This window comes from Streptomyces sp. NPDC003034, from assembly GCF_053591375.1.
This window is the reverse complement of the sequence record NZ_JBSFTS010000005.1, coordinates 227,080-282,166: the sequence shown is the minus strand read 5'-3', so window position 1 is coordinate 282,166 and position 55,087 is coordinate 227,080. Positions and strand designations below refer to the sequence as shown.

Genomic DNA, 55,087 nt, shown 5'->3' with positions numbered 1-55,087 from the left:
GCCTTGGCGTGCCGGAGGAGGGCGATCCTGCGGGTTGTATCGGCGCTCATGACTCCCAGCTTCGCATGAAACGAGCCGCGGGGCGCAAGGTGTTGGGGGCCCTCACCCGGGGGTGTGCGGGGCGTGCGGGCGCGCCGCCGTCAGCTGAGGACGCCCAGCAGGCTTTCGAGGAGCTGGAGGAGTGCGGAGGTCTCACCGGGGGCTGCATGGGCCTCGCCGGATCCACCGAGGAGCAGCAGGAGGAGGCCGAAGCCGAGCGCGGGCAGGGCCAAGGCCCACCAGTGCAGCCGGGTACTCGCGCTCGCACCCGCACCGGCGCGGTGGCCGGAGGGATGTGGGCGGGCGGGGAGGCCGGCGGAGACGGGCCGGGTGTGCGTGGGGGCCGACATGGCCGCCTCCGTGGGTGTGCGGACGGGACGGGCTCGATGTCTTCGAATCTATGGATCCGGGGACACCGTCCCCATCCGGGGCGCACCCCACTTCACCCTGAGCCTGGCCCCCTAAGGGTGGGTGGGGTTAGCCCCACCCACGGCAGGCGCTGGAGCTCCTGCGGCCACCGGCCCGGCTCACGGTGAGGCGATCGTCGCGATGACGGCGATGATCACGGTCACGGCGAGCATCGCGCCGAGCACGATGCCGAGCTTCTTGTGACTGTTCTGGGGATTCGGTTCCAGTACGGGCGACATGTCCATCAGTTTCGCATGCCGCATTCGTCCTCGATGGTGCGGTCCCGGCCGGCCAGGACGCCCAGGGCCATCTGCGGGACCAGCAGTCCGGCCATCAGGGCGAGGGGCAGGTCCCAGCCGCCGCTGTGCTGGTAGAGGGCGCCGATCAGCAGCGGACCGGGGATGGAGATGAGGTACCCGGTGCTCTGGGCGAAGGCGGAGAGCTTGGCGACGCCGGCCGGGGACTTGGCGCGCAGCCCGATCAGGGTGATGACGAGCGGGAAGGCGCAGTTGGAGACGCCCAGCAGGAGCGCCCAGGCCCAGGCGCCGGCGGCGGGGGCGAGGTAGAGCCCGAGGTAGCCGGCGAAGCCGAAGAGGCCGAGGACGAGGGCGATGGCACCCTGGTTCCTCATCCGGCCGGCCAGACCGGGGATGACGAAGGCCAGCGGGACGCCCATGACCATGGTGACGGCGAGCAGTACTCCGGCGGTGGAGGCCGAGACCCCTGCGTCGCGGAAGATCTGCGGGAGCCAGCCCATGGTGATGTACGCGCCGGTGGCCTGGAGGCCGAAGTAGCAGCCGAGGGCCCAGGCGGTGCGGCTGCGCAGGACCCGCGGGCCCGCGTCGGTGCGTACACCGCCCGCGGAGTCGGCGTCCACGGCGGCGCGCTCGGCCCGCTGGGCCCGGCGGGAGGCGCGGGCGATGGGGATCCAGGGCAGTACGGCGACCAGCGCGAGCACCGCCCAGATCCCCAGGCCGGTGCGCCAGCCGCCCCCGAGGGCGGCGGTCATCGGGACGGTCGCGGCCGCGGCCAGCGAGGTGCCGGCGGCCAGCGCCATGGAGTAGACGCCGGTCATCGTGCCGACCCGGTCCGGGAAGTGGCGCTTGACGATCACCGGGAGCAGGACGTTGGTCAGGGCTATGCCGGCCAGGGACAGGGCGCTGGCGGCGAGGAACCCGGTGGCGCCGGTGGCGAAGGAGCGGATCAGCAGGCCCGCGGTGACGGCGGCCATGCCGGCGCAGACGACGGGCGCGGGGCCGAAGCGGCGGGAGAGGCGGGGTGCGGTCACGCCGAAGACGGCGAAGCAGAGGGCCGGGACGGAGGTGATCAGTCCGGCGACGGTCCCGCTCATGCCGAGGCCGGTGCGGGTCTCCTCGAAGAGGGCGCCGAGGCTGGTGATGGCGGGCCGCAGGTTGAGGGCGGCCAGCACGATCCCTACGACGAGCACCGGGCCGAGCCACGTCGGGGCCGGGGCGGGGGCCGCGGTGCGGGACCGGGCGGCGGCCGGGCGGTCTTCGCGTCGCCCAGCGGCCGGCGGGCGGTTCATGGTGCGGGTTTCGTGGTCGTGCATTCAACCATCATAGAATCATGGGATGATTGGTTGTCCAATCGCCGCTGAGAGGAACCCATGCCCCTGACCTCCCCGAGGCGCTCGGCGCTCGTCGACCAGGTGATCGCGCAGCTGCGCAACCAGATCACCTCCGGCGAGTGGCCCGTCGGCGCCCGCATCCCCACGGAGCCGGAGCTGGTGGAGCTGCTGGGCGTCGCGCGCAACACCGTCCGCGAAGCCGTGCGGGCCCTCGCGCACAACGGCCTCCTCGACATCCGGCAGGGCTCCGGCACGTACGTCATCGCCACCAGCGAGCTGGCGGGGGTGATGCACCGCCGCTTCGCCGGGGCCGACCCGCGGCACATCGCGGAGCTGCGCTCGACCCTGGAGTCCTCGGCGGCCCGGCTGGCGGCGGAGCGGCGCGGCGAGCGGGACCTCGTACAGCTGGACGCGCTGCTGGCACGGCGCGAGGAGGCCTGGGCGAGCGGGGACGCGGAGCGGTTCGTGGCGGCGGACGTGAGCCTGCACATGGCCGTGGTGACCGCCTCGCACAACGATGTGCTGATCGAGGTGTACGCGGACCTCGGGGAGCTGGTGGCCGACTGGCTGCGGGCCGATGTGGGCACGGAGCTGGATCCCGCCTCCCATCTGGACCACGGCGGGCTGATCGAGGCGATCCGGCGCGGCGACGGGGACGCGGCCGCTGCCGAGGCGGCGGGGTACCCCTTCACCTGCCTGGGCGGGACCCGGTAAGAGCGGGCAAGGCCCTGGGTCAGGGTGCGGGGCGCTGGTGGGTGACCCACGCCGAGCGGACTTCCTTCCAGCAGCGACTGATGATCTCGGCCCGCCCGGCCGGTCCGACGGCCACGGCGGCGCTGTCCCCGTCCACGTCCCACCAGCGGTCGCACTCCACGTGCAGCCGCACCAGGTCCGTCTCCGGGTAGCCGTTGTGGCAGTACGCCGTCACCCGCGAGCCCTCGATCTCGGTGTCGCAGTCGGCGCCGAAGAGGTCCCGGGAGGCGGTCGGGGGCCGGGAGGGTGGCTCGGCGGGGATCTCGGCGAGCTCCACGACGGCCGGGGCCTCCCACGCGGGGCCGGGCGTCTGGTCGCCGCCCGCCGGCTGGACGGCGGCGCCCGCGGGCTCGGCGGCTGCGCCCGCCGGCTGTGCGGCGGCGCCCGGGACCAGGAATCCGGTCAGGATCACGGAGGTGACCAGCAGCGATACCGCTCGGCTCGGCCTCGGGTGCACTCCGTACCTCCTCCCCGCGGGAGCCGAGAAGATCCCGGCTCGGTCAGTTTGCAGGCATCTGTCCAGGTTTTCGACTCGGGAGGATGCTGTCACGGGGCGAACATCCGGTCGAGTACGCGGCCGCACCCGCGTCAGCACCCGCGGAAACGGCGGCGGCCGCGCCTCCCGGAAGGGAAGCGCGGCCGCCGCCGTACGGACGCAGGAGCCGTCAGGCACCCATCGCGTGCAGACCGCCGTCCACGTGGATGATCTCGCCGGTGGTCTTCGGGAACCAGTCCGACAGCAGGGCCACGACGCCCTTGCCCGCCGGCTCCGGGTCGCTCATGTCCCATTCCATCGGGGAGCGGTGGTTCCAGACGTCCGCCAGATCGGAGAAGCCCGGGATGGACTTCGCGGCCATGGAGCCGAGCGGACCCGCGGAGATCAGGTTGCAGCGGACGTTCTGCTTGCCCAGGTCACGGGCGATGTAGCGGCTGGTGGCCTCCAGCGCGGCCTTGGCCGGGCCCATCCAGTCGTACTGCGGCCACGCGTACTGCGCGTCGAAGGTGAGGCCGACGACCGCGCCGCCCTCGCCCTCCGGGAACAGCGGCAGGCAGGCCATGGTCAGCGACTTCAGGGAGAAGGCCGAGACGTGCATCGCGGTGGCGACCGACTCGAAGGGGGTGTTCAGGAAGTTGCCGCCGAGCGCGTCCTGCGGCGCGAAGCCGATGGAGTGGACGACGCCGTCCAGGGCGCCGAGCTCGGCGCGTACCAGGTCCTCCAGGCGGGCCAGGTGCTCGGTGTTGGTGACGTCGAGCTCGATGACCTTGGCGGGCTTCGGCAGCTTGCGGGCGATGCGCTCCGTCAGCGTCGGCCGCGGGAACGCCGTCAGGATGACCTCGGCGCCCTGCTCCTGGGCCAGCTTGGCGGCGTGGAAGGCGATGGATGACTCCGTCAGCACTCCGGTGATGAGGATGCGCTTGCCGTCGAGAATTCCGCTCATGGTGATCAGTGACCCATGCCCAATCCGCCGTCAACGGGAATGACGGCTCCGGTGATGTAAGCGGCGTCGTCGGACGCCAGGAAGCTCACGGCTGCCGCGATCTCCTCGGGCCGCGCGTAGCGGCCCAGCGGCACCTGGCCCACGATGCCGGCGCGCTGCTCGTCGGTGAGCGCCTTCGTCATGTCGGTGTCCACGAAGCCGGGAGCCACCACGTTGAAGGTGATGTTGCGGGAGCCCAGCTCGCGGGCGAGGGAGCGGGCGAAGCCGACCAGCGCCGCCTTCGAGGCCGCGTAGTTGGCCTGCCCCGCCGAGCCCAGCAGTCCGACGACCGAGGAGATCAGGACGACGCGGCCCTTCTTGGCACGGAGCATGCCACGGTTCGCGCGCTTGACGACACGGAAGGTGCCGGTGAGGTTGGTGTCGACGACCGAGGTGAAGTCCTCCTCGGACATCCGCATCAGCAGCGTGTCCTTGGTGATGCCGGCATTCGCCACGAGCACCTCGACCGCGCCGTGCGCGTCCTCGATCTGCTTGTAGGCCTGCTCCACCTGCTCGGAGTCGGTGATGTCGCAGCGGACCGCCAGGACGCCGAGGGAGGTCAGTGCCTCCGGGGGCTCACCCGACCGGTACGTGATCGCGACTTTCTCTCCGGCTTCCGCGAAGGAACGGGCGATGGCGAGGCCGATGCCCCGGTTTCCTCCGGTGACGAGAACCGAGCGGCTCAACAGATCACCCTTTCGCTAGCAGTCTGAATACCAAAAACCTATAGGTCGTATCCCCCGGACGGAGAATCGGGCTCCGACAGCGCCTTGGGACGGGCTCTGTCGAATCCCTACAGAAAGAGGTAGGCACAAGAGCGCCGGGCGCGACATGATCGAGGCGACCGGCCCCGACCACGGGAGGACTTCCGTGCCCCATTCCATCGACGCGGCTTTCACCGCACTGCCCTTGCGGGCGCTCGCCGATGCGGCGCTCGCCCGGGCGCGTGCGCTGGGCTGCGACCACGCCGATTTCCGGCTGGAGCGGATTCGCAGCGCCTCTTGGCGGCTGCGCGACGCCAAGCCCTCCGGCGCGTCCGACATCACCGACCTCGGGTACGCGGTCCGCGTGGTGCACGGGGGCAGTTGGGGGTTCGCCTCCGGCGTGGACCTGACCATGGACGGCGCCGCCAAGGTGGCCTCGCAGGCCGTGGCCATGGCGAAGCTGTCGGCCAAGGTGATCAAGGCCGCCGGCTCCGACGAGCGGGTGGAGCTCGCCGAGGAGCCGGTGCACTCCGAGCGGACCTGGATCTCGGCCTACGACGTCAACCCCTTCGACGTGCCGGACGCGGAGAAGGCGGCGCTGCTCGCCGACTGGAGCGCGCGGCTGCTGGCGGCGGACGGGGTCGCGCATGTGGACGCCTCGCTGCTCGCCGTCCACGAGAACAAGTTCTACGCCGACACCGCGGGCACCTCGACCACGCAGCAGCGGATCCGCGTGCACCCGCAGCTCACGGCGGTCGCCGTGGACGGCAGCACGGGCGAGTTCGACTCGATGCGCACGATCGCCCCGCCCGCCGGGCGCGGCTGGGAGTACCTGACCGGCACGGGCTGGGACTGGGACGCCGAGCTGGAGCAGATTCCCGGTCTGCTGGCCGAGAAGATGCGGGCGCCGAGCGTGCGGGCGGGCCGCTACGACCTGGTCGTGGACCCCTCGAACCTGTGGCTCACCATCCACGAGTCCATCGGCCACGCCACCGAGCTCGACCGGGCGCTGGGCTACGAGGCCGCGTACGCGGGGACCTCCTTCGCCACCTTCGACCAGCTGGGCACCCTCAAGTACGGCTCCCCGATCATGAACGTGACGGGTGACCGCACCGCCGAGCACGGGTTGGCCACCGTCGGCTTCGACGACGAGGGCGTCGAGGCGCAGAGCTGGGACCTGGTCAAGGAGGGCGTTCTGACCGGCTACCAGCTGGACCGGCGGATCGCGAAGCTGACCGGCCTCGGACGCTCCAACGGCTGTGCCTACGCCGACTCGCCCGCGCACGTGCCCGTCCAGCGGATGGCCAACGTGTCGCTCCAGCCGGATCCGGGCGGCTTGTCCACCGAGGATCTGATCGGGGGCGTGGAGCGCGGGATCTACGTGGTCGGCGACCGCTCCTGGTCGATCGACATGCAGCGCTACAACTTCCAGTTCACCGGGCAGCGGTTCTTCCGCATCGACAACGGCCGGCTGGCCGGGCAGTTGCGCGATGTCGCCTACCAGGCCACGACCACCGAATTCTGGGGCTCGATGGAGAAGGTCGGCGGCCCGCAGACGTACGTGCTGGGCGGCGCCTTCAACTGCGGCAAGGCCCAGCCGGGGCAGGTCGCGTCCGTCTCGCACGGCTGCCCGTCCGCGCTGTTCCGCGACGTGAACATCCTGAACACCACGCAGGAGGCCGGGCGATGACCCCGTCGATTCGCATCACCAAGCCGCACGAGATCGTCGAGCGGGCCCTGGAACTGTCCACCGCCGACGGCTGTGTCGTCATCGCCGACGAGGAGTCCACCGCCAATCTGCGCTGGGCCGGCAACGCGCTCACCACCAACGGCGTCACCCGCGGCCGGACCCTGACGGTCATCGCCACGGTCGACGGCAAGGAGGGCACGGCCTCGGGGGTCGTCTCGCGCTCCGCCGTCACCGCCGCGGACCTGGAGCCGCTGGTGCGGGCCGCCGAGGCCGCCGCTCGCGGGGCGGGGCCCGCCGAGGACGCCCAGCCGCTGGTGACCGGGACCCCGGCCTCGCCGGACTTCCGCGACGCCCCGGCCGAGACCTCCTCGGCGGTGTTCACGGACTTCGCCCCGGCCCTCGGCGAGGCCTTCGCCCGGGCCCGCGCGGGAGGCCGGGAGCTGTACGGCTTCGCCAACCACGAGCTGGTCTCCACGTACGTCGGCACCTCGACGGGCCTGCGGCTGCGCCACGACCAGCCCAAGGGCACCCTGGAGCTCAACGCCAAGTCCCCCGACCGGACCCGCTCGGCCTGGGCCGGCCGTTCCACCCGGGACTTCAAGGACGTGGACCCGACCGTGCTCGACACGGAGCTGGCCGTACGCCTGGGCTGGGCCGAGCGGAAGATCGACCTGCCGGCCGGGCGGTACGAGACCCTGCTGCCGCCGACGGCCGTGGCCGACCTGCTGATCTACCAGATGTGGTCGGCGGTGGCCCGGGACGCGGTGGAGGGCCGGACGGTCTTCTCCAAGCCCGGCGGCGGGACCCGGATCGGCGAGAAGCTGTCCGGGCTGCCGCTCACGCTGCGCAGCGACCCGCACGCGCCGGGCCTGGAGTCCGCGCCGTTCGTGATCGCCCACAGCTCCGGCGACGACGCCTCGGTGTTCGACAACGGGCTTCCCATCCCGGCGACCGAGTGGATCCGGGACGGCCAGCTGGCCCGGCTGCTGACGACCCGGCACAGCGCCGGCCTGACCGGGCTGCCGCTCTCCCCCGGCTTCGGCAACCTGATCCTGGACGCGGGCGGCGACAAGTCGCTGGAGGAGATGGTCGCGGACACCGGGAGGGGCCTGCTGCTGACCTGTCTGTGGTACATCCGCGAGGTGGACCCGGCGAGTCTGCTGCTCACGGGCCTGACCAGGGACGGCGTGTACTTGGTGGAGGACGGGCAGGTCGTCGGCGAGGTCAACAACTTCCGGTTCAACGAATCCCCCGTGGACCTGCTGTCGCGGGCCTCGGAGGCCGGCCGGACGGAGCAGACCCTGCCGCGCGAGTGGAGCGACTGGTTCACCCGGGCCGCGATGCCCGCGCTGCGCATCCCGGACTTCAACATGAGCTCGGTCAGCCAGGGTGTCTGACCCACCTAGACTGAGTGACGCAATTCCATCATCCGAAGGAGTCGAGAGACCGTGACGGACATCGTCGACGAACTGAAGTGGCGCGGGCTCTTCGCCCAGTCCACCGATGAAGAAGCGCTGCGCAAGGCGTTCGCGGACGGTCCTGTCACGTTCTATTGCGGCTTCGACCCGACCGCGGCCTCGCTGCACGTGGGACACCTGGTGCAGGTGCTCACCATGCGCCGGCTCCAGCTGGCCGGGAACCGCCCGCTGGCGCTGGTCGGCGGCGCCACCGGCCAGATCGGTGACCCGCGGCCGACCGCCGAGCGCACCCTGAACGACCCGGCGACCATCGCGGAGTGGGTGGGCCGGCTGCGTTCGCAGATCGAGCCGTTCCTGTCCTTCCAGGGCGAGAACGCCGCGGTCATGGTGAACAACCTGGACTGGACGGCGGGCATGTCCGCCATCGAGTTCCTGCGGGACATCGGCAAGCACTTCCGCGTCAACAAGATGCTGACGAAGGACTCGGTCGCCAAGCGGCTGGAATCCGACCAGGGCATCAGCTACACCGAGTTCAGCTACCAGCTGCTCCAGGGCATGGACTTCCTGGAGCTGTACCGGCGCCACGGCTGCGTGCTCCAGCAGGGCGGCTCCGACCAGTGGGGGAACCTGACCGCCGGTCTCGACCTGATCCACCGGGTCGAGCCGGGCGCCGTCGTGCACGCGATGGCGACCCCGCTGATGGTCAAGGCGGACGGCACCAAATTCGGCAAGACCGAGGGCGGGGCCGTCTGGCTCGACCCGGAGCTGACCACCCCGTACGCGTTCTACCAGTTCTGGCTGAACGCGGACGACCGGGACATCTCCACGTACATGCGGATCCTGTCCTTCCGGAGCCGCGAGGAGCTGGAGGCCCTGGAGGCGCAGACCGCCGAGCGGCCGCAGGCGCGCGCCGCCCAGCGGGCGCTGGCGGAGGAGCTGACGACGCTGGTGCACGGCGCCGAGCAGTGCGCCGCCGTGATCGCCGCTTCGAAGGCCCTCTTCGGCCAGGGCGAGCTGGCGGATCTGGACGAGGCCACGCTGGCCGCGGCCCTGTCCGAGCTGCCGCACGCCGAGGTCTCGGAGCTCACCCAGGTGGTCGACCTGTTCACCGAGGTCGGTCTGGTCGCGAGCAAGTCGGCCGGGCGCCGGACCGTGAAGGAGGGCGGGGCCTACGTGAACAACGTGAAGGTCACCTCCGAGGACGCGGTCCCCGCCAAGGAGGACCTGCTGCACGGGCGCTGGCTGGTGCTGCGCCGGGGCAAGAAGAACCTGGCTGCGGTGGAGATCACCGGCTGAGAGTCCTGCGGCCCCTACGGGCGCACCTCGGAGGGGCCGGTACGGACGGGGATGTCCGTACCGGCCCCTCCGGCGCGTCGAGGCGCGGTCAGGATCAGCGGCCGGCCTGGGCGGTCCGGCTCAGCAGCCAGCTCAGGCGGTCCGGCTCAGCGGCCGGCTCAGGCGGTGCGTCTCTTGCCCCGGAGCGCCATGTAGACCATGTCGCCGACTCCGACGATCAGGACCGCTCCCGCCACTTGCAGCAGGTGCCGGATCCAGTCGATGCCCCTGGTGTCGGCGACCCCGATCCAGGTCGCCACGGCGTTGCCGAGGACACCGCCGATGATTCCGAAGATCACCGTCAGCCAGAGCGGCTGGTGCTGCCTGCCCGGCAGGATCGCCCGGGCAATCAGGCCCAGCACCAAACCGACGATGATCGCCCACAACCAATGCATGTCGCCTCCTCAAGGCGCGATGTGCGCATGTCCGGTCAGTCTCGGGCCGCCCTGCAGGCGCCGCATGTCGGACGGGGCCATTGGGGTGCACCCCGCCTCCTCGCGGCCCCGGGGGCGGCGTACGGTGGAAGGGTCCGGGCCGGGGTGCGTCCGGCGGCTGATCGGGTGGTGGAGCATGGAGCGGAAGAGGCGGCAGAAGCGGAAGGGCGCCGAGGTCTTCCGGATCACCGGAGCGCGGATGGGGCTCGCCGAGGACGTGCGGGGCCGCCAGCGGCGCTATGTGATCTCGATGGCCATCCGGACCCTGTCGGTCATCGCGACCGTGGTCTTGTGGAACGTGCAGCGCCCGGTGGCGATCGTGACGCTGATCGCGGGGGCGTTGCTGCCCTACGTCGCCGTGGTCATCGCCAATGCCGGGCGCGAGTCGGCGCCCTCGCTGCCTTCGCACTACATCCCGACTCCCACGCACCCGGAACTGGGCCCGGGAAACCTCAAGAAAAGCTCAGATCAATCATGAAGTTCCGGTGCACCGCACCGGGTGCTGCGTGACATACTGCCTACGCGCTCCGCATCCCCCGTCGGAGCGACGGACCGACGCCGGGCAGCTCCCCCCGTGGCTGCTCGGCGTCGTTTTTCCGTCCCCGGGGTTTGTAGGGTTGAGGCGTGAACTCCCCTGAAAACCCCGGCTCCCCCGACACCGAGGCGCCCACCTGCTCCGCCAAGGGCTGCCGCGGCGCGGCCGTGTGGGTCCTGGCGTGGAACAACCCGAAGCTGCACACCCCGGAGCGCCGCAAGACCTGGCTGGCATGCGAGGAGCACCGCGAACACCTCTCCCAGTTCCTGGGGGTCCGCGGTTTCCTCAAGGACGTCGTCAAGATCGGCGAGTGGGAGCAGCCGCCGGGATCGGAGCGCGAGCGCTGAGCGACGGCTAGGGAGTCCGCGGCTAGCGGGGCTCAGCCGCCGATCGCCGACATCGGGCGGTCGGGCTGGAGGAAGGACGAGGGGTCGTCGAGGCCGGAGCCGGCCTTCTTGCCCCACATCGCCACCTTCCACAGGCGGGCGATCTCCTCGTCCTCGGCGCCGGAGCGAAGGGCGGAGCGAAGGTCCGACTCCTCGGTGGCGAAGAGGCACGTACGCACCTGGCCGTCGGCCGTGAGCCGGGTGCGGTCGCAGGCGCCGCAGAAGGGGCGGGTGACCGAGGCGATGACGCCGACGGTGGCCGGGCCGCCGTCGACCAGCCAGCGCTCGGCGGGTGCGGAGCCGCGCTCGGCGGCGCCTTCCTCGGCGAGCGCGAAGCGGGTGCGCAGGGACCGCAGGATGTCGCCGGCGGTGATCATGCCGTCGCGCTTCCAGCCGTGCTGCGCGTCGAGCGGCATCTGCTCGATGAAGCGGAGCTCGTACTCGTTCTCCACGGCCCAGGCCAGCAGGTCGGGGGCTTCGTCGTCATTGAGCCCCGGCATCAGGACGGCATTGACCTTGACGGGGGTGAGACCGGCCTCCCGGGCCGCCGCCATGCCGTCGAGGACGTCCTTGTGCCGGTCGCGGCGGGTGAGGGTCTTGAAGACCTCGGGACGCAGGGTGTCCAGGGAGACATTGACCCGGTCCAGGCCGGCGGCTTTCAGGGCGGACGCGGTCCGCTTGAGGCCTATGCCGTTGGTGGTCAGCGACATGCGGGGCCGCGGTTCCAGCGCCGCGCACCGCTCCACGATTCCGACGAGACCGGGCCGCAGCAGCGGCTCGCCGCCGGTGAAGCGGACCTCGGTGATGCCGAGCCGCGTCACGGCGATGCGGATCAGCCGGACGATCTCGTCGTCGCTCAGCAGATCGGACTTGCCGAGCCACTGCAGGCCCTCCTCGGGCATGCAGTACGTACAGCGCAGATTGCACCGGTCGGTGAGCGAGACGCGCAGGTCAGTGGCCACGCGGCCGTATGTGTCGAGAAGCACTGTGGGCCCCCTCCCCTGTCCGGATCCGTAGAGGTACACGCGAGTTCACGCAGCATTGAAACACCCAGTGCTTGCGCTGTATTCGAGCCTACGCGACGCGTGTGACATGTAGCGGTGCCCGAATGAACGAGACGCGACGCGGCCGCGTCGTAGGGAAGTACGACGCGGCCACGCTGGGTGTTCGGACGAACTCATGGAGCGCGTGTCAGCGGGCTCGCGTGGCCCGTGTCAGTGGGCCCCGGTGCCGGTCAGGGAGCGGACCTCCAGCTCGGCGAACTTCTGCGCGTCGGCCTTCTCCTTCGACAGGAGCGTCCCCAGCCAGCCGAGCAGGAAGCCCAGCGGGATGGAGATGAGGCCGGGGTTCTCCAGCGGGAACCAGTAGAAGTCGGCGTCCTTGAACATCGAGGTGGGCTTGCCGGACACGACCGGCGAGAACAGCACCAGGACGACCGAGGAGATCAGGCCGCCGTAGATCGACCACAGCGCGCCCCGGGTGGTGAAGCGCTTCCAGAAGAGGCTGTAGAGGATCGTCGGCAGGTTGGCGGAGGCGGCCACCGCGAAGGCGAGCGCGACCAGCCCCGCGACGTTCAGGTCGCGGGCGAGTGCGCCGAGCCCGATGGCGACCGCGCCGATGACGACGGTGGACCAGCGTGCCGCGCGGACCTCTTCCTTCTCGGTGGCCTTGCCCTTGCGGATGACGTTCACGTACAGGTCGTGCGCGAAGGACGAGGAGGAGGCGAGGGTGAGACCGGCGACCACCGCGAGGATGGTGGCGAAGGCCACGGCGGAGATCACGGCGAGGAGGATCGCACCGCCGGTGGAGCCGGCGCCGCCGCCGATCTCCTGCGCGAGCAGCGGGGCCGCGGTGTTGCCCGCCTTGTTGGAGGCGAGGATGTCGGCCCGGTTCAGCAGGGCCGCGGCGCCGAAGCCGAGGGCGATCGTCATCAGGTAGAAGGCTCCGATGATGCCGATGGCCCAGTTCACGGACTTGCGGGCGGCCTGCGCGGTGGGAACCGTGTAGAAGCGGATGAGGATGTGTGGCAGGCCGGCGGTGCCCAGGACGAGGGCCAGGCCGAGCGAGATGAAGTCCAGCTTCGAGGTGGAGTCCATGCCGTACTTCAGGCCCGGCTCCAGGAATTTGACGCCCTGTCCGCTGTTCTCGGCGGCCTTGCCGAGCAGCTCGGAGACGTTGAAGTCGAACTTCAGCAGCACCAGGAAGGTGATCAGCAACGCGCCCGCGATGAGCAGGACGGCCTTGATCATCTGGACCCAGGTGGTGCCCTTCATACCGCCGATGGTCACGTAGACGATCATCAGTACGCCGACCAGCGCGACGACGGCCACCTTGCCGCCGTCGCTGCTGATGCCCAGGAGCAGCGAGACCAGCACGCCGGCGCCGGCCATCTGGGCGAGCAGGTAGAAGATCGAGACCACGATGGTGGAGGTGCCGGCGGCGGTACGGACGGGCCGCTGGCGCATCCGGTACGCGAGGACGTCTCCCATCGTGTAGCGCCCGGAGTTGCGCAGCGGCTCGGCGACGAGCAACAGCGCGACCAGCCAGGCGACGAGGAAGCCGATGGAGTAGAGGAAGCCGTCGTAGCCGAAGAGCGCGATGGCTCCGGCGATGCCGAGGAAGGACGCGGCGGACATGTAGTCGCCGGAGATGGCGAGGCCGTTCTGGAAGCCGGTGAACTGGCGGCCGCCCGCGTAGAAGTCGGCGGCGTCCTTCGTCTGGCGGCCGGCCCAGACCGTGATGATCAAGGTGGCGACGACGAACAGGCCGAACAGGGTGATGATCAGCGGCCGGTGCTCGGTGGCGCCCGCGGCGACCGTCGTCAGGTGGAGGGTGCTCGCGCCGTCGCTCATTCGCCGGCCTCCATGCGCGCCTTGATGGCCGCGGCCTTGGGGTCGAGGTGCGCGGCGGCGTGCCGTGCGTACAGCCAGGCGATGAGGAAGGTGGTCGCGAACTGGGCGAGGCCGAAGACGAGGGCGACGTTGATGTTGCCGAAGAGCTTGGTCCCCATGAAGCCGCCCGCGTAGTTGGACAGCAGCACGTAGAGCAGGTACCAGGCGATGAAGGCCACGGTGAGCGGGAAGGCGAAGGAGCGGTAGGAACGGCGCAGTTCGGCGAATTCGGCACTCTGCTGGACGCTGGCGAACGCTTCGTCCGTGGGGCTCGCCGGCGGCGTTCCCGCGCTGCCCGGCGGCGGCGCTGCTTCGGTGGTCACGGGGGGCTCTCCTTGTGACGCTGGTGCGGTGGGGACGACGGACAAAACAACCTCCGCGTGGGGGGACGGTGGTGCTGATCCCCCCTGTCAACGGCACGGTCGGCGTGTCGCGGCGGTTCAACACCCACTGTGTCTTTGGAAACTGATGTCTCGAACTGATGGCGGAGAGGGGAACGGGGACGCTAGGTTCGCCTGTCATGGACCGTCTGTCGCGACCGCGCCCGGACGGCTTTTTTCAAGGATGATGTGGAGAACCCATGGCTCATCTGGGATCCGGCCGCCGGCGTGCCCTCGCCGTACCGGTCGGCCTGGCGCTCACCGCCTCGCTCGCCTTCCTGCCCTCGGTCACGGCATCCGCCGCTCCGCTGGGCAACACGGCGGACGCGGCAGCGGCCTCGAAGTCCGACACCTCCGGCCCCAAGATGTCGTACGTGGCGAACCTGTCCTCGTACGGCACCGTGGAGCGGGCGAGGAAGGCCATCGAGCGGGCCGGTGGAACGGTGGTGACGGCGCATGAGCAGATCGGTGTCGTCGTCGCACATTCCCAGAACCCGGAGTTCGCCAAGCAGCTGCGGGCCCAGCGCAGCCTCTTCGTGTCGGTCGGTGCCACCCGGACGGCCCCCCTGCAGACCGTGCAGACCCACGAGGAGGGCACCACCCAGCGGCTGAGCGCGGCGGACGCCGCCAAGGCGGCGGCGGACGCGGCACCGGGTCAGGAGCCGCTGGAGCCCAACCAGTGGGACCTGCGCACGATCAAGGCCGACGAGGCTCACAAGATCAACGATGGCAGCCAGGACGTCACCGTGGGCGTCATCGACACGGGTGTCGACGACACCCACCCCGATCTCGCCCCGAACTTCTCCAAGGAGCAGTCCGCCAACTGCGTCGGCGGTGTCGCGGACACCTCCGAGGGCGCCTGGCGCCCGTACGCCGACGGCAGCGACCACGGCACCCACGTGGCCGGCACGATCGGCGCCCCGCGCAACGGGGTCGGCGTCAGCGGTGTCGCGCCCGGCGTGAAGATCGCGGCGATCAAGGTGAGCGAGCCCGCGAGCAGCCTCTTCTTCACCGAAGCGGTCGTGTGCGGCTTCATGTTCGCCGCCGAGAAGGGGATCGAGGTGACCAACAACAGCTACTACGTCGACCCCTGGTACTTCAACTGCAAGACGGACGACGACCAGAAGGCGCTGGTGGAGGCCCTCACCCGGGCGACCAGGTACGCCGAGCGCAAGGGCGTGCTCAACGTCGCCGCGGCCGGCAACTCGAACTGGGACCTGTCGGCCGACTCCATCGTGGACGACACCAGCCCGAACGACACGACGCCGGTGCCGCGCACCATCGACCCGAGCGTCTGCCCGGACCTGCCGACGCAGCTGCCCGGCGTGGTCACGGTGACCTCGACCGGCGACAAGGGTCTGCGGTCGTACTTCTCCAACTACGGCCTGGGCGTGGCGGACGTGGCCGCTCCCGGCGGCGACAAGTGGCAGGTCCCGGCCACCCCGGACGCCAACGGCCGCGTACTGTCCACCATCCCCGGCGGCTACGGCTACAAGCAGGGCACCTCGATGGCCGCCCCGCACGCCGCCGGTGTCGCGGCCCTGCTCAAGAGCGCGCACCCGTCGGCGACGCCGCGCCAGCTCCAGGCGATGCTGAAGGGCCAGGCCACGAAGACGCCCTGCCCCACGCAGATCTACAACAACGAGGGCGCCCTGATCGACGCCACCACCTGTGAGAGCAAGTGGGGCCAGACCGGCTACTACGGCTACGGCGTGGTCGACGCCCTCAAGGCCGTGAAGTAACCAGCCCGGCAGGCCGTACGCGGTGTCACGTGAAGGGGCCGGGCGGGGAGATGCCCGCCCGGCCCCTTCATCGCCGCGCCGTACGCCGCAACGTCAGAGCTGGATGAGAACCTTGAGCGCGCTGCGGTCGTGCATCGCGCGGTAGCCGTCCGGGACCTCTTCCAGGGTGACGGCCCGGTCGAAGACGGGCGAGGGGTCGAGCGCGCCGCTGAGCACGTCCTCCAGCAGCTCCGGGATGTACGCGCGGACCGGTGCGACACCGCCGCGCAGGGTGATGTTGCGGTCGAACATCACGCCGAGGTCGAGGCCGGTGCCGCTGCCGTGCGGGACGCCGACGTAGCCCACCGCCCCGCCGTCGCGCGTGATGTTCACGGCCGTGCGCATGGATTCTTCGGTGCCGACCGCCTCGATGACGGCGTGCGCGCCCCGGCCGCCGGTGAGTTCGCGGACGGCGGCCTCGGCCGCCTCGCCCCGCTCGGCCACGATGTCGGTGGCCCCGAAGAGCTTCGCAATGTCCGTACGGGCGCTGTGGCGTCCCAGCGCGATGATCCGATCGGCGCCGAGGCGCTTGGCGGCCAGGACCCCGCACAGGCCGACCGCGCCGTCTCCGACGACGGCGACCGTGGCGCCCTGGCGCACGCCCGCTCCGAGCGCGGCGTGATGGCCGGTGCCCATGACGTCGGAGAGTGCGAGCAGGCCGGTCAGCAGCGCGTCGTCGGAGGCGGCCGCGATGGGCAGCTTGACCAGGGTGCCGTCGGCGTGCGGCACGCGGACGGCTTCGCCCTGGCCTCCGTCGTGGCCCACCGAGCCCCAGAAACCACCGTGCTCGCAGGAGGTGTAGAGGCCCTCGGCGCAGTAGTCGCAGGTGCCGTCGGACCACATGAAGGGCGCGACGACCAGGTCGCCGGCGCGCAGCCCGGCCACCGCGGAGCCGGTCTCCTCGACGATGCCGAGGAACTCGTGGCCGATGCGCTGTCCGGGCTGGCGCTCGGCTTCACCCCGGTAGGCCCAGAGGTCGCTGCCGCAGATGCAGGCGCGCAGGACGCGGACGACGGCGTCCTCGGGACGGCGGATCGCGGCGTCGGGCACCTCCTCCACGCGGATGTCGTACGGGGCGTGGATGACGGTGGCGCGCATGGTGGTGCAGTCCTCCGGTTCGGGGTCGTTCAGTCGGGGCTTCGTGTGCCTCGGATGCTGGGAGCGACCTTCCTACGGTACGCCTGCCCGCGTGCCGTCACGGCCGTGGCCAGCAGGTACTGGGCGGCCAGGTAGGTGGCCATGATCCAGAAGTCCGGGCGGGGCGGCTGCGGCCATCCGGCGACCCCGGTGGCGATGAGGGTGTCGGAGACCAGGAACAGCGCCCCGCCGATCCCGGCGTGCGGGCCCAGGGCGCTGGAGCGGAAGGCCATGGCGGTGAGCAGCAGGCTGTAGCCGGCGACGGGTGCGCGCAGCCCGGCCGGCAGGTCCGTCCACATCAGGCCGACCACGCCGACGAGGGCGAGGGCGTACGCCCCGGCGAGCAGGGGGCTCGCGCTCCGCTTGCCGAAGAGCACGAGGTAGCAGACGTGTCCGGCGGCGAAGGAGCCCATGCCGATGAGGAAGGCGGCCTCGGCGTCGAAGAGCAGGGCCAGATCACCGCCCCAGCCGAACAGCAGGGCGGCGACCAGCAGGCGCGGTGCGCCCCGGGTGAGCGCGTGGGCCAGCAGCAGCGGCATCAGCAGGGGCTTGGCGATGACGTGGCCGAGGTGCCAGTCGGCGAGCAGCGAGCCGAGGTCGCCGGCGGCCGCGAGGGCGAAGGCGACGAGCAGGACCCGGGCGGCTGGGCCGCTTCCGGCGCCCGCCGGGCGGGCCCGGGAGGGGGCACCGGATGGTGCGGTGGGCGGGCCGCAGGCGCTGGAGGCGCCGGCGCTCACGCGGCGTGCTCCGGAGTCGTCTGCCCGGAGGGAGCCGCCGGGGACGGCCGGTCCGCGGAGGGCGTGGCGGTCGCCAGCGGCGCGGCGGGCCCTGACGGTGTGCCGGTGGCCGCGGTTGCCGCGCCTGCCGGGGCCGGGGCCGGCTGCCAGCCCGGACCGCGGAAGACGCGCCCGGCGCGTTCGCGCCAGTCGGCGGCGGCCCGCAGGTCCCGGGCGATGGCGACGTACTCGTGGGTGGCGACGCGCAGCGGGTTGTAGGTGTCGATGTTCTTCGTCAGCCCGTAGACGGGCTTGTCGCCCTCCCCCACCCAGGATCCGAACATCCGGTCCCAGATGATGAGGATCCCGGCGAAGTTGCGGTCCAGGTAACCGCCTTGGGAGGCGTGGTGGACGCGGTGGTGGGAGGGGGTGTTGAAGACGTACTCGACGGGGCGCGGGAGCTTGCCGATGCGCTCGGTGTGGATCCAGAACTGGTACACGAGATTGACGGAGTAGCAGAACGCCACCGCGGCCGGGTGCACGCCGAGGGCGATCATCGGCAGGTAGAAGGGCCAGGAGGTGGCGCTGGTCCACGGCTGGCGCAGGGCGGTGGTGAGGTTGAACTTGCGGCTGCTGTGGTGCACGACGTGGCAGGCCCACAGGATGCGGATCACGTGGTGGCCGCGGTGCTGCCAGTAGTAGAGGAAGTCCTGCGCGAGCAGCATCAGCAGGACGGTCCACCACAGGACGGGCACGCGCAGCGGTGTCAGTTCGTAGATTGCTGTGTAGATGGCGAGGACCGGGATCTTCCAGAGCAGGTCGAAGACCAGGCTGCCGAGTCCCATGCCGATGCTGGTGACGGCGTCCTTGGCCTCGTACCCGGCGGCGTCCTCGTCGGGATGGATCCGGTAGCTCACCATCTCCACGACGGTGAGCAGCACGAAGGCGGGTATGGACCACAGCACGACATCGGGCAGGTTCGGCATGCCCGCACCATAGAGGCCCCTCCAGGCGGGCCGCTAGAGGTTGTTACCGATCGGTATGCGCGGATGTTACCCGCGGTTCGCAGCGGCTGGTCCGACAGGCGAGAACTGCGGGAAGTTGACACGTCGACAGACGGCGGCGGGCCTGGCCGGAAGGACGGCGGGCCATCGCTGTCGGTCCGGGCCGATATCCTCTGTGACCATGCTCGACGACCGTACGACCGCAGACACGATCTGGCCGACCGCGTACCCCCAGGGGTACGCGGTCGTCGACGTGGAGACCACCGGGCTCGCTCGCGACGACCGGATCATCTCTGCCGCCGTCTACCGGCTCGACGCGCAGGGCGATGTGGAGGACCACTGGTACACCCTGGTCAATCCGCTGCGGGATCCGGGACCGGTGTGGATCCACGGACTGACCACCAACATGCTCCGGGACGCGCCCCTCTTCAAGGACATCGCCGAGGAGTTCGCGGACCGGCTCGCGGACCGGGTACTGGTGGCGCACAACGCCAGCTTCGACTGGCAGATGATCGCCCGTGAATACGCGCGGACCGCCGGGGCCGCGCCGGTCCGTCAGCGGCTGTGCACCATCGCCCTGTCGAAGGAACTGAATCTTCCGCTGCCCAACCACAAGCTGGAGTCGCTCGCCGCGCACTTCGGAGTGGTCCAGCAGCGCGCCCACCACGCGCTGGACGACGCCCGGGTGCTGGCCGAAGCCTTCCGCCCGTCGCTGCACGCGGCCGCGCGGGACGGCGTACGGCTGCCGCTGCTGGAGTGCCGGCCGCTGACGGAGTGGTCGGACCCGCCCCTCATGCCGCGGGTGGGCCACCAGGCCTCGTACCAGAGCGGCAATTGGCGGCCTTCGCGCAAGCGGCCGCCGTGCCCGCATCCGAACCCGGGGCGGTTCGAAGACGGCAAACCGCTCAAACAGGGCATGCGCATCGCCTTCTCCGGTGACACCTCCGTGGAGCGGGAGCTGTTGGAGGACCGCGCGGTCGAAGCGGGCTTGCACGTGGCGACGAGTGTGTCGCGGCTCACCAGTCTGCTGGTGACGAACGACCCGGACTCGGCGACCTCCAAGACGGTCAAGGCCAAGTCCTTCGGCACTCCGATCGTCGACGAGGCGGCCTTCACCCAGCTGTTGCGGGACGTGGCGCCGGCCGGGGCCTGAGCCGGCCGGCCACAGGACGGGAGCTCGCGGGCGTTGCGCCGGCCGGGTGCCGGGGCGGCGACTCACCCCGGTGGACCTTGTTCCGGTCCCCGTCCTTGCGGAGCATGCGGCGCATGGCACGTTGTGAGGTCTGCGGAAACGATTACGGCATGTCCTTCGAGGTGCACGCGCAGGGCGCGGTGCACGTCTTCGACTGCTTCGCCTGCGCCATCCACCGCATGGCGCCCATCTGCGAGCACTGCCGGGTCCCGATCATCGGGCAGGGCGCCGAGGTCGAGGGGCACTGGTTCTGCGGAGCGCACTGCGCTCGCGCGGAGGGGAAGGTGGGCGTCGTCGACCACGTCTGACTCCGCTGGCTCCGCCGGCTCCCCGCTCCGAACATCACTGCGAAGCCCAGCCCGGACCGCACCCGACCGCCGTCTCCCACGGCTCTCCCCGTACGGCTCCCCCGTACGCCACGGCCCCGGACGGCCACCCGGCCGCCGGGGCCGGCCCGACTGCGGGTACCGTCGTGGGCGTGTACCGCTTTGTGCTGACCCGGCAGTGGGTGTGCCTCACCCTCGTCGCCCTCGTCCTCATCCCCGTGATGGTCAAGCTCGGGTTCTGGCAGTTCCACCGCCATGAGCACCGGGTCGCACAGAACCAGCTGATCGAGGCGAACCTGCGGGCCCGGCCGGTACCCGTGACCGACATCACCTCCCCCGGCCACCAGGTCCCGCGCGCGGACTTCTGGCGGGCGGTCAGCGCGACCGGAACCTACGACACCGCGCACGAGGTCGTCGTACGGATGCGGACCTCCAACGACGACAAGGTCGGCTTCCACGTCGTGACCCCGCTCGTGCTCGCCGACGGCCGGGTGGTGCTCGTCAACCGCGGCTGGGTGCCGGGCGGCGGCGATCCCCGCACGTACCCGGCGGTTCCGGCGGCGCCCGCGGGCGAGGTGACGATCGCGGGGCGGCTGAAGGGGGACGAGACCAGCGGCGGCAGCGGGATCAAGGACCGCAAGGGGCTTCCGGACCGCCAGGTGATGCTGATCAACAGCGCGCAGCAGACGGCGGCCCTGGGCCGGCCCGTCCTCGGCGGCTACCTGGAACTCACCACTCCGGCCCCGCCGGACGGCGGTCCCGAACCGGTCGCCGAGCCCGACCACGACTCGATCGGCGCGCACATGGCGTACGCCGTCCAGTGGTGGCTGTTCGCCGCCGGCGTGCCCCTGGGCTGGGTGGTCCTGGTCCGGCGGGAGAAGCGCGACCGCGCCGAGGAAGCGGCCCGAGCCGCCCGGCCGGAGCCCGCGACGGCGTAGCGTGTCGGCATGGATCTTGAATTGAAGGACCGTGTCTATGTCGTCACCGGGGCCACGCGCGGCCTCGGCTTCGCCTCCGCCCGTGAATTGACCGCCGAGGGCGCGAAGGTCGTCGTGACGGGCCGCGACGGGGAGCGCGCCGCCGCGGCCGCCGCCTCGCTCGGCCCGGACGCCATCGGTGTGGCGGCCGACAACGCCGACCAGCGGACGCCCGGGCAGCTCATCGCCACCGCGCGGGAGCGCTTCGGCCGCTTCGACGGCATCCTCATCAGCGTCGGCGGCCCGCCCCCGGGCACGGCGGCGGACAACACCGACGCGCAGTGGACGGCTGCCTTCGACTCCGTCTTCCTCGGCGCGGTCCGCCTGGCCCGCGCCGCGGCCGCCGAGCTCGGCGAGGGCGGGGTCATCGGCTTCGTCCTCTCCAGCTCGGTCCACGAGCCGGCCCCCGGCCTGGCCATCTCCAACGGGCTGCGCCCCGGTCTGGCCGGTTTCGCGAAGTCCCTCTCCGTGGACCTCGGGCCGCGCGGCATCCGGGTCGTCGGCCTGCTCCCGGCCCGCATCGACACCGACCGCGTCCGGGAGCTGGACGCCCTGTCGGGCGATGCGCGGGCCGCGCGGGCCGGTCAGGAATCACGCATTCCGCTGGGTCGCTACGGCACCCCGCAGGAGTTCGGCCGAACCGCGGCCTTCCTGCTCTCCCCGGCGGCCTCCTACCTGACGGGCGTCATGCTGCCGGTCGACGGCGGCTCGCGGCACGGTTTCTGACCGGTCGTCCCCGGGGCCCGTCGTTTTCGCGGCAGGGCGGCGGCCGCTACGTCACACGCCGCGCGCGGTGGCCGGCGACCTGGAGGCGGGCCTCGGTCGGGAGTTGACGCAGGCCCATTGAGGTGCGGGCGTGGGTCAGGACCGGACCGGCCAGGCCGGCCAGCGCGTCGGCCGGGACGGCATGCGGCTCCAGTTCCAGCGCGACCCTCAGGGTGGGCGCCCCGCGCCTTCCGCGCAACGCGACCCGGCAATGGGCCACTCCGTCCAGGGCGCCGGCCTCCGCCGCCACCGCCTCCTCCAGCGCGCGTCCCCGCAGCAGGGCGAAGGCCCCGTCCCCGGTGTCCACGACCACCGCCGTCAGCCGGGACCGCTTCAGCTGGGCCAGCAGCCACCACAGCGCCAGCAGCACGCACAGCCCCAGTCCGGCGAGCACCGCCCACCACCACCAGCCCTCGGCATGCAGGTACCGCCGCCGGGCCGCCGCCGTCAGCAGCGGCGCGTGGCGGCCGCCCAGCGGCCAGGAGGCCGTCAGCACCGACGCTCCCGCGGCCAGCAGCACCAGCCCGGTCAGGGCCAGCAGGATCCGGTTCACCACCCCGAGCATTTCCCTCACCCCTTCACACCGGCGGCGCGGCGGACCCGTACGCGTGTCCGCGGAGGATGCGCGAGGCCCAGTTCGCGGACGCCGACGGCGAGGACCGCGTCCAGGTCGGCCCGTACGTCGTCCAGTTCGCGGAAGTGCGAGGCGGCCCGCACGGTGATGCGGGCCCGGCCAGCCCTGACCCGGACCGACCGCACTCCTGGCACCTCCATGGCCCGGTCCCGCAGCACCAGCGCGGCGGCCTTGCGTCCGAGTCCGGCCCGTACCTCGGCCCCGGGGGCCTGATCGCGCTCCGTGGCCGGCGGCAGCATCGGCAGGATCCCGCGCAGCCCGGGGGTGAGGGCCAGCACCAGGAGCAGCGCGCCGAGGACCGCGAGGATCCCGGCCGCCAGCAGTACTTCCGGATCCGCCGGGGTGCGCGTCTGCAGGTGGTGGACCAGTTCCCGCCGCCAGCGCATGCCGGGCCGGTGGGCCCGTACGGAGGCCAGGTCGTACAGGAACAGGCCCGCCACCCCCAGGACCGCCAGGGCGGTGAGGGCGGCCGGGATCCGGCGCGCGGAGCGGAACCGGCGGACGGCGGCGTGCGGCGGCGCGGCCTCCGGCGGGGCGGCGGGGGCCGTCACCGCAGCCGCCGCTCATGCCCGGCCACGGGCCGGGCGTGCGGGGAGACGTGTGGGGAGTGCAGGTGCTCGATGTCGATGTCCACCTCGGGTACGGCCATGGCGGCGTACTCCTCGATACGCAGGGCGACCTGGCGCCGCACGGCCGCGCACTGTGCGGCGAGGTCGGAGGGGTAGTCGAGTTCCAGGCTCACCCGTACCCGGGCGATGTCGTGGTGCACGGTGACCGTGGCGTGCGGCGCGGGGCCGCCCGGTTCGGCGCCGAGCGCCTCGCGGGCCGCCTGCGCCGCGATCTTGGCCACGACCCGGTCGGCGATACGGGTGGATCCCCGGTCGGCGGGAGCCACCTGGGAGGGTGCGGGCCTGCCCGGAACGGGCTGGGGCGTGCTGGGGCGTGGTGTGGTCACCGGCGCCTCACCTGCGCCGCTCGTCGCGGTCCCGGGGCCGGAACAGGTCGCCCGGTTCCAGGTCGCCGTCGAGGAACCGGCCGGCGATGAAGCCGATGGCTCCCAGCGCCGCCACCAGTAGGAACGCCCCGAACCCGCCGAAGTACCCGGCGAACCCGAGTGCCATGCCGGCCAGCAGGCCGACGACCGCCATGCTCATGCGGACTCCTTTCGGCGCAATGGCACACGCTGTTGCGGAAGGTTACTGAAGCCGGGACTCCGGTTCCTCTTCCTCCTCGTCGGGCAGCTTGACGTCGCTGACCGCGATGTTGACCTCCACGACCTCCAGGCCGGCCATCCGCTCGACCGCCGCGATGACGTTCTCACGGACGTCCCTGGCCACGTCACGGATCGACACGCCGTACTCGACGACGATCTCCAGGTCCAGAGCGGTCTGGACCTCGCCGACCTCGGCCTTCACCCCACGGCTGACCGCCGCCTTGGCGCCGCCGGGCACCCGTTCGCGCACGGCCCCGAAGGTGCGGGAGAGGCCGCTGCCGCTGCCCATGGCGTGCACGCCGGCCACCTCACGGGCGGCCATCCCGGCGATCTTCTCGACCACCCCGTCGGCGATGCTCGTACGCCCCCGCTCGGCGGGCTCCCTGCCGGAGCCGGTCGACTTTCCCAGGCTGCCTGATGCTGATGCGGATTCGGTCATCGCGTTTCCTTAGGAATCAGATGGAATCAGAAGCGGAGCGTCCTTCGCGCTGTGCGGACTCCTCACCACCGTAAGCGGGCATGTCCTGCGACGCGCCCGCGACTGGGCCGGTCGGCTGGTACGGGTTTTGGGTCTCGCCCGTCCGGGGGCCTATCCGCCCGCCTGTTTCTGCCCCGCATCGGCCCGGGCATGCCGCCGCCCCGCCTCCGGGGGGGGGAGGCGGGGCGGGAAGCTGGGTGCCGGAGGCCCGGACCGCGAAGGCCGGGGGGCGGGATCAGTCGGAGAGGCCCGCCAGATCGCGCAGGCGCCTGGCCTGGGCCGCGCGCTCGGCGGCGCGCTGGTCGTCGTACGGGCGGGAGGGCGCGTCGCGCAGCAGCGCCTTCGTCTCGATCACGGCGTCCCGCGGCGGGGCCAGCAGGGCCGTGGTGAGGTCCTGGACGGCGGCGTCGAGCTCCTCCACGGGGACCACCAGATTGGCGAGGCCGACCCGCTCGGCCTCGTCGGCATGCACGAAGCGGCCCGTCGCGCAGATTTCGAGCGCACGGGCGTAGCCGACCAGGGAGGTCAGGGGCTGCGTCCCGGCCAGGTCGGGGACCAGGCCGAGGCTGGTCTCGCGCATGGCGAACTGCACGTCGTCCGCGACCACGCGCAGGTCGCACGCGAGCGCGAGCTGGAAGCCGGCACCGATCGCGTGCCCCTGCACGGCGGCAATGGAGACGACGTCGTTGCGCCGCCACCAGGTGAACGCCTCCTGGTATGCGGCGATGGTGGCATCGAGCAGATCGTCCGAACCGCGGGCCAGGTCGAGGAAGGACGGCTCCCCCTCGAAGCCCTCGGGGGTGAAGGCCTGCCGGTCGAGTCCGGCGGAGAAGGATTTGCCCTCACCGCGCAGCACGACGACCCGGACGGTGCCCGGCAACGACCTTCCGGCTTCCGCCAAAGCCCGCCAGAGCGCGGGGGATTGAGCGTTTCGCTTGGCCGGATTGGTCAGTGTCACCGTGGCGACCGCATCGTCCACGGTGAGCCGTACGCCGTCCTTGTCGAGCAGAGCCATCTGTATGCCTCCGGTGTGCAGTCGGCCGCAAGCCCGGCCTAAGTGACTGCACAGTAACCACCCAGCCGACCGCTGAGCCGACCGGGGGTCACCGAAGGAACCGTTGGGACAGGAGAAAGACCTTGGATCGGATGGATCCGCTGGATCTCTTGGACTGTTGGACCGGGGTCAGGCCGTAGCCGCCTTCTTGCCGCGTGTCGCGCCACCACGACCACGCAGCGAGACCCCGGACTCACTGAGCATTCGGTGGACGAATCCATAGGACCGGCCGGTCTCCTCGGCCAGCGCCCGGATACTCGCACCGGAGTCGTACTTCTTCTTCAGGTCTGCCGCGAGCTTGTCGCGCGCGGCGCCGGTTACCCGGCTGCCCTTCTTCAGAGTCTCGGCCACCCGTGCCTCCTCATGGGAAGTGCGCTCTGGACTTCTCATGATCACCCCTCCCACGCTTCCTGGCCACCCATTCAGCAAGGTCCGTACGACGGCATTTCCCGGGTAGTGGACACACGAGCAGAACGGAATCTCCCCTTCGAGTGCATGATCTCGGTCACACTTCGCCCGCATTATCGGGAACTCCCAGGTCAGAGACCTGATGCCGACAGCAGAACGACCCCGGTCGCGCACCCTTGTGAGTGCGGCCGGGGCCGTCGTACGACGTGCAGCGGTACGAGAAGCCCTCACTCAGATGACGGATCACCCGTGAGCCGAATGATCCATAAGGAACTGGATCACCCCTGCGGAGGTCAGGCGAGGGCCACCAGGTCCCGGTAGTCCGGGCCCCACAGGTCCTCGACGCCGTCCGGGAGCAGGATGATCCGCTCCGGCTCCAGGGCCTCCACCGCGCCCTCGTCGTGCGTGACGAGGATGACGGCGCCCTTGTAGGTGCGCAGCGCGCCGAGGATCTCCTCGCGGCTGGCCGGGTCGAGGTTGTTGGTGGGCTCGTCGAGGAGCAGGACGTTCGCGGAGGAGACGACCAGCGTGGCCAGGGCCAGCCGGGTCTTCTCGCCGCCGGAGAGCACCCCGGCGGGCTTGTCCACGTCGTCCCCCGAGAACAGGAACGAGCCGAGGGTCTTGCGTACGGAGACCAGGTCCAGGTCCGGCGCCGAGGAGCGCATGTTCTCCAGGACCGTGCGCTCCGGGTCCAGGGTCTCGTGCTCCTGGGCGTAGTAGCCGAGCTTGAGGCCGTGACCGGGGGTGACCTGGCCGGTGTCGGGCTTCTCGGTGCCCGACAGCAGGCGGAGCAGGGTGGTCTTGCCGGCGCCGTTGAGACCGAGGATCACGACGCGGGAGCCCTTGTCGATGGCCAGGTCCACGTCGGTGAAGATCTCCAGCGAGCCGTACGACTTCGACAGGCCCTCGGCGGTCAGCGGGGTCTTGCCGCAGGGCGCCGGGTCCGGGAAGCGGAGCTTGGCGACCTTGTCGGAGACGCGGACCGCGTCGAGGCCGGAGAGCAGCCGCTCGGCGCGCTTGGCCATGTTCTGCGCGGCGACGGTCTTGGTGGCCTTGGCGCGCATCTTGTCGGCCTGCGTGTTCAGGGCCGCGGCCTTCTTCTCCGCGTTCTGGCGCTCGCGCTTGCGGCGCTTCTCGTCGGCCTCGCGCTGCTGCTGGTAGAGCTTCCAGCCCATGTTGTAGACGTCGATCTGGGCGCGGTTGGCGTCCAGGTAGAAGACCTTGTTGACGACGGTCTCGACCAGGTCGACGTCGTGGGAGATCACGATGAAGCCGCCGCGGTAGTTCTTCAGGTAGTCCCGCAGCCAGACGATCGAGTCGGCGTCCAGGTGGTTCGTGGGCTCGTCGAGGAGCAGGGTGTCGGCGTCCGAGAACAGGATCCGGGCGAGCTCGACCCGGCGGCGCTGGCCACCGGAGAGGGTGTGCAGCGGCTGGCCGAGCACCCGGTCGGGCAGGCCGAGGGCGGCCGAGATGGTGGCGGCCTCGGATTCGGCGGCGTACCCGCCCTTGGTCAGGAACTCGGTCTCCTGGCGCTCGTACTGGCGCAGCGCCTTCTCCCGGGTGGCGCCCGAGCCGGAGGAGATGCGCTCCTCGTTCATGCGCATCTTCTTCAGCAGGACGTCGAGACCGCGGGCGGAGAGGATCCGGTCGCTCGCCAGGACGTCGAGGTCGCCGGTGCGCGGGTCCTGCGGGAGGTAGCCGACCTCGCCCGAGCGCGCGATGGCGCCGGCCGCGGGCTGTCCCTCGCCCGCCAGGCACTTGGTGAGGGTCGTCTTGCCCGCTCCGTTGCGGCCCACCAGGCCGATGCGGTCCCCCTTGGCGACGCGGAAGGAGGCGGACTCGATGAGGATGCGGGCGCCGGCGCGCAGCTCGATGCCGGTGGCGGTGATCACGGAAATACTCCAGAGCGGTGGGGACGGCGGAAGGGGGGCAGGACGCGAAGCTTCGACGCCGCTAATCCGCGAGGAGATTTGCCATGGGAGACATTCTACCGGGGGTGCGCAACTAGTTATGGGGGCGGCCGGGTGGCCCGGGCGACCTCCGGCCCCCTCCCCGGCGTCACTCGTCCGGGTCAGGGAAGCTCGGGGCCGGACGACCCCCCGGGTCATGGACGCACGGGCGGGCGGAGCAGCGCCGGCAGTGGTCCGACCAGGGCTGCGGCACGGGCGACATGGCGCGGCGCCGCACCTTCCGGTCACTGTCGGTGGCGCCTGCCATGCTGTGTCGTGGGTCACACACACGAGAGGGAGTGATCGTCATGGCAGGCGTTCCGTCCATCTGTCCCACCCTGGTCTACCGCGATGCGAAGGCGGCCATCAAGCTGCTGACCGAGGCGTTCGGCTTCAACCAGGTCGCGGTGTACGAAGCCGAGAACGGCGCGGTGGTGCACGCCGAGCTGGCGTACGGCAACGGCGTCGTCATGCTCGGCAGCAAGGGCACCGGCGGGGTCTTCGACAAGGCCATGAAGGACGCCGGGCCGTCCGGCGTCTATGTGGTCGTGGAGGACGTCGACGCCCATCACCGGCGGGCCGTCGAGCACGGCGCCGAGATCCTGATGGAGCCCACCGACCAGGACTACGGCTCGCGGGACTACATGGCCCGGGACGGTGAGGGCAACATCTGGAGCTTCGGGACGTACGCGCCGCAGGTCTGACCGCGCGGCGCGTACGCACGGCGCGTACGCATGCCCCGTACGCACTCCCGTTACGCATACGCCCCCGTACGCGCCCGCCCGTGCGCGGCTGCCGTACGGGGCGCTACGCGCCGCCGGTGTGGACCTGGAACGCGGCCCGGCGTACCGCCTTGGCCAGGGCGGGGTCGGGATGGGCGGCGGCCAGCGCGACCAGGACCTGCACGGTGCGCGGATGGCCGACGGCGCGGACCTCGTCCAAGAGCCGGGGGACGGTGGTCCGCACGGCCGAGTCCAGGTGGCGGGCCAGCAGATCGGCTTCGCCGTGGTCGGCGATGGCGGCGGCGGTGTCCACCCAGAGCCAGGTCGACTCCTCGGCGGTGAGGACGTCCTGGGCCTCGTCGGGGTCGACTCCGTCGTGCTCGGCCAGCCAGAGCAGGGCGTAGGGCCGCAGGGCCGGATCCCGTACGGCGGCGCGCACATCGGGCTCGGCGGGGGCGCCGACCACGCGCAGCGCCTCGAAGGCGAGGCCGCGCAGCAGTGCGTCCTCGCCCCGGGCGGCGTGCAGGAGCTCGCTGACGGCGTGGCCGACGGGCCGGGCAGCGAGCCAGGCCTGGTATTCGGCGCGGGCCGGACCGGGGGTGAGCCGGGCGCAGCCGTGCAGCATGGCGGCGGCCGACTGCTCGATGTTCCCGGCCTGGCTCTGGGCCGCGACACAGATCTGCTCCAGCTTGACCCAGACGGCCCAGCTGCCGAGCGGGGTGAGGGTGGCCTGCGCGGGACCGAGGGTGACGGCGTCCACGGCGGCGAGCCCGCCGAGCGCCCAGCGCAGCAGGCGGGCGAGCGGGACGGGGGGCGCGGGGAGGGTCGCCTGCGGCGCCGGTGCGGCCTGCGGGGCCGGTGCGGCCTCGTGCGGCGAGGCGGCATAGGGGATCTCGCACCGCTCGTCACGCAGTTCGGTGACGCGCTGTCCGAGCAGGTCGAGCAGGTCGGGGACGGTCACGGGGCCGGCCGACAGCTGGAGCAGCGAAAGGAGTTGGGGCATCGCCTCGACGACCTCCGCGACCACCGCGGGGGCGATGTCCGCGGGGGCGGGGTGGACCAGCGACCAGGCGTCGAAGAGGGCGACCCAGCCGCGCAGTACGGCGGTGTCGTCACGGTCCCAGGCGCGCAGCCGCCAGCCGGGCCGGGCGTGGCCCCCGTGCACCTCCACGAGTCCGGCGAGCCGGGCGCGGTCCCAGCCGACCCGGATCTGGCCGTGTGTCAGGTTCAGGTCCGCGGCGGCGCGTTCGACGTCGGAGGCGGGCAGCGCGCCGGCCGGTGCGGGGCGTCCTCCGTCCCCCGCGCCGAGGTTGCGCTCGGCCCATCGGGTCAGGCGTACGGCGTCGGCGAGCGAGGCCCGGGCCCGGTTCGCGAGGTCCGCCGTGGCGGGCGTGCCCGCCGGGGGCCTCGGGGCCGTCCGGGTGCGCCGGTCGCTCACCGCCTTGCGGGCCGCGGCGACGGAACGCGGGGAGACGAGTCGGAGTCTGGAGTCGCGAGCCAACTGCTCATCAGGCTTTCGGGACGTCACGGAAGCAGTCTCGCCCGTCACTGGCCGAAAGCCCAAACGGAACCGACCGTTACCACTGCCGCCCCTGGTACAGACCAGGACAAGCCACCCGCGGGGCACCAAGGGCGTGTCTTTCGGATCCTGCCGGGCCCTCACATCAGCGGAACGAGGAAGCGGCGCAGGGTTTCCTCGTAGGTGTCCGGGTCCGCGTTCCACATGGCCCCGTGCCCCGCTTCGCGCACGGTGTGCAGGGTGACGAGGTCGGGGCGGGCGGCGGCGAGGCGGCGGGAGGGTTCCCAGGGGGCGAGCGTGTCGTCCGGACCGTGGAAGATCAGGACGGGGACGCGCAGCGCGCCGGGGTCCGCGCCCGGCGGCCGGCGGTCGGCGCGCAGCCCCGTACGGCCCTCGGCGGCGCGTACCGCGAGCGGCAGCACCGCGGCCGGGATGCGGCGGGCCGCGACGAGCCGGCGCAGGGTGGCGTGCCAGTCGAGCACCGGCGAGTCCAGCACCAGCCCGGCGATTCGGCCGGCGAGCGCCGAGCGCTCGGCGGCGTGCAGGGCCATGGTGGCGCCGGTGGACCAGCCGTGCAGGATCACGTGCCGGGCGCCGTAGCGCACGGCGTAGCGGATGGCCGCGTCCAGGTCCCGCCACTCCGATTGGCCGAGGTGGCCGAGGCCGTCCGGCGGGGCGGGGGCGCCGAGGTCGCCGCGGTAGGCCAGGTCGAGGACGGGCAGCCGGTGGCGGTGCAGGAAGGGCATGACGACCATCGGCTGTTCGCGGCCCGCGCCCAGCCCGTGGACGGTGATCACCCAGGCGTCCCGGGCGGCGGGGACGAACCAGGCCGGCAGCGGGCCGAGCTCTCCGGGGACGTCCACGTCGGCGTGGTCGAGGCCGAGGGCGGTGCGCGGGTCGCCGAGGTGGACCTGCGGGGTGAGGCGGACGCGGCTACCGGGGCCGAGACTGCCGTGGGTGACGGCGAGCAGCCGCCGTACGACGGTGTCGGGATCGTGCGGGGCGTCGGGGAGTACGGGTCCGACGACGGCGTGGGTACCCGGCGCGTGCAGGCCGTACGTACCGGGGCGCAGGGAGGCCAGGGAGCGGGTCAGTGTGATCCGGCCGGCGGCGGTGGAGTGCACGGTCAGGCGCGGTCCGCCGGGCAGCGGGCGGCCCGGGCGGGGCCGCAGGGCCGCGTCGGCGGCGTACCGGCCGGCCGCGACGCAGGCCGCGGCGGCGCCCAGGAGGGTGGTGGTGACGGCCGCTGCCGTCGCTGTGGCGGTACGCACCGCTCCAGTGTCGAGGCGCGGGCTCCGGCGGGCCACCGGAGTCGCCCACTCCGCAAGCGGCGTGGCGGCGGGCTCGCGGTCCGGATGCGGGCTGGGCGCGGGCCGCTTCGTTCCCCGGTGCGGAGGCGTGATGTGGGTCTCTTCGGGATGCCGCGCGAGTGGGTCCGGCTGCTCCCGGTTCACCGCGGACGAGTGGTGTTCACCCGCCTCTGACGTGCATTAATCGATATAACTACGGCTGGACCGGGGTGAATGCCCCGATCCCGCGCCGCGTCAGTACACCGGTCCGACCGTGTCAGTTCACCTTCCGTTCATCCGGGTTGCTTACGGTCGCGGAGCCACTGACGCCAAACAGAAGCCTGGGTAAATGGAGCACATAACGCTTCTCCTCGGGATCGTGATCGTTACCGCTCTCGTGTTCGACTTCACGAACGGTTTCCACGACACGGCCAACGCGATGGCCACCACCATCTCGACAGGCGCCCTCAAGCCCAAGACCGCGGTGGCCATGTCCGCCGTGCTGAACCTCGTCGGCGCGTTCCTGTCGGTGGAGGTCGCCAAGACGATCTCCAGCGGACTCATCAACGAGAGCGGGATCCAGCCGGAGGTCATCTTCGCCGCGCTGGTCGGCGCGATCCTCTGGAACCTGCTGACCTGGCTGGTCGGTCTGCCCTCCAGCTCCTCGCACGCCCTGATGGGCGGCCTGATCGGTGCGGCCGTCGCCTCGGCCGGCTTCTCCGCCGTCAACGGCGGCGTCGTCATCACCAAGGTGCTGCTGCCGGCCATCGCCGCGCCGCTGGTCGCCGGTCTCGCCGCGATGCTGGCCACGAAGGTCACGTACCGGATCGGCAAGCAGCTGGGCGACAAGACCTCGGCCAAGGGCTACCGGTCCGGGCAGATCGCCTCCGCCGGTCTCGTCTCGCTCGCGCACGGCACCAACGACGCGCAGAAGACGATGGGCATCATCACCCTGGCGCTGGTCGCCGGCGGCGTGCTCGTCCCCGGCTCCAACCCGCCGGTCTGGGTCATCGTCTCCGCCGGTCTGGCGATCGCCATGGGCACCTACCTGGGCGGCTGGCGCATCATCCGCACCATGGGCAAGGGGCTCACCGACCTGCATCCGCAGCAGGGCTTCGCCGCCCAGACCTCGGCCGCCAGCGTCATCCTGGCCTCCTCGAACCTCGGCTTCTCGCTGTCCACCACCCACTCGTGCTCCGGTGCGGTCATGGGTGCGGGCCTGGGCCGCAAGGGCGGTGTGGTCCGCTGGTCCACCGCGACGCGCATGTTCATCGCCTGGGGTCTGACCCTGCCGGCCGCCGGTCTGATCGCCGCGGCCGCCGAACTGGTGACGCGGACCGGTGATCTGGGCGTCGCCGCCGTCGCGGTCTTCCTGGTCGCCTCCTGCGCCGCCATCTGGCTCATCTCGCGCCGCCAGGTCGTCGACCACAACAACGTCAACGAGGTCGAGCCGCTCGCCGCGGACACCGCCTCCGAGCCGGCCGATGTCGTCACCACGGCCATGGCCGCCGTCGCGGTCCCGCCGGTGAGCGTCGCGGCCGGTACGACCGCCGCCGTGACCGACGAGGACCTCAGGGCCACCATCCCGGCCGCCGCGGCGACCCCGGCGGCTCCGGCCGCCGCGGTCTGACCGCGCACACCGAGCACGCCGAGACACACAGAGGAACGGCAGTATGAAGATCGACTGGGCAGCACTCGGCTCCGTCTTCGGGGTCAGTCTCTCCGCCACCGTCGCGCTCGTGGCCCTGTTCACCCTGGGTCTGGTGGGCCTCTCCAAGCACGAGGCCGCCACCGAGCAGGGAGGCGCCGCGACCATCGCCCGCAGTGGTGCGTACGTCTGCTTCGCGCTCTGCGCGGCGGCCGTGACCTTCGGGATCTACCTGATCGTCGTCTGACACACGCTGGATGGCAGCTCCCCCCGGGTCTCCCGGGGGGAGCTTTCGCATGCCCGGCCCGGGGCGCGGTCCCGCACCCACCCCAGGTCAACGGCGAGTTGACGGGCCTTCGCGGGGCGTGGTGGACTGCCCGGGCCAATACGGCGGCAGGAGAGGAAGTCCGGTGCGAATCCGGCGCGGTCCCGCCACTGTCACCGGAGCGCGGCCCACGCGGGCGTGCGCCCCCGGGAGCCAGGAACTCTCACCGCCGGACACGTCGAACCAGGGCGCGGACCCTGAGTGAGGACATACCTGCCACCATGCGTGCCGATCGCGTCTTCGCGTACGGCGCCACGGCGGGCCTGATCGGCGACCGGATCCTCGGGGATCCGCGCCGAGGGCACCCCGTGGCCGCCTTCGGACGAGCCGCCGCCGCCGTCGAACGCGCCCTGTGGCGCGACGACCGCGCCCGGGGCGTCCTGCACACCTTGATCTGCGCCGGGGGCGCGGCCGCCGTCGGCGCGCTCGGCGCCCGCGCCGTGCGCGCCCGGCCCGCGGCCGCCCGTCTCGCCCTGACCGCCACCGCCACCTGGGCCGTCGTGGGCGGCACCTCGCTGGGCCGGGAGGCCCGCGCCATCGGCGGGGCGCTCGCCGCCGGGGACGCCGAGGTCGCCCGGGAGCGGCTGCCGCACCTGTGCGGGCGCGACCCGCAGGCCCTGGACGAGCAGCAGATGGCGCGTGCGGTCGTGGAATCGGTCGCGGAGAACACCTCCGACGCCGTGGTGGGGGCGCTGGTGTGGGGGGCCGTCGCCGGGGTCCCCGGGCTGCTCGCCTTCCGTGCCGTGAACACCCTGGACGCGATGGTGGGCCACAAGTCGCCCCGCTACCTGCGCTACGGCTGGGCCTCGGCCCGGCTGGACGATCTGGCGGGCTGGCCGGGGGCCCGGCTGACGGCCCTCGCGGCGGTACTGGCCGGTCCTGACCGGCGAGGGGCCGTACGGGCCTGGCGCGCGGACGCCGCCGGACACCCGAGCCCGAACGCCGGACCGGTGGAGGCCGCCTTCGCCGGGGCGCTCGGCGTACGGCTCGGCGGGACGCTCGCCTACGGCGGGCGGGTGGAGCACCGGGCCGTGCTCAACGGCGAGGCGGGGCGGCCCGTGGAGGTCGCGGACATCGAGCGGGCGGTACGGCTGTCGCGGCAGGTGACCTGGCTGGCGCTGGGCGCCTGTGTGGCGGCCCGGCTGCTGGTTTCCCGTACAGGAAGGGGGCGGCGCGCATGAGCGGGCCGAAGCGGGGCGGCGGGCTGCTCGTCGCGGGAACGACCTCGGACGCGGGCAAGAGCGTGGTCACGGCGGGCATCTGCCGCTGGCTGGCCCGGCAGGGCGTGAAGGTGGCGCCCTTCAAGGCGCAGAACATGTCCCTGAACTCCTTCGTGACGCGGGAGGGCGCCGAGATCGGGCGCGCCCAGGCCATGCAGGCGCAGGCGGCCCGGGTGGAGCCGACGGCCCTGATGAACCCGGTGCTGCTCAAGCCCGGCAGCGACCGCAGCAGTCAGGTGGTGCTGCTGGGCAAGCCGGTGGGCGAGATGACGGCGCGCGGTTTCTTCGGCGCGTCCGGGGGCATGTCCGGAGGGACGTCCGGGGAGGCACTGCGCGGGGGACGGCAGGAGCAGTTGCTCGGCATCGTCACGGACTGCCTGGAGCAGTTGCGGGGCACGTATGACGCCGTGATCTGCGAGGGGGCGGGGAGTCCGGCCGAGATCAACCTGCGCCGGACCGACATCGTCAACATGGGGATCGCGCGGGCCGCGCGGTTCCCGGTGGTCGTGGTCGGGGACATCGACCGGGGCGGGGTCTTCGCGTCCTTCTTCGGGACGACGGCGCTGCTCTCGCCGCAGGACCAGGCGCTGATCGCGGGGTACCTCGTCAACAAGTTCCGGGGCGACGTATCGCTGCTGGAGCCGGGCATGGAGATGCTGCGCGGCCTGACCGGCCGGGCGACGTACGGGGTGCTGCCCTTCCGGCACGGGCTCGGCATCGACGAGGAGGACGGGCTGCGCGTCTCCTTGCGGGGCGCGGTACGGGAGTCCGCGGTCACCGCGCCCCTCGGGGCGGACGTACTGCGCGTCGCGGTCTGCGCGGTGCCGCTGATGTCGAACTTCACGGACGTCGACGCGCTCGCGGCCGAACCGGGGGTCGTGGTGCGGTTCGTGGACCGGGCCGAGGAACTGGCCGACGCCGACCTGGTCGTCGTACCCGGTACGCGGGGCACGGTGAAGGCCCTGGCGTGGCTGCGCGAGCGCGGGTTCGCCGACGCGCTGGCCCGGCGGGCCGCCGAGGGGCGGCCGGTCCTCGGCATCTGCGGCGGGTTCCAGGTGCTCGGCGAGCACATCGAGGACGAGGTCGAATCCCGGGCCGGGTCGGTGGCGGGCCTCGGCCTGCTGCCCGTACGGGTGCGCTTCGCGCCGGAGAAGACCCTGGCGCGGCCGGTGGGTTCGGCGCTGGGGCACCCGGTCGAGGGGTACGAGATCCACCACGGCGTGGCCGAAGTGCTGGGAGGCGAGCCCTTCCTGGACGGCTGCCGGGTCGGATCGGTGTGGGGCACGCACTGGCACGGCTCGCTGGAGTCGGACGGCTTTCGCCGGGCGTTCCTGCGCGAGGTCGCGGCGGCGGCCGGGCGGCGCTTCGTACCGGCTCCCGACACGTCCTTCGGAGCGCTGCGGGAGGAGCAGCTGGACCTGCTCGGCGATCTGATCGAGGAGCACGCCGACACCGGCGCCCTGCTGCGGCTCATCGAGAAGGGCGCCCCCGCGGGGCTGCCGTTCCTGCCGCCGGGCGCGCCGTGAGCGCCCCCGTCCGGGCGGGGGCGAGGAGAGGAGCGGCAGTTCCGTCACAAGGAGCGGCAGTTCCGTCAAAGGGTCGGGCAGGACATACCGTCCCCGCGTGCGCGGGCAGCACGGGGGAGCACAGGAGTGAGCAACGCGTGAGCACGCCCCATCCGGGATCACCCCCACGTGAGCGGGCAGCACACAGCGGCCCTTGCACGATCGGAACACGTCGGCGAGTGCGCCGGCGAGTGTGTCGAAACAAGCCACTCGAAGGAGTGATCGGTTCATGAACGGCGCACTCTTCCCCTTCTCGGCCGTCGTCGGTCAGGACGATCTGCGGCTCGCGCTGCTGCTCAACGCCGTGAGCCCGGCGGTCGGCGGGGTGCTCGTGCGCGGTGAGAAGGGCACCGCCAAGTCCACCGCCGTGCGGGCGCTGACCGCGCTGCTGCCGCAGGTGGACGTCGTCCCCGGCTGCCGGTTCTCGTGCGCGCCGGGTGCACCCGACCCGGGCTGCCCCGACGGCCCGCACGAGCCCGGCCCCGGCGGGTCGCGGCCCGCGCGCATGGTGGAGCTGCCCGTCGGCGCCTCCGAGGACCGCCTCGTCGGGGCCCTCGACATCGAACGGGCCCTCGCCGAAGGCGTGAAGGCCTTCGAGCCCGGCCTGCTGGCCGACGCTCACCGGGGCATCCTGTACGTCGACGAGGTCAACCTGCTGCACGACCACCTGATCGACGTCCTGCTGGACGCCGCCGCGATGGGCGCCTCGTACGTCGAGCGGGAGGGCGTCTCCGTACGCCACGCCGCCCGCTTCCTGCTCGTCGGCACGATGAACCCCGAGGAGGGCGAGCTGCGTCCGCAGCTCCTGGACCGCTTCGGGCTGACCGTCGAGGTTGCCGCCTCCCGTGAGCCCGCCCAGCGCGTCGAGGTGGTGCGCCGCCGGCTCGCGTACGAGGACGACCCCGCGGGCTTCGCGGGCCGCTGGGCCGGGGAGGAGCACGCGGTCCGCGCCCGGGTGGTGGCGGCGCGGGCCCTGCTGCCGCAGGTCCGGCTCGGCGACACGGCCCTGTTGCAGATCGCCGCGACCTGCGCCGGCTTCGAGGTCGACGGCATGCGGGCCGACATCGTGATGGCGCGGACCGCGACCGCGCTGGCGGCCTGGGCCGGGCGGACCGCCGTACGGAAGGAGGACGTACGCCAGGCCGCGCTGCTGGCGCTCCCCCACCGGCGGCGGCGCAATCCGTTCGACGCGCCCGGGCTCGACGAGGACAAGCTGGACGAGATCCTGGATCAGTTCCCCGACGACGAGCCGGATCCGGACCCCGACCCGGAGCGCGAGGCTCCGGACGACGACGGTGACGGCAAGGACGGCGGCGGTGACGGTGACGGCCCGGACGGCGGTGGGCCGCCCCCGCAGGGCGGCGGCGCCGACGAGGCCTGCGGGCAGCCGCCGACCGGTCCCGGGCCGGAGGCCGAGACGGGGCCCGGCGCCGACTCCCCCGCCGAGGCCCCGGAGCCGGCCGGGGCCGAGTCGTCCGAGAACGCGGACACCGGCCCCGCGGACACCGGCGCCGACGCGCCCACGCAGGCCGCCGTACGGGCCGCCGAGCCGTTCCGGACCAGGACGCTGAGCGTGCCGGGGCTCGGCGAGGGCGCGGCCGGACGGCGTTCCCGGGCCCGCACCACCCACGGCCGGACGACCGGGGCGCAGCGCCCCCGGGGCCAGCTGACGAAGCTGCACCTGGCCGCGACCGTACAGGCGGCCGCACCGCACCAGAAGGCGCGCGGGCGCAGCGGTCGCGGGCTCGTCGTGCGCAAGGACGATCTGCGCCAGGCCACGCGGGAGGGCCGTGAGGGCAACCTCGTGCTCTTCGTCGTGGACGCCTCCGGCTCCATGGCCGCCCGGCGGCGCATGAGCGCGGTCAAGGGCGCCGTGGTGTCCCTGCTCCTGGACGCCTACCAGCGCCGGGACAAGGTCGGACTGATCACCTTCCGGGGGGCGACGGCCGAACTGGCGCTGCCGCCCACCTCCTCGGTGGACGCGGCCGCGGTCCGGCTGGAGCAGCTGCCCACCGGCGGGCGCACCCCGCTGGCCGCCGGGCTGCTGAAGGCCCACGAGGTGCTGCGCGTCGAACGGTTGCGCGATCCCTCGCGCCGGCCGCTGCTCGTGGTCGTCACCGACGGGCGGGCCACTTCGGCCGGGGCCACGGGTGGCGACCCGCGCGAACTCGCGGGGCGCAGCGCCCGGCTGTTGCAGGCCGAGGGCGTCGCCTCCGTGGTCGTGGACTGCGAGTCCGGGCCGGTCCGGCTGGGGCTGGCCGGCGTACTGGCCGCCGACCTGGGCGGACCCGCCGTCACGCTCGACGGGCTGCGGGCCGACTCGCTGGCCGGGCTCGTGAAGAACGTACGGAAGTCAGTGACATCTCACGCATCACACAGCAATGTCAGCAGCAACAGGAGGGCCGCGTAATGCCGCAGGGACAGCCGTCCGTCGTTCCGAATGACGGACTCACGACGCGCCAGCGCCGCAACCGCCCGCTCGTCTTCGTCCACACCGGCCCCGGTAAGGGCAAGTCGACGGCCGCCTTCGGACTGGCGCTGCGCGCCTGGAACCAGGGCTGGCCGATCGGGGTGTTCCAGTTCGTCAAGTCGGCGAAGTGGAAGGTCGGCGAGGAGAACGCGCTCAAGGTGCTCGGCGCCTCCGGCGAGGGCGGTTCGGTCGTGTGGCACAAGATGGGCGAGGGCTGGTCCTGGGTCCAGCGCGACGCCCAGCTCGACAACGAGCAGGCGGCCAAGGAGGGCTGGGAGCAGGTCAAGCGGGATCTGGCCGCCGAGACGCACAGGCTGTACGTGCTGGACGAGTTCGCGTACCCGATGCACTGGGGCTGGATCGACGTGGACGAGGTCATCGAGGTGCTGCGGGAGCGTCCCGGCACGCAGCACGTGGTGATCACCGGGCGCAACGCGCCGGAGAAGCTGGTGGAGTTCGCGGACCTGGTCACCGAGATGACCAAGGTCAAGCACCCGATGGACGCCGGCCAGAAGGGCCAGAAGGGCATCGAGTGGTGACCTCGCTCCACATTCCGCGACTGGTCATCGCCGCGCCGTCCTCCGGCAGCGGCAAGACCACCGTCGCGACGGGCCTGATGGCCGCCTTCTCGGAGCGCGGCCTCGCCGTGTCCCCGCACAAGGCGGGGCCCGACTACATCGACCCGGGCTACCACGCGCTGGCCACCGGCCGGCCCGGGCGCAACCTCGACGCCTTCATGTGCGGGCCGGAACTGGTCGCCCCGCTGTTCGCGCACGGGGCGGCCGGATGCGATCTGGCCGTGGTCGAGGGTGTGATGGGCCTGTACGACGGGGCCGCGGGCCGGGGCGAACTCGCCTCGACCGCGCACGTCGCCAAGCTGCTGCGGGCGCCGGTGGTGCTGGTGGTCGACGCCTCCTCGCAGTCGCGGTCGGTGGCGGCGCTGGCGCACGGCTTCGCGTCGTTCGACCCGCAGGTGCGGCTGGGCGGCGTGATCCTCAACAAGGTCGGCTCCGACCGGCACGAGGTGATGCTGCGGGAGGCACTGGAGGAGGCGGGCATGCCGGTGCTCGGCGTCCTGCGGCGGGCTCCGCAAGTGGCCGCGCCGTCACGGCACCTGGGACTGGTCCCGGTCGCCGAGCGGCGGGCGGACGCGCTGGACGCGGTTTCGGCCCTGGCCGCACAGGTCCGGGCCGGCTGCGACCTGGACGCGCTGCTGGCCCTGGCCCGCACGGCCCCGGCGCTGCACGGCGAGGCGTGGTCGCCGGAGCGTGCCCTGGCGGGCACTGGGGGCTCCGCCGCGAACCCCGCGCCTCAATCGCCGGCGGGACTTGAACCGCCCTTCGGGCGATCCGGCCCGCCGGGCGGAGGGCAGCAGCCGCATCCGGCCTCGCCGGCGTTCGAGGCGCGGGATCCGGGGCGGAGCGCCGGCCGGCGGCCGGTGGTCGCCGTGGCGGGCGGGCCGGCCTTCACCTTCTCCTACGCCGAGCACGCGGAGCTGCTCGCCGCCGCCGGCGCGGACGTCGTCACCTTCGACCCCCTCCGGGACGAGCGCCTGCCCGCGGGAGCCGCCGGTCTGGTCATCGGCGGCGGCTTCCCCGAGGTGTACGCGCCCGAACTGTCGGCCAACGAGCCGCTGCGCGCGGCCGTCGCCGCCTTCGCGGCGGCCGGCGGCCCGGTGGCCGCCGAGTGCGCCGGGCTGCTGTACCTGGCGCGGTCGCTGGACGGGAAGCCCATGTGCGGGGTGCTCGACGCGGACGCCCGTATGACGGAGCGGCTGACGCTGGGCTACCGCGAGGCGGTGGCGGTGTCCGACAGCGTGCTGGCGCGGGCGGGGACCCGGCTGCGGGGGCACGAGTTCCACCGGACGGCGATCGAGCCGGGCGCCGGGGCCGCGGCGGCGTGGGGGTTCACGCATCCCGAGCGCCGCGTCGAGGGCTTCGTACAGCACGGTGTGCACGCCAGCTACCTGCACACCCACTGGGCGGCGCAGCCCTCCGTCGCGCGCCGCTTCGTGGAGGCCGCGGCGGAAGCCCCATGAGTCCCGCCAAGCGCCCCGCGGCCCGGCCTGCCACGCGCCCCGCGGCCCGGCCTGCCACGCGCCGCGCCGCCCGGCCGCTCACGCGCCCCGCGGCCCCGTCTGCCGCGCGCACTGCGGCCGGTCGCGTCGGCGGGGCCGGCACTCCGGTGCCCTCACTCGGCGATGCCCACCACCAGCCAGATCCCGGCCACCCCGCCCACCGTGCACAGCAACGTGGAGAGGGCGGGGTGCTTGTGGTGCGCCTCGGGGAGGATCTCCGCGGCGGCCAGGTACAGCAGGACTCCGCCGAAGAAGCCGAGGTAAGCGCCGAGCGGTTCCTCCGGAAGGGTGAAGAGCGTGGTGGACGCCGCTCCGACGACGGGTGCGACGGCGTCCGCGAACAGCATCATCACGGCCTTGCGGCGGGCGTTTCCGTACAGGCTGGTGAGCGTGTACGTGTTGAACCCGTCGGCGAAGTCGTGGGTGATGACGGCCAGCGCCACGGCGACGCCCATCCCCCCGCCGACCTGGAAGGCGGCGCCCAGGGCCACTCCGTCGGCGAGGCTGTGGCCGACCATGGCGGAGGCCGCCGTGAGCCCGACCTGGGGGACGCGGGCGCCCTCCTCGGCGCCGTGCGCGGCCTGACGTACCGCCAGCAGGCGTTCCACGACGTGCGCGGCGAGGAAGCCGGCCACGAAGAGCAGCAGGGCGAGCGGGACGCCGAACACCTCCTGCTCGGGGCCGCCGGCCGCGTGCATCGCCTCCGGGAGCAGATCGAGGCCGACGACGCCGAGCATCAGCCCGCCCGCCAGCCCCAGCACGAGGTGGCGGCGGTCGGTGACGCGCTGCGCCGTCCATCCGCCGGCCAGCGTCATCAGGAAGGCGCCCAACGCCACGATCACGGCCATGGGCCCCTGAATACCGACTCCGCCCGCCGCGCGCACGTCCGCGCGCGGGCGGCGGGCGGCGCACTGTTGACGGCTGACCGGTGATGGTCACTACGGAGGGAGGGCCCCCGGTGGGCGAGTACGCGACGCAGTTGGTGGTCGGGGTCGGCGCACGGGCGGGGGTTTCCGTGGCGGAGGTCTGCGCCCTGGTCGAGGAGACGCTGCGCGGGGCCGGGCTGGCCGCGGGGGCGGTGACGGCGCTGGCCACGGTGAAGGCGAAGGCGGACGAGGCGGGGATCAAGGGCGCGGCGAAACGTTTCGGCGTGCCCCTGCTCAGCTACTCCGCCGAGGAACTGTCCACGATCACCGTGCCCACCCCTTCGGAGGTGGCGCACGAGGCCGTCGGGACTCCTTCGGTGGCCGAGGCCGCAGCGCTCGCGGGGGGCGGGGAACTGCTCGTACCCAAGCGGCGGTCGGTGGCGGCCACCTGCGCGGTCGCGACGGCGCGGGCCCACGACCTGCGGCATCACGGGGATGCGGAGGTGCTCGACGGGGGCGCCGAGCTGGTGGACCTCGCCGTCAACGTACGGGCGCACACACCCCCGGACTGGCTCAGGCAGCGGATCGCCGCCTCCCTCGGGGACCTCGCCGCATACCCGGACGGCCGGACCGCCCGCGCGGCGGTGGCGGAGCGGCACGGGCTGCCGGTCGAGCGGGTGCTTCTGACGGCCGGGGCGGCGGAGGCCTTCGTCCTGATCGCGCGGGCCCTGGGCGCCGTACGGCCCGTCGTGGTGCACCCGCAGTTCACCGAGCCGGAGGCGGCCCTGCGGGACGCGGGCCACCGGGTGGAGCGGGTGGTGCTGCGGGCGGAGGACGGCTTCCGGCTGGACCCCTCGGCGGTACCGCAGGACGCGGACCTGGTCGTGATCGGCAACCCGACCAACCCGACCTCGGTCCTGCACCCGGCGGCCACGCTGGCCGCGCTGGCCCGGCCGGGCCGGATCCTGGTGGTGGACGAGGCGTTCATGGACGCCGTCCCGGGCGAGCGGGAGACGCTGGCCGGGCGGACGGACCTGCCGGGACTGGTGGTCCTGCGCAGCCTGACGAAGACGTGGGGGCTGGCAGGGCTGCGGATCGGCTACGTGCTCGCCGAGCCGGAGGTGATCACGAAGCTCGCGGCGGCGCAGCCGCTGTGGCCGGTGTCCACCCCGGCCCTGGTGGCGGCCGAGGCCTGCGTGGCTCCGGCGGCGCTGGCCGAGGCGGAGGAGGCCGCGCGGCGGATCGCGGTGGACCGGCGGCACCTGCTGGCCGGGCTCACGGAGTTCGACGAGGTGACGGTGGCGGGGGTCGCGGAGGGGCCGTTCGTCCTGATCCGGGTGGCCGGCGCCGCCGAGGTCCGCACCCGCCTGCGCGCCCTGGGCTTCGCCGTCCGCCGGGGGGACACCTTCCCGGGGCTGGACCACTCCTGGCTCCGGCTGGCGGTGCGCGACCGGGCGACGACGGGCCGGCTGCTCCAGGCACTGGACCACGCGCTGACCCTGACCCACGCGGGCTGACCCCGAACCCCGGTCCCGCCGCTCCGGGCCTGTCGCTCCGGGCCTGTCGCTCCGGGCCTGTCGCTCCGGGCCTGTCGCTCCGGGCCTGTCGCTGCGGGCGTGCGCGGGGCGGTGGCCCGTACGCCGCCCCGCGCCGGGGGCGGCGTCGGGCCGCGACCTACGAGGCCCCGCCCCGGCGGGTCATGACGATCGCCCCCGCGCCGATCCCGAGCAGGAGCAGCGCGCCGCCCGCCAGGTACGGCGTCAGCGAACCACCTCCCGTCTCCGCCAAGTTGGCCTCCTCGGACACGGCGGCCCCCGTCCCGGTCCCGGTCTGGGGCTTCACGTCCGGCTTCGCGGGCAGCGTCGCGGACGGAATCGGCGCCGGCCCCTTGGGGGACTCGCAGCGGGCCTCGGCGAGGACCACCTCGCCCTCCACCTCCGCCACGTTGAGATCCAGCGGATCGACCGACACCTTCAGTCGGAGCGCGGCGGCCGCGGCCGTGGTGGAGGTGGTCTGCGTACCGGAGAGCTCAAGGCTGACCGTGCCCACGCCGGGAACCTCGACCTTGGTCGGTCCGCCCGCCGACAGGGTGGTCCTCTTGCCGAGCACGGTCACCGACCCGAGGACGTTCGTGCTGGCCACCGGCTTCTTCCCCGCCTCGCACAGGGCCTTGGAGGTGACCTTCTCCACCTCGATGAGAGAGAGCGCCGGCAGCCCCGGCACGTGCACCCGCGCCTTGGCGAGGTTGACCTCCGCCGCCGCGCGGCTCTTGTCCGCGGTGGCCTTGGAGGTGGCCACGTCGGCGCGCAGGACGTGCACCGGCCGGCCTCCCTCGACCCCGTCCAGGGTGACGCTCAGCGCCGTCTTCTCGGCTGCCGCCGGGGCGCTGACCTCGTTGAGGGTGGCCTTCAACGGGACGTGCACGGTCTTGTTGAGCAGGCCCACGTCCAGTGTGGCGCGCAGGACGACGGCGCCGGCCCGGCCCTCGCTCCCGGCGCCGTCCGCGGCGTGGGCGGGCGGCGCGGTGAGCAGGGCTACCGCTCCCGTGGCGAGCAGTGCGGCCGCGGGCATGCGGAAGGTGTTGCTGTTCAAGGTGGTGGAACCCCCAGGGAGATGGGTGCCGTCGCGGCGCCAATGGGGGACATTGCGCGCGCCGACGGCTTCGACTCCGGAATCTTTACGCACTGAGAGTGAACGGGGGTCAACCTGACGTGAGTTCACCCCAAAGGGTGGTTTCCATCCATAAGTTCGAATTGCGGCGCCTCATGAGGAACGGGAGTTCCCACCTGTCTCACCCGGGATGACGGGGCAGGGCAGCGCGGGCCTTCACAACGACCGGCGGGCCGCGGACGTCACACGACGTCAACAGCCCGCCTGTCACGCTCCGCCCGACACGTCCCGCCCCCGCGCTCAGGCCCGTACCGCGCCGTTCACGACGACCCGCAGCGGCCTGGCGAGCTCCCGCACATCGGCCCGGGGGTCGGCGCCGTAGACCACCAGGTCCGCCGGCGCCCCCTCCGTCAGCCCCGGCCTGCCGAGCCATGCGCGGGCCGCCCAGGCCGTCGCCGACAGGGCGTCCAGCGCCGGGATGCCGGCCTTGACCAGCTCCGACACCTCCGCGGCGACGAGGCCGTGCGGCAGGGAACCTCCCGCGTCGGTGCCGACGTACACCTGGATTCCCGCGTCGTGGGCCGCCCGTACGGTGTCGTACCGCCGCTCGTGGAGCCGTCGCATGTGCGCCGACCAGTTCGGGAACTTCGCTTCGCCGCCCGCCGCCAGCTTCGGGAACGTCGCGGTGTTCACGAGGGTGGGAACGATCGCGACCCCGCGCCGCGCGAACAGCGGGATGGTGTCCTCGGTGAGGCCGGTCGCGTGCTCGATGCAGTCGATGCCCGCCTCGACCAGGTCGCGCAGCGAGTCCTCGGCGAAGCAGTGCGCGGTGACCCGGGCACCGAGCCGGTGGGCCTCGGCGATGGCCGCCTCGACCTCGGGGCGCGGCCAGCAGGCGGCGAGGTCCCCGGCGTCGCGGTCGATCCAGTCGCCCACCAGCTTCACCCAGCCGTCGCCGCGCCGGGCCTCGCGCGCGACGTACGCGACCAGGTCGGCGGGCTCGATCTCGTGGGCGTAGTTGCGGATGTAGCGGCGGGTCCGGGCGATGTGCCGGCCTGCCCGGATGATCTTCGGCAGGTCCTCGCGGTCGTCGATCCAGCGGGTGTCGGAGGGGGATCCGGCGTCGCGGATGAGGAGGGTTCCGGCGTCCCGGTCGGCGAGGGCCTGGAGTTCGGCGGTCCCGGCGTCGACCGGGCCGTGGGAATCCAGTCCCACGTGACAGTGCGCGTCGACCAGCCCGGGCAGCGCCCAGCCGGTCACCGTGGTGATCTCCCGGGCGGCGCGGGGGCGCTCGTAGGACACCTTCCCGCCGACCACCCACAGCTCGTCCCGGGCCTCGTCCGGCCCGACCAGGACCCGACCCTTCACGTGCAGTACGTCGTGCACGGCGCCCACATCCGTCCTCGCTGCATCGGTCATGTCGGCACTGTACGTGCGTGCTCGGTACGCTCTCCCGGTACCCCCGGACGAGAAGAGCACCACCGTGACCCACCCCCTCCTGGACCTTCCGCCGCTCACCGCGGAGCGTTTCGCGTCGATCGAGCAGGGGGTCGCCGACCTCCTCGGCACCCGCCAGGACGTGGTCGTCACCCAGGGCGAGGCACTGCTGCCGCTGGAAGGGTGCATCCGCTCGGGCGCGCGGCCCGGCTCGACGGCGCTGAACGTCGTCACGGGGCCCTACGGAACCACCTTCGGCAACTGGCTGCGCGACAGCGGGGCGACGGTGGTCGACCTGGCGGTCCCCTTCGACACGGCGGTGACGGCCGATCAGGTGGCGCGGGCGCTGGCCGCGCGTCCGGAGATCGACTTCGTCTCCCTGGTCCACGCGGAGGCGGCGACGGGCAACACGAACCCGGTCGCGGAGATCGGTGAGGTCGTACGGGAGCACGGTGCGCTGTTCATGCTGGACGCGGTGGCGTCGGTGGGCGCCGAGCCGCTGCTCCCGGACGCGTGGGGGGTGGACCTGTGCGTGATCGGCGCGCAGAAGGCGATGGCCGGTCCGGCCGGTGTGTCCGCCGTGTCGGTCTCGGACCGGGCCTGGACCCGCTTCGCGCAGAACCCTGCGGCGCCGCGGCGCTCGTACCTCTCCCTCCTGGACTGGAAGGAGCGCTGGATCGACGGCGGGCACAAGACGCTCCTGCACGCGCCGGCGCAGTTGGAGATGCTGGCGCTGGAGGCCTGCCTCGACCGGATCGCGACCGAGGGCCTGTCCCTGGTCATGGCCCGCCACACGGCCGCCGCGGTGGCGACCCGTGCGGGCGCGGTGGCGCTGGGCCTGGAGCCGTACGTGGGCCGGGCCTCGCAGGCGGCGCCGGTGGCCACCACCCTGCGGGTGGCCGACGCCTCCCTGGTGGTGGCCAAGGCCCTGGCCGCCGACCCGGCGGCCCCGCTCGCGGCGGGCGGCGGTGCGCTGGCCCGGGAGATGGTCCGGGTCAACCACTACGGCCAGGCCGCCGATCTGGCGGTGGTCCAGGCCTCGCTGAAGGCGCTGGCGAGCGCCCTGTCGGCGCCCGCGAAGGCCGTGGAGGCCAGCGCGGAGGCGGCGGAGTCGGCCTGGGCCGAGACCCTGCACTGACCCGCCGGGCCTCGCGCCGACTGCCGGGCCCCGCGCCGACCCCGCCAGACCCCGTACCGACCGCCGGCCCGCCCGCGGCGGCTCAGCCGGACAGGGCGTCCAGCAGCCGGTCGACGTCCGCCTCCGTGGTGTACAGGTGGAACGAGGCCCTCAGGGCGCCCGCGCGGGCCGAGGTGATGATGCCGGCGGCCTGCAGGGCGGGCTGGCGGTCGGCGAGGCCCGGCACCGAGACGATGGCGGCCTCGCCGGGCACGGGCTCGTGGCCCAGCCGGGCGAGACCGGCCCGGTAGCGGGCGGCCAGTGCGGTGTCGTGCGCGTGGACGGCCTCGATGCCGATGCGCTCCAGCAGTGCCAGGGAGGGTTCGGCCGCGCGGTAGGCGAGGAAGGCCGGGGACTCGTCGAACCGCCGCGCGGAATCGGCCAGTGCGGGCATCGGACCGTAAGTGGCGTCCCACGCCGAATCCGCCGCCAGCCATCCGGCGTGCAGGGGGATCAGGGTGTCCTGGGCCTCTTGGGAGACGGTGAGGTAGGAGGCGCCGCGCGACCCGAGCAGCCACTTGAACCCGCCGGTGACCGTGTACTCGTAGGGCGAGGCGTCGAAGGGAAGCCAGCCCACCGCCTGGGTCGCGTCCACGAGCATCCGGGCGCCGTGGGCGGTCGTCGCGGCGCGCACCGCCGCGAGGTCGGCCGTGCGCCCGTCCGCGGACTGTACGGCGCTGAGCGATACGAGGGCGGTGTCCGGGCCGACGGCTTCGGCCATGGACTCCAGCGGGGCGAAGCGCACCTTGAGATCGCCCCGCACGACGAAGGGGTTCATCACGGAGGCGAAGTCCCCCTCGGGGACGAGGACTTCGGCTCCGGCGGGGAGGGAGGCGGCGACGAGGCCGACGTGGGTGGCCACGGCCGAGCCGACGGCGACCCGGTCCGCGTCGACCCCGACGAGGCGGGCGAAGGCCGCGCGGACCCGGTTCACGCCGTCGAAGTCACCGGCTCCCGCGGGGATTCCGGCCCCTGCCGCCTCGGCCTGGTCCCGCACGGCCGCGACGGCGGACCGCGGGAGGACGCAGCAGGTGGCGGTGTTGAGGTAGGTGGTGGAGTGCGCGAACTCGGCACGGACGGCTTCGGCGAGCAGATGATCCATGCCGTCAACTCTGCGCGAGGGCCGACGCGAAGTCCATGGCGCCTCCCCGGGGCGGGGCGCGCTAGCTTTGGGGCGGGCGGTCCTCGCCGGATGCGGGCGGCTGGTTGCCCATCCGCTCGTTGAGCCTCTCCTGCGCCGTGTCGACCTGGCTCTGGTACTTCTTCCCGGTCCTGGCGTCGAAGGCGTCTCCGGCCTTCTCGACCCCGGTACGAGCCTGGTCCGGGTGTCCCTTGATCAGGCCCTTGAGCTTGTCGAGCATGGACATGAGCGGTCCTCTCTACGGAATGCCTGTCGCTTACAGCTTCGCCGGGAAGCCCCTTCTCCGCACCCGGAGCGGCCACGGCTCGGCCGTGGCGGCTACTTCTTCAGCCACGCCGCCATCATCTTCTGGGCGATGGGGGCCGCCAGCTTGCCGCCGCCGATCTCGGAGCGGTCGGTGTCGGAGTTCTCGACCACCACGGCGACGGCGATCCGCTTGTCCTTCAGCTTGCCGTACGAGGTGAACCACGCCAGCGGCGCCAGGCTGTTGTTGACGCCGCGCTGTGCCGTGCCGGTCTTGCCGCCCACCTCGGCGCCCGCCACCTGGGCCGGCTTCCCGCCGCCTTCGGTCGCGACCGTGCGCATGGCGTCGCGGACCATCGCGGCGGTCCTCTCGCTCATGACCTGCTGGGACTTGGGGTTCCTGAGGCTCTCCAGTACATCGCCGTTGGCGTCGGTCACCTCCCAGACCATGTGCGGGGCGACGAGCTTGCCGCCGTTCTCGATCGCGGCGGTCACCATCGCCATCTGGAGCGGGGTGGCCTGAACGTCGAACTGGCCGATACCGGTCTGGGCGACCTGGTCGACCGACATCTTCGCCGAGGGGTACTTGCTCGGCGGGTTGGTGCGCACCGGGGTGTCGATCTGCACGTTGAAGCCGAGCTTCTCGGCCGTCGCGCGCATCTTGTCCTGGCCCAGTTTGGAGGCGAGTTCGGCGAAGACGTTGTTGCAGGACAGCTTCAGGGCGGTGCGCGCGGAAACGTTGTTGCAGGCGGCGGATCCGGCCTCGCTGGGCAGGAGGGTGCGGGTGCCGGGGATCGTGTACGGGTCGGGGATGCCGGTCGGCTGGTCGATGTCGCCCACGAGGCCGTTCTCGATCGCAGCGGTCAGCGTGACCAGCTTGAAGGTGGAACCGGGCGCCTGCGGCTTGCGCAGGGCCACGTTCTCCATGGCCTTGCCCTTGTCGGCGGAGAGCTCCTTCCAGGCCTCTTCGTCATTGGCCCCGGTGATCCGGCCGGGGTCGAAGGAGGGGTTGTTGACGACGGCGAGGATCTCGCCGGTCGCGGGATCGATGGCGACGGCCGCGCCCTGCTTGCCCTGGAGAGCGTCGTACCCGGCCTTCTGCACGTCCTTGTCGATCGTCGTCAGGACGTTGCCGGGGTCGGCCCGCTTGTTGGTGAGCATGTCCATCATGGTCTTCAGCCGGCTGTCGGAGCCGTTGAGGATGTTCTTGTAGACGCCCTCCAGCATGCTCGTGCCGAAGGCCTGGGAGCTGTAGCCGGTGATCGGTGCGTAGAGCGGGCCCTCGGTGTAGGTGCGCTTGTACGCGAAGTCCTTGCCGCCCGTCTCCACCGAGCCGGTGACCGCCTCCCCGCCCACGATGATGTTGCCCAGCGGGTTCTCGTACTGCCCGATGAGGTTGCGGCGGTTGTGCTTGTCGTCTGCGAGCGCCTGACCTTGGTATGCCTGCACCCAGGTGACGCGGACCAGCAGGGCCAGCACCAGAAGCAGACAGAAGACCGACGCACGCCTGATCGTCTTGTTCATCCCCCAAAAGGACGTATCAAGGGCTCCAGTCGTTCCGCTCTGCCCTGATTGTGGCCGGGTTCTCAGCCTTTCTTCATGAGGAAACCCCCCTCGTAGGCAGCGATGACCGCCTGGGTGCGGTCCCGGGAACCGGTCTTCGCCAGGACGGCGGCGACATGCGTCTTGACCGTCTGCGGTCCGACGCCGAGGCGGCCGCTCATCTCGCGGTTGGACAGTCCTGTGGCCATCAGGCGCAGGACATCGGCTTCCCGGTCGGTGAGCCGGGCCACCCAGGGCGCGGCCGCGGGCGGGGACCCGGCCGTATGGGCGGCGGCCAGCGAGCGGAGGGCGGCCGGGAAGAGCAGGCAGTCGCCGCGGGCGACGAGCCGGACGGCGCCGATGAGCTCCTCCGGGTCGGCCCGCTTGAGGAGGAAGCCGGCGGCTCCGGCGCGCAGGGCGTCGTAGACGTAGGCATCGTTCTCGAAGGTGGTGACGACCACGATCCGGGGCGGCTCGGCCATCGTGGCGAGGATCTGCTCGGTGGCGCGGATGCCGTCGATCTCGGGCATCCGGACATCCATCAGCACCACGTCGGGTGCCAGCGAGCGGACCAGGGGGACGGCCTGGGCCCCGGTCGTCGCCTCGCCGACGACCTCCAGATCGGCCTCCGCCTCCAGGATGACCCGCAGGGCGGTGCGCACCATCCGCTCGTCGTCGCAGAGGACGATGCGCACCGGTGGGCGGCTCATCGCTCGCCCCCGGCGAGCGGCAGAACGGCCCGCAGCCGCCAGAGCCCCTCGTGCGGGCCGGCTTCCAGGCCGCCGCCGAGCAGCGCGGCCCGTTCGGCGGCGCCGCGCAGCCCACGGCCCCCGGTGGCGCGGATCGCGCGGCTGGCGGGGCCGGCCGGCGGATTGCTCATGGTGATCTCCAGTTCAGGATGTCCGCCGTCGCGGCCGCCCCGTACGCGCAGCCGAAGTTCGACGGGGCCCGCGCCGTGGCGCAGGGCGTTGCTGAGGCCCTCCTGCACGATCCGGTAGGCCTCCCGGGACGCGATCGCCGGCAGTTGCGTCCAGTCCCCGGCGGGCCCGGGGTCCTGGTGGGCCGTGACGGCGACGCCGGCAGCCCGGGTGCGGGCCAGCAGGCCCTGGAGGTCGGCGGCGAGGGTGGGGGCGGGCGCCGCGTCCGCCCGGGCCGGGTCCCCGTCGCGCAGCAGGCCCAGGACGGTGTCCAGCTCCCCCACCGTCCGCCGGGTGGTGTCCTCGATGGCGGCCAGCGCCTCCCGGGCGAACGCCGGGTCGGTGTCGAGCACCCGCCGGGCGGCGACCGCCTGGAGGGTGACGGCGCTCAGCGCGTGCCCGACCGCGTCGTGCAGCTCCCGGGCCAGCCGGTTGCGCACCGCGAGGTCGGCGGCCCGCTCCTCGGCCGCGGCCAGCCGGTCCGCCGCGGTCGGCCCGAGGAGTACGGGCGCCAGCCGTGCCAGCAGCGCCCCGGCTCCGGCGGCGCAGAGGACGAGCCCTGCCAGCAGCGCGATGCCGAGCAGCGGCGCGAGGTACGGCTCGGCGCTCGTGCTGAGCCAGCCCCGTCCCAGCCCGGCGTCCCGCAGCCCGCTCACCAGCGGCAGTGCCATCAGTGACACCGCCATGGGCGGCACCGCCAGGCTCATGCCGCTGATCACGGCCCCGAGCCCGAGGTGCAGGGTCCACCAGGCGGAGGTCCGCCCCCGGGCGGCCCAGGACCGGGCCGGACCCTCGGCCAGCCGCTCGCCGGGCACGTCGCACATGGCCCGTACGGCAGCCACCGACATCGGCCGCACCAGCCGGAACAGGGCGGTGGCGGCCGCGATCGGCAGGGCCATGCCGTAGGCGGCGAACAGCAGCGCCGGGGATTCGAATGCGTTTGCCCCGCCCCGCAGAACACCGACGATCACGGTGGTGAGCAGGAAGTAGGGCATCAGCAGGGCCCCGCCGAGTATCTGGTGCAGCCAGCGCAGCCGGGCCCGTACTCCCACGGCCCGGGCGACGACCCTCCGCACGTCCCCTACTCCCGACCCCGCCACCCGCGTCTCACCCCCTCTGCTCTCACCCCGCCCACTCTCCCCCTCTACCCCTCGGCCCGACTCCCTCGGGCCGTCCCACCACCGGCCGGCTCGCCCCGTCACGCTTCACGCCACGCCTCACGCCGAGCGGCGGGCGGCGGGCGGCGGGCGGCGGGCGGCGGGCGGCGGGCGGCGGGCGGCGGGCGGCGGGCAGTCAGGAACCGGATGAGGACGGCGGCCGAGAGCAGCCCGGTGATCATCTGTCCAGCGTAGGGCAGGTACATGACCACAGGGGACTCCTGCACCGCCTCCGGCTCCCAGCCGGCGGAGGCGACCAGCGGCCACACCGCCCAGGTCAGCGCCGCCGCCGATCCGGTCCAGGCGAGGGCCGCCGGCCACCACGCCCGCCGTGCCCCGCCCCTGGCCAGCAGCGCCGCTCCCGCCCCGGCGGCCAGCGCGCATATCCCGTGCGCCGCGGACACCGCCCCCGTCTCCGCCGACCACTGCTCCACCCGCGACTCGCCCACCCCCGCCGTCCCTCCGACAGCCCAGTACAGGTACGCCGCGCCCACGGCCGCGCCCGTCACCGCCGCGGCTGCCGCCGTCACCCCCGTGGACGGCGGCAGCCGCTCCCCCAGCACGCCCTGCCACCGCCGGCCCCAGCGCTCCCGCGCGTAGGGCACGAACAGCCCGGCCAGGGCGAGACCTTGCACGCTGAATCCCGCGTAGACGACGTTGAAGACCCAGGGCTCCAAGAAGGGCTCCTGCCCGCTCCACCCGGCCGGGTCCGCCCCGAAACCGAGCGCCCGTATGAGCAGTTGGCCGGGAAACGCCAGGAGGATCGGGGTCAGCAGACCCGTGGCGACGAAGACGGGCACGGTCAGCGACCAGGCCGGCGCCCGTATGCCCCAGGGCGTGGTCAGCACCAGCACGAGCAGGATCACGCACGCGTCCATGGCGAGCGTCACGGCATTGGCCACGGTGAAGAACACCCCGGGCTCGCTCAGCACGCTGCCCGCCGGTATCCCGATCAGGCTGCCGCCCAGCCAGGCGGTCTTGAGCGCCAGGTAGGGAAGGGTGGCGGCCACGGCCACCACCCGCAGTGCGCGGCTCCCGGCCCCGGGCCGGGAGGCCGGTGGCCGCTTCGCGCGCGTCGTGTCATCCGCTCGTGTGCTCATGACCCAACGGTCCCGTGCGCGCCGCCCCGCCACCTCCCCCTTGAAGGGGAACCGCCTCCCCCATGCGGGGGAGGAACGGCCTCGTCCGGCGCCTCACATGCGCCGCGTCACCACCGACAGCCGGTCCCGTGCCTCGAACAGCGCCGCCTTGATGACGTGCTCGCGCTCAGCCGTCAGCCGGGCCACCGGCACCGAGCAGCTCACCGCGTCCCGGGCCGGCGTCCGGTACGGCACGGCCACCCCGAAGCAGCGCAGCCCGAGCGTGTTCTCCTCGCGGTCCAGCGCATAGCCCTGTTCCCGCACCAGCGCCAGCTCCTCGATGAGCTGCTCCCGGTCGGTGATGGTGTGCTCGGTGACCGCTTCCAGCCGCCGCGGCAGCAGGGCTCGTACCTCTTCGTCCGTGTACGTGGCCAGCAGTGCCTTGCCGAGCGCCGTCGAGTGCACGGGCAGCCGCCGCCCGACGCGGGTGAAGGGCCGCAGGTAGTGCTGGGACTGCCGGGTGGCGAGGTACACCACGCTCGTCCCGTCCATCCGGGCCAGGTGGATGGTCTCCGTCGTGTCGTCGGAGAGGCGGTCCAGGGTGGGCCTGGCGGCGGCGACCACCTCGTCCCCGTCGATGTACGAGCTGCCGACGAGCAGCGCCCGTACGCCGATGCCGTACCGCGTACCCGTCGCGTCGGTCTCCACCCACCCGAGGCTCACCAGGGTGCGCAGCAGCATGTACAGGCTGGACTTGGGCAGCGAGAGGTCGCTCTGGATGTCGGCCAGGCTGTGCAGCCCGGGCCGCGCCGCGAAGTGCTCCAGCAGCTGGACGGTCCGCACGGCGGATTTGACCGGCGCCGCCGCCCCGGGGTTCCCCGAATCGGTCGTCGTCATACGGCACTTCCCCTCTGGCATCCCCTGGCGGCCTCCTGCGGCTGCGGCCTCTTGTCAGGCACAGGGCGCGGAAATAGAGTCCGCAGCAGGTGTGATCATCCATCAACCGGAACGGCGTTCAGAATACTGAACGATCCAGGAGGCAGCGGGCCGTGACAGCGACACCAGTCTGGAGTGTGGACCCCCGCACCGGGAAGCAGCGCGAGCAGGTTGCGGCAGAGGCCACACCCCGGGACGTGGACGAGGCCGTACGCGCCGCCCACGCCACCCGGGGCGCCCTGGCCGACGCCACCGCCCGCGCCGCCTTCCTGCACACCGCCGCCCGGCTCCTCGACGAGGCCGCCGCACAGATCGTCGAAACCGCCGACGCCGAGACCGCGCTGGGCCCCGGCCGGCTCACCGGCGAGCTGGCCCGCACCACCGGTCAGCTGCGGGCCTTCGCCGACGCCGTGGACGAGGGGGCCTACCTCGACATCCGCATCGACCGCGCCGACCCCTCCCTCAGCCCGCCACGCCCCGAGCTGCGCCGCTACAAGGTGCCGCTGGGCGTGGTCGCGGTCTACGCCGCCTCCAACTTCCCGCTCGCCTTCTCCGTCCCCGGCGGTGACACCGCGAGCGCGCTGGCGGCCGGCTGCCCGGTCGTCGTCAAGGCACACCCCGACCACCCGGCCACCTCCGAGCTGTGCGCCTCCCTGCTGCGGCGGGCGGCGGCGTTGTCGGGGCTGCCTGCCGAGGTCGTCGCCGTACTCCACGGCTTCGACGCGGGGGTGGAGCTGGTACGCCACCCGCTGGTGGCCGCCGCCGGATTCACCGGCTCCATCCGGGGCGGGCGGGCCCTCTTCGACGCGGCCGCCGCCCGACCGGTGCCCATCCCCTTCCACGGCGAGCTCGGCTCGCTCAACCCCGTCGTGGTCACCCCGGCCGCCGCGGCCGAGCGCGCGGAGGAGATCGGCACGGGCCTCGCCGGCTCGGTCACCCTCGGCGTCGGCCAGTTCTGCGTGAAGCCCGGCCTGGTCCTCGTGCCCGGGGGGCCGGACGGCGACCGGCTCACCGGCGCGCTCGCCAAGGCCCTCGGCGAGACCGGCCCCGGGGTGCTGCTCGACCACCGGATGCGGGAGAACTTCATCGCCGGGGTGCGCGAGCGGGCCGCACTGCGCGGCGTCAGCGCGCCCGTCAGCCCGGGCGCGGCCGGGGAGCACACCGTCGGAGCCGGCTACCTGACCGTGGAGGCACACAGCCTGTCGGAGGGGGCGGGCGGGGAGTACGACCTGCTGCTGGAGGAGTGCTTCGGCCCCGTCACCGTCGTCGTGCGGTACGCCGACCAGCGCGAGGCGGGCGCGGTGCTCGGGCGGCTCGCCGGGAACCTGAGCGCCACCCTCCAGTTGTCGGCCGCCGAGACGCGGGGTGCGCCGGGACCGGCCGCCGAGCTGATCGAGCGGGTGACGGGGCTCGCGGGCCGGATCGTGGTGAACGGCTGGCCGACCGGGGTCGCGGTGGCCCCGGCCCAGCACCA

The 55,087-nt window shown here is 72.8% G+C and carries 56 protein-coding genes and 1 riboswitch (2 of these 57 running past the window's edge); of the genes, 22 read left to right on the top strand and 34 right to left on the bottom strand.

Annotation, left to right across the window (positions count from 1 at the left end):
- The 4 genes from ACWDX7_RS09105 to ACWDX7_RS09090 all read right to left on the bottom strand — a co-directional run.
- Positions 1-50 carry the beginning of a SixA phosphatase family protein gene (locus ACWDX7_RS09105; RefSeq protein ID WP_451492366.1) on the bottom strand. It extends 472 nt beyond the left edge of the window, so 50 of the gene's 522 nt are visible here — the first part of the coding sequence; it begins with the start codon at positions 48-50; its stop codon lies beyond the left edge, outside the window.
- A gap of 90 nt (positions 51-140) precedes the next feature.
- A complete protein-coding gene (locus ACWDX7_RS09100) occupies positions 141-389 on the bottom strand; it encodes a hypothetical protein (protein WP_451492365.1) in 249 nt (82 codons plus the stop codon).
- Positions 390-566: 177 nt separating this feature from the next.
- A complete protein-coding gene (locus ACWDX7_RS09095; RefSeq protein ID WP_451492381.1) occupies positions 567-692 on the bottom strand; it encodes an SGM_5486 family transporter-associated protein in 126 nt (41 codons plus the stop codon).
- Positions 692-2,017, bottom strand: a complete 1,326-nt coding sequence (locus ACWDX7_RS09090; protein WP_451492364.1) for a CynX/NimT family MFS transporter — start codon at positions 2,015-2,017, stop codon at positions 692-694. Before ACWDX7_RS09090 ends, ACWDX7_RS09095 begins: the two co-directional genes overlap by 1 nt.
- Before the next feature lie 57 nt (positions 2,018-2,074).
- On the opposite strand from ACWDX7_RS09090, the gene ACWDX7_RS09085 reads away from it, so the two are divergent.
- Positions 2,075-2,749, top strand: a complete 675-nt coding sequence (locus tag ACWDX7_RS09085; RefSeq protein ID WP_451492363.1) for a FadR/GntR family transcriptional regulator — start codon at positions 2,075-2,077, stop codon at positions 2,747-2,749.
- A 19-nt stretch (positions 2,750-2,768) separates the two neighbouring features.
- Here ACWDX7_RS09085 and ACWDX7_RS09080 read toward each other — a convergent pair whose 3' ends face one another.
- From ACWDX7_RS09080 to fabG, 3 genes are all read right to left on the bottom strand, one after another.
- Positions 2,769-3,245, bottom strand: coding sequence for a hypothetical protein (locus ACWDX7_RS09080; RefSeq protein WP_451492362.1), 477 nt, complete (start codon positions 3,243-3,245; stop codon positions 2,769-2,771).
- A 208-nt stretch (positions 3,246-3,453) separates the two neighbouring features.
- Complete coding sequence (fabI, locus tag ACWDX7_RS09075; RefSeq protein ID WP_451492361.1) at positions 3,454-4,227, bottom strand: enoyl-ACP reductase FabI; 774 nt, start codon at positions 4,225-4,227, stop codon at positions 3,454-3,456.
- Positions 4,228-4,232: 5 nt separating this feature from the next.
- Positions 4,233-4,952, bottom strand: a complete 720-nt coding sequence (gene fabG, locus ACWDX7_RS09070) for a 3-oxoacyl-[acyl-carrier-protein] reductase (protein ID WP_451492360.1) — start codon at positions 4,950-4,952, stop codon at positions 4,233-4,235.
- A gap of 184 nt (positions 4,953-5,136) precedes the next feature.
- Here fabG and ACWDX7_RS09065 point away from each other — a divergent pair, with 184 nt between their 5' ends.
- Genes ACWDX7_RS09065 through tyrS form a run of 3 tightly spaced genes read left to right on the top strand, consistent with a single transcriptional unit; the run spans position 5,137 to position 9,374 of the window.
- Positions 5,137-6,660: a TldD/PmbA family protein gene (locus tag ACWDX7_RS09065; protein ID WP_451492359.1), complete on the top strand. Its 1,524-nt coding sequence runs from the start codon at positions 5,137-5,139 to the stop codon at positions 6,658-6,660.
- Positions 6,657-8,057 carry a metallopeptidase TldD-related protein gene (locus ACWDX7_RS09060; RefSeq protein WP_451492358.1) on the top strand — a complete coding sequence of 467 codons (1,401 nt, stop codon included), beginning with the start codon at positions 6,657-6,659 and terminating at the stop codon, positions 8,055-8,057. The genes ACWDX7_RS09065 and ACWDX7_RS09060 overlap by 4 nt, the downstream gene beginning before the upstream one ends.
- Positions 8,058-8,108: 51 nt before the next feature.
- The gene (gene tyrS, locus ACWDX7_RS09055) at positions 8,109-9,374 is read left to right on the top strand and encodes a tyrosine--tRNA ligase (RefSeq protein WP_451492357.1); all 1,266 of its coding nucleotides are present in this window, start codon (positions 8,109-8,111) and stop codon (positions 9,372-9,374) included.
- Positions 9,375-9,532: 158 nt separating this feature from the next.
- Here the strand turns inward: tyrS and ACWDX7_RS09050 are convergent, their stop codons facing one another.
- Positions 9,533-9,808, bottom strand: coding sequence for a GlsB/YeaQ/YmgE family stress response membrane protein (locus ACWDX7_RS09050; protein WP_451492356.1), 276 nt, complete (start codon positions 9,806-9,808; stop codon positions 9,533-9,535).
- Positions 9,809-9,983: 175 nt separating this feature from the next.
- On the opposite strand from ACWDX7_RS09050, the gene ACWDX7_RS09045 reads away from it, so the two are divergent.
- Entirely contained in the window at positions 9,984-10,325 is a 342-nt protein-coding gene (locus ACWDX7_RS09045; RefSeq protein WP_451492355.1) for a DUF3099 domain-containing protein, read from the top strand.
- A 146-nt stretch (positions 10,326-10,471) separates the two neighbouring features.
- A complete protein-coding gene (locus ACWDX7_RS09040) occupies positions 10,472-10,729 on the top strand; it encodes a hypothetical protein (protein ID WP_451492354.1) in 258 nt (85 codons plus the stop codon).
- 32 nt (positions 10,730-10,761) lie between these two features.
- Here ACWDX7_RS09040 and moaA read toward each other — a convergent pair whose 3' ends face one another.
- The 3 genes from moaA to ACWDX7_RS09025 all read right to left on the bottom strand — a co-directional run bounded on the left by moaA (position 10,762) and on the right by ACWDX7_RS09025 (position 13,982).
- Complete coding sequence (gene moaA / locus ACWDX7_RS09035; RefSeq protein ID WP_451492353.1) at positions 10,762-11,754, bottom strand: GTP 3',8-cyclase MoaA; 993 nt, start codon at positions 11,752-11,754, stop codon at positions 10,762-10,764.
- A gap of 228 nt (positions 11,755-11,982) precedes the next feature.
- Positions 11,983-13,620, bottom strand: coding sequence for a solute symporter family protein (locus ACWDX7_RS09030; protein ID WP_451492352.1), 1,638 nt, complete (start codon positions 13,618-13,620; stop codon positions 11,983-11,985).
- On the bottom strand, positions 13,617-13,982 hold the full coding sequence (locus tag ACWDX7_RS09025) for a DUF485 domain-containing protein (RefSeq protein WP_451492351.1): 366 nt from the start codon (positions 13,980-13,982) through the stop codon (positions 13,617-13,619). The genes ACWDX7_RS09030 and ACWDX7_RS09025 overlap by 4 nt, the downstream gene beginning before the upstream one ends.
- A gap of 257 nt (positions 13,983-14,239) precedes the next feature.
- Between ACWDX7_RS09025 and ACWDX7_RS09020 the strand changes: the two genes are divergently transcribed.
- Positions 14,240-15,781 carry a S8 family serine peptidase gene (locus ACWDX7_RS09020; RefSeq protein WP_451492350.1) on the top strand — a complete coding sequence of 514 codons (1,542 nt, stop codon included), beginning with the start codon at positions 14,240-14,242 and terminating at the stop codon, positions 15,779-15,781.
- A 93-nt stretch (positions 15,782-15,874) separates the two neighbouring features.
- On the opposite strand, the gene ACWDX7_RS09015 is transcribed toward ACWDX7_RS09020, so the two are convergent.
- Genes ACWDX7_RS09015 through ACWDX7_RS09005 form a run of 3 tightly spaced genes read right to left on the bottom strand, consistent with a single transcriptional unit; the run spans position 15,875 to position 18,659 of the window.
- Positions 15,875-16,918 carry a zinc-dependent alcohol dehydrogenase family protein gene (locus tag ACWDX7_RS09015; RefSeq protein ID WP_451492349.1) on the bottom strand — a complete coding sequence of 348 codons (1,044 nt, stop codon included), beginning with the start codon at positions 16,916-16,918 and terminating at the stop codon, positions 15,875-15,877.
- Positions 16,919-16,947: 29 nt separating this feature from the next.
- Positions 16,948-17,694, bottom strand: coding sequence for a lysoplasmalogenase (locus ACWDX7_RS09010; protein ID WP_451492348.1), 747 nt, complete (start codon positions 17,692-17,694; stop codon positions 16,948-16,950).
- Positions 17,691-18,659 (bottom strand): sterol desaturase family protein, encoded by a 969-nt coding sequence (locus ACWDX7_RS09005; protein ID WP_451492347.1) that lies wholly within the window; start codon positions 18,657-18,659, stop codon positions 17,691-17,693. The genes ACWDX7_RS09010 and ACWDX7_RS09005 overlap by 4 nt, the downstream gene beginning before the upstream one ends.
- A 193-nt stretch (positions 18,660-18,852) precedes the next feature.
- Here ACWDX7_RS09005 and ACWDX7_RS09000 point away from each other — a divergent pair, with 193 nt between their 5' ends.
- The 4 genes from ACWDX7_RS09000 to ACWDX7_RS08985 all read left to right on the top strand — a co-directional run bounded on the left by ACWDX7_RS09000 (position 18,853) and on the right by ACWDX7_RS08985 (position 21,898).
- Positions 18,853-19,830: a DEDDh family exonuclease gene (locus ACWDX7_RS09000; protein ID WP_451492346.1), complete on the top strand. Its 978-nt coding sequence runs from the start codon at positions 18,853-18,855 to the stop codon at positions 19,828-19,830.
- 113 nt (positions 19,831-19,943) lie between these two features.
- Positions 19,944-20,177, top strand: coding sequence for a hypothetical protein (locus ACWDX7_RS08995; protein WP_451492345.1), 234 nt, complete (start codon positions 19,944-19,946; stop codon positions 20,175-20,177).
- Positions 20,178-20,347: 170 nt separating this feature from the next.
- A complete protein-coding gene (locus ACWDX7_RS08990; RefSeq protein WP_451492344.1) occupies positions 20,348-21,133 on the top strand; it encodes an SURF1 family cytochrome oxidase biogenesis protein in 786 nt (261 codons plus the stop codon).
- Between the two features lie 9 nt (positions 21,134-21,142).
- Positions 21,143-21,898 (top strand): SDR family oxidoreductase, encoded by a 756-nt coding sequence (locus ACWDX7_RS08985; protein WP_451492343.1) that lies wholly within the window; start codon positions 21,143-21,145, stop codon positions 21,896-21,898.
- Between the two features lie 46 nt (positions 21,899-21,944).
- Here the strand turns inward: ACWDX7_RS08985 and amaP are convergent, their stop codons facing one another.
- The 8 genes from amaP to ACWDX7_RS08945 all read right to left on the bottom strand — a co-directional run bounded on the left by amaP (position 21,945) and on the right by ACWDX7_RS08945 (position 27,616).
- Entirely contained in the window at positions 21,945-22,511 is a 567-nt protein-coding gene (gene amaP / locus ACWDX7_RS08980; protein ID WP_451492342.1) for an alkaline shock response membrane anchor protein AmaP, read from the bottom strand.
- Complete coding sequence (locus ACWDX7_RS08975) at positions 22,508-23,122, bottom strand: DUF6286 domain-containing protein (RefSeq protein ID WP_451492341.1); 615 nt, start codon at positions 23,120-23,122, stop codon at positions 22,508-22,510. Before ACWDX7_RS08975 ends, amaP begins: the two co-directional genes overlap by 4 nt.
- Positions 23,119-23,526, bottom strand: a complete 408-nt coding sequence (locus ACWDX7_RS08970) for an Asp23/Gls24 family envelope stress response protein (protein WP_451492340.1) — start codon at positions 23,524-23,526, stop codon at positions 23,119-23,121. The genes ACWDX7_RS08975 and ACWDX7_RS08970 overlap by 4 nt, the downstream gene beginning before the upstream one ends.
- Before the next feature lie 7 nt (positions 23,527-23,533).
- Positions 23,534-23,725: a hypothetical protein gene (locus ACWDX7_RS08965; RefSeq protein WP_451492339.1), complete on the bottom strand. Its 192-nt coding sequence runs from the start codon at positions 23,723-23,725 to the stop codon at positions 23,534-23,536.
- Between the two features lie 42 nt (positions 23,726-23,767).
- Complete coding sequence (locus tag ACWDX7_RS08960; protein ID WP_451492338.1) at positions 23,768-24,223, bottom strand: Asp23/Gls24 family envelope stress response protein; 456 nt, start codon at positions 24,221-24,223, stop codon at positions 23,768-23,770.
- Between the two features lie 274 nt (positions 24,224-24,497).
- A complete protein-coding gene (locus ACWDX7_RS08955; protein ID WP_451492337.1) occupies positions 24,498-25,277 on the bottom strand; it encodes an enoyl-CoA hydratase/isomerase family protein in 780 nt (259 codons plus the stop codon).
- 168 nt (positions 25,278-25,445) lie between these two features.
- Entirely contained in the window at positions 25,446-25,667 is a 222-nt protein-coding gene (locus ACWDX7_RS08950) for a helix-turn-helix domain-containing protein (RefSeq protein WP_030010789.1), read from the bottom strand.
- 350 nt (positions 25,668-26,017) lie between these two features.
- Positions 26,018-27,616 (bottom strand): ABC-F family ATP-binding cassette domain-containing protein, encoded by a 1,599-nt coding sequence (locus tag ACWDX7_RS08945; RefSeq protein WP_451492336.1) that lies wholly within the window; start codon positions 27,614-27,616, stop codon positions 26,018-26,020.
- Positions 27,617-27,981: 365 nt separating this feature from the next.
- Between ACWDX7_RS08945 and ACWDX7_RS08940 the strand changes: the two genes are divergently transcribed.
- Positions 27,982-28,377 carry a VOC family protein gene (locus tag ACWDX7_RS08940; RefSeq protein ID WP_451492335.1) on the top strand — a complete coding sequence of 132 codons (396 nt, stop codon included), beginning with the start codon at positions 27,982-27,984 and terminating at the stop codon, positions 28,375-28,377.
- 103 nt (positions 28,378-28,480) lie between these two features.
- Here the strand turns inward: ACWDX7_RS08940 and ACWDX7_RS08935 are convergent, their stop codons facing one another.
- Together ACWDX7_RS08935 and ACWDX7_RS08930 are read right to left on the bottom strand one after the other, a co-directional pair.
- The gene (locus tag ACWDX7_RS08935; RefSeq protein ID WP_451492334.1) at positions 28,481-29,923 is read right to left on the bottom strand and encodes a hypothetical protein; all 1,443 of its coding nucleotides are present in this window, start codon (positions 29,921-29,923) and stop codon (positions 28,481-28,483) included.
- 131 nt (positions 29,924-30,054) lie between these two features.
- Entirely contained in the window at positions 30,055-31,185 is a 1,131-nt protein-coding gene (locus ACWDX7_RS08930; RefSeq protein WP_451492333.1) for an alpha/beta hydrolase family protein, read from the bottom strand.
- A 367-nt stretch (positions 31,186-31,552) separates the two neighbouring features.
- Here ACWDX7_RS08930 and ACWDX7_RS08925 point away from each other — a divergent pair, with 367 nt between their 5' ends.
- From ACWDX7_RS08925 to ACWDX7_RS08895, 7 genes are all read left to right on the top strand, one after another.
- Complete coding sequence (locus tag ACWDX7_RS08925; RefSeq protein ID WP_451492332.1) at positions 31,553-32,833, top strand: anion permease; 1,281 nt, start codon at positions 31,553-31,555, stop codon at positions 32,831-32,833.
- 43 nt (positions 32,834-32,876) lie between these two features.
- Positions 32,877-33,098 (top strand): hypothetical protein, encoded by a 222-nt coding sequence (locus tag ACWDX7_RS08920; protein ID WP_451492331.1) that lies wholly within the window; start codon positions 32,877-32,879, stop codon positions 33,096-33,098.
- A 153-nt stretch (positions 33,099-33,251) separates the two neighbouring features.
- A riboswitch (cobalamin riboswitch) is annotated at positions 33,252-33,338 on the top strand.
- Positions 33,339-33,397: 59 nt separating this feature from the next.
- Positions 33,398-34,357 carry a cobalamin biosynthesis protein gene (locus ACWDX7_RS08915; RefSeq protein WP_451492330.1) on the top strand — a complete coding sequence of 320 codons (960 nt, stop codon included), beginning with the start codon at positions 33,398-33,400 and terminating at the stop codon, positions 34,355-34,357.
- Positions 34,354-35,922 carry a cobyric acid synthase gene (locus ACWDX7_RS08910; protein WP_451492329.1) on the top strand — a complete coding sequence of 523 codons (1,569 nt, stop codon included), beginning with the start codon at positions 34,354-34,356 and terminating at the stop codon, positions 35,920-35,922. Before ACWDX7_RS08915 ends, ACWDX7_RS08910 begins: the two co-directional genes overlap by 4 nt.
- A 268-nt stretch (positions 35,923-36,190) precedes the next feature.
- The gene (locus ACWDX7_RS08905) at positions 36,191-38,371 is read left to right on the top strand and encodes a putative cobaltochelatase (RefSeq protein ID WP_451492328.1); all 2,181 of its coding nucleotides are present in this window, start codon (positions 36,191-36,193) and stop codon (positions 38,369-38,371) included.
- A complete protein-coding gene (gene cobO / locus ACWDX7_RS08900; protein WP_451492327.1) occupies positions 38,371-38,970 on the top strand; it encodes a cob(I)yrinic acid a,c-diamide adenosyltransferase in 600 nt (199 codons plus the stop codon). Before ACWDX7_RS08905 ends, cobO begins: the two co-directional genes overlap by 1 nt.
- Positions 38,964-40,469, top strand: coding sequence for a cobyrinate a,c-diamide synthase (locus ACWDX7_RS08895; protein ID WP_451492326.1), 1,506 nt, complete (start codon positions 38,964-38,966; stop codon positions 40,467-40,469). Before cobO ends, ACWDX7_RS08895 begins: the two co-directional genes overlap by 7 nt.
- A gap of 152 nt (positions 40,470-40,621) precedes the next feature.
- Here ACWDX7_RS08895 and ACWDX7_RS08890 read toward each other — a convergent pair whose 3' ends face one another.
- Complete coding sequence (locus ACWDX7_RS08890; protein WP_451492325.1) at positions 40,622-41,356, bottom strand: ZIP family metal transporter; 735 nt, start codon at positions 41,354-41,356, stop codon at positions 40,622-40,624.
- An 83-nt stretch (positions 41,357-41,439) separates the two neighbouring features.
- On the opposite strand from ACWDX7_RS08890, the gene cobC reads away from it, so the two are divergent.
- Positions 41,440-42,891, top strand: a complete 1,452-nt coding sequence (cobC, locus tag ACWDX7_RS08885) for an Rv2231c family pyridoxal phosphate-dependent protein CobC (protein WP_451492380.1) — start codon at positions 41,440-41,442, stop codon at positions 42,889-42,891.
- 157 nt (positions 42,892-43,048) lie between these two features.
- On the opposite strand, the gene ACWDX7_RS08880 is transcribed toward cobC, so the two are convergent.
- Both ACWDX7_RS08880 and ACWDX7_RS08875 read right to left on the bottom strand, forming a co-directional pair.
- Positions 43,049-43,966: an SCO1860 family LAETG-anchored protein gene (locus tag ACWDX7_RS08880; RefSeq protein ID WP_451492324.1), complete on the bottom strand. Its 918-nt coding sequence runs from the start codon at positions 43,964-43,966 to the stop codon at positions 43,049-43,051.
- A 318-nt stretch (positions 43,967-44,284) separates the two neighbouring features.
- On the bottom strand, positions 44,285-45,403 hold the full coding sequence (locus ACWDX7_RS08875) for an amidohydrolase family protein (protein ID WP_451492323.1): 1,119 nt from the start codon (positions 45,401-45,403) through the stop codon (positions 44,285-44,287).
- Between the two features lie 64 nt (positions 45,404-45,467).
- On the opposite strand from ACWDX7_RS08875, the gene ACWDX7_RS08870 reads away from it, so the two are divergent.
- Complete coding sequence (locus tag ACWDX7_RS08870) at positions 45,468-46,559, top strand: pyridoxal-phosphate-dependent aminotransferase family protein (protein ID WP_451492322.1); 1,092 nt, start codon at positions 45,468-45,470, stop codon at positions 46,557-46,559.
- Between the two features lie 82 nt (positions 46,560-46,641).
- Here ACWDX7_RS08870 and ACWDX7_RS08865 read toward each other — a convergent pair whose 3' ends face one another.
- The 7 genes from ACWDX7_RS08865 to ACWDX7_RS08835 all read right to left on the bottom strand — a co-directional run bounded on the left by ACWDX7_RS08865 (position 46,642) and on the right by ACWDX7_RS08835 (position 53,574).
- On the bottom strand, positions 46,642-47,700 hold the full coding sequence (locus tag ACWDX7_RS08865; protein ID WP_451492321.1) for an aminotransferase class V-fold PLP-dependent enzyme: 1,059 nt from the start codon (positions 47,698-47,700) through the stop codon (positions 46,642-46,644).
- 61 nt (positions 47,701-47,761) lie between these two features.
- Positions 47,762-47,965, bottom strand: coding sequence for an antitoxin (locus ACWDX7_RS08860; RefSeq protein WP_451492320.1), 204 nt, complete (start codon positions 47,963-47,965; stop codon positions 47,762-47,764).
- 92 nt (positions 47,966-48,057) lie between these two features.
- Positions 48,058-49,506 carry a peptidoglycan D,D-transpeptidase FtsI family protein gene (locus ACWDX7_RS08855; protein ID WP_451492319.1) on the bottom strand — a complete coding sequence of 483 codons (1,449 nt, stop codon included), beginning with the start codon at positions 49,504-49,506 and terminating at the stop codon, positions 48,058-48,060.
- A 62-nt stretch (positions 49,507-49,568) separates the two neighbouring features.
- A complete protein-coding gene (locus ACWDX7_RS08850) occupies positions 49,569-50,234 on the bottom strand; it encodes a response regulator (protein ID WP_451492318.1) in 666 nt (221 codons plus the stop codon).
- A complete protein-coding gene (locus ACWDX7_RS08845) occupies positions 50,231-51,517 on the bottom strand; it encodes a sensor histidine kinase (RefSeq protein WP_451492317.1) in 1,287 nt (428 codons plus the stop codon). Before ACWDX7_RS08845 ends, ACWDX7_RS08850 begins: the two co-directional genes overlap by 4 nt.
- A gap of 122 nt (positions 51,518-51,639) precedes the next feature.
- Entirely contained in the window at positions 51,640-52,698 is a 1,059-nt protein-coding gene (locus ACWDX7_RS08840) for a hypothetical protein (protein ID WP_451492316.1), read from the bottom strand.
- A 93-nt stretch (positions 52,699-52,791) separates the two neighbouring features.
- On the bottom strand, positions 52,792-53,574 hold the full coding sequence (locus ACWDX7_RS08835; RefSeq protein ID WP_451492315.1) for an IclR family transcriptional regulator: 783 nt from the start codon (positions 53,572-53,574) through the stop codon (positions 52,792-52,794).
- A gap of 152 nt (positions 53,575-53,726) precedes the next feature.
- On the opposite strand from ACWDX7_RS08835, the gene ACWDX7_RS08830 reads away from it, so the two are divergent.
- Positions 53,727-55,087, top strand: the 5' portion of a protein-coding gene (locus ACWDX7_RS08830; RefSeq protein WP_451492314.1) for an aldehyde dehydrogenase (NADP(+)). It continues 178 nt past the right edge of the window; only the first 1,361 of its 1,539 coding nucleotides appear in the window; its start codon is at positions 53,727-53,729; its stop codon lies off the right edge, out of view.

Bases quoted from the DNA above. Each gene is read 5' to 3' on its own strand.
- ACWDX7_RS08940 (WP_451492335.1), top strand. From the start codon at position 27,982: ATGGCAGGCGTTCCGTCCATCTGTCCCACCCTGGTCTACCGCGATGCG.
- ACWDX7_RS08965 (WP_451492339.1), bottom strand. From the start codon at position 23,725: ATGAGCATGGCGGTCGTCGGCCTGCTGGCCGGCATGGCACTCGGGTTC.
- ACWDX7_RS08960 (WP_451492338.1), bottom strand. From the start codon at position 24,223: ATGACCGAATCCGCATCAGCATCAGGCAGCCTGGGAAAGTCGACCGGC.
- ACWDX7_RS08915 (WP_451492330.1), top strand. From the start codon at position 33,398: ATGCGTGCCGATCGCGTCTTCGCGTACGGCGCCACGGCGGGCCTGATC.
- ACWDX7_RS09020 (WP_451492350.1), top strand. From the start codon at position 14,240: ATGGCTCATCTGGGATCCGGCCGCCGGCGTGCCCTCGCCGTACCGGTC.
- ACWDX7_RS09085 (WP_451492363.1), top strand. From the start codon at position 2,075: ATGCCCCTGACCTCCCCGAGGCGCTCGGCGCTCGTCGACCAGGTGATC.
- ACWDX7_RS09050 (WP_451492356.1), bottom strand. From the start codon at position 9,808: ATGCATTGGTTGTGGGCGATCATCGTCGGTTTGGTGCTGGGCCTGATT.
- ACWDX7_RS08855 (WP_451492319.1), bottom strand. From the start codon at position 49,506: ATGAACAAGACGATCAGGCGTGCGTCGGTCTTCTGTCTGCTTCTGGTG.
- ACWDX7_RS08860 (WP_451492320.1), bottom strand. From the start codon at position 47,965: ATGTCCATGCTCGACAAGCTCAAGGGCCTGATCAAGGGACACCCGGAC.
- ACWDX7_RS08865 (WP_451492321.1), bottom strand. From the start codon at position 47,700: ATGGATCATCTGCTCGCCGAAGCCGTCCGTGCCGAGTTCGCGCACTCC.
- ACWDX7_RS08840 (WP_451492316.1), bottom strand. From the start codon at position 52,698: ATGAGCACACGAGCGGATGACACGACGCGCGCGAAGCGGCCACCGGCC.
- fabI (WP_451492361.1), bottom strand. From the start codon at position 4,227: ATGAGCGGAATTCTCGACGGCAAGCGCATCCTCATCACCGGAGTGCTG.
- ACWDX7_RS08995 (WP_451492345.1), top strand. From the start codon at position 19,944: ATGGCACGTTGTGAGGTCTGCGGAAACGATTACGGCATGTCCTTCGAG.
- ACWDX7_RS08890 (WP_451492325.1), bottom strand. From the start codon at position 41,356: ATGGCCGTGATCGTGGCGTTGGGCGCCTTCCTGATGACGCTGGCCGGC.
- cobO (WP_451492327.1), top strand. From the start codon at position 38,371: ATGCCGCAGGGACAGCCGTCCGTCGTTCCGAATGACGGACTCACGACG.
- ACWDX7_RS08905 (WP_451492328.1), top strand. From the start codon at position 36,191: ATGAACGGCGCACTCTTCCCCTTCTCGGCCGTCGTCGGTCAGGACGAT.
- ACWDX7_RS08910 (WP_451492329.1), top strand. From the start codon at position 34,354: ATGAGCGGGCCGAAGCGGGGCGGCGGGCTGCTCGTCGCGGGAACGACC.
- cobC (WP_451492380.1), top strand. From the start codon at position 41,440: ATGGTCACTACGGAGGGAGGGCCCCCGGTGGGCGAGTACGCGACGCAG.
- ACWDX7_RS09005 (WP_451492347.1), bottom strand. From the start codon at position 18,659: ATGCCGAACCTGCCCGATGTCGTGCTGTGGTCCATACCCGCCTTCGTG.
- ACWDX7_RS08955 (WP_451492337.1), bottom strand. From the start codon at position 25,277: ATGGCTCTGCTCGACAAGGACGGCGTACGGCTCACCGTGGACGATGCG.
- ACWDX7_RS08925 (WP_451492332.1), top strand. From the start codon at position 31,553: ATGGAGCACATAACGCTTCTCCTCGGGATCGTGATCGTTACCGCTCTC.
- ACWDX7_RS09015 (WP_451492349.1), bottom strand. From the start codon at position 16,918: ATGCGCGCCACCGTCATCCACGCCCCGTACGACATCCGCGTGGAGGAG.
- ACWDX7_RS08985 (WP_451492343.1), top strand. From the start codon at position 21,143: ATGGATCTTGAATTGAAGGACCGTGTCTATGTCGTCACCGGGGCCACG.
- ACWDX7_RS09090 (WP_451492364.1), bottom strand. From the start codon at position 2,017: ATGCACGACCACGAAACCCGCACCATGAACCGCCCGCCGGCCGCTGGG.
- ACWDX7_RS09045 (WP_451492355.1), top strand. From the start codon at position 9,984: ATGGAGCGGAAGAGGCGGCAGAAGCGGAAGGGCGCCGAGGTCTTCCGG.
- ACWDX7_RS08875 (WP_451492323.1), bottom strand. From the start codon at position 45,403: ATGACCGATGCAGCGAGGACGGATGTGGGCGCCGTGCACGACGTACTG.
- ACWDX7_RS08835 (WP_451492315.1), bottom strand. From the start codon at position 53,574: ATGACGACGACCGATTCGGGGAACCCCGGGGCGGCGGCGCCGGTCAAA.
- ACWDX7_RS08920 (WP_451492331.1), top strand. From the start codon at position 32,877: ATGAAGATCGACTGGGCAGCACTCGGCTCCGTCTTCGGGGTCAGTCTC.
- ACWDX7_RS09095 (WP_451492381.1), bottom strand. From the start codon at position 692: ATGGACATGTCGCCCGTACTGGAACCGAATCCCCAGAACAGTCACAAG.
- ACWDX7_RS09060 (WP_451492358.1), top strand. From the start codon at position 6,657: ATGACCCCGTCGATTCGCATCACCAAGCCGCACGAGATCGTCGAGCGG.
- ACWDX7_RS09030 (WP_451492352.1), bottom strand. From the start codon at position 13,620: ATGAGCGACGGCGCGAGCACCCTCCACCTGACGACGGTCGCCGCGGGC.
- ACWDX7_RS09100 (WP_451492365.1), bottom strand. From the start codon at position 389: ATGTCGGCCCCCACGCACACCCGGCCCGTCTCCGCCGGCCTCCCCGCC.
- ACWDX7_RS08850 (WP_451492318.1), bottom strand. From the start codon at position 50,234: ATGAGCCGCCCACCGGTGCGCATCGTCCTCTGCGACGACGAGCGGATG.